The 57,671-nt window shown below is 43.9% G+C and carries 44 protein-coding genes (1 of these 44 running past the window's edge); 21 read left to right on the top strand and 23 right to left on the bottom strand.

Annotation, left to right across the window (positions count from 1 at the left end; all coding sequences use genetic code 11):
• The 8 genes from prpB to R7E42_RS05635 form a co-directional block, all read left to right on the top strand.
• On the top strand, positions 1 to 704 hold the 3' portion of the coding sequence (gene prpB, locus R7E42_RS05670) for a methylisocitrate lyase (protein ID WP_213912374.1). 193 nt of this gene lie to the left of the window's left edge; the window shows 704 of its 897 coding nt (coding positions 194-897); the start codon falls outside the window, past its left edge; its stop codon occupies positions 702 to 704.
• Positions 705 to 835: 131 nt separating this feature from the next.
• Positions 836 to 1,978, top strand: a complete 1,143-nt coding sequence (gene prpC, locus R7E42_RS05665) for a 2-methylcitrate synthase (protein WP_005377283.1) — start codon at positions 836 to 838, stop codon at positions 1,976 to 1,978.
• A gap of 156 nt (positions 1,979 to 2,134) precedes the next feature.
• Positions 2,135 to 4,726 carry a Fe/S-dependent 2-methylisocitrate dehydratase AcnD gene (acnD, locus tag R7E42_RS05660; RefSeq protein ID WP_017633775.1) on the top strand — a complete coding sequence of 864 codons (2,592 nt, stop codon included), beginning with the start codon at positions 2,135 to 2,137 and terminating at the stop codon, positions 4,724 to 4,726.
• Positions 4,727 to 4,735: 9 nt separating this feature from the next.
• A complete protein-coding gene (prpF, locus tag R7E42_RS05655) occupies positions 4,736 to 5,932 on the top strand; it encodes a 2-methylaconitate cis-trans isomerase PrpF (RefSeq protein ID WP_054575019.1) in 1,197 nt (398 codons plus the stop codon).
• Between the two features lie 77 nt (positions 5,933 to 6,009).
• Positions 6,010 to 7,887, top strand: coding sequence for a propionyl-CoA synthetase (locus R7E42_RS05650; RefSeq protein WP_256896151.1), 1,878 nt, complete (start codon positions 6,010 to 6,012; stop codon positions 7,885 to 7,887).
• Positions 7,888 to 8,076: 189 nt separating this feature from the next.
• A complete protein-coding gene (locus tag R7E42_RS05645) occupies positions 8,077 to 8,556 on the top strand; it encodes a GNAT family N-acetyltransferase (RefSeq protein WP_005377290.1) in 480 nt (159 codons plus the stop codon).
• A 191-nt stretch (positions 8,557 to 8,747) separates the two neighbouring features.
• Complete coding sequence (locus R7E42_RS05640) at positions 8,748 to 10,079, top strand: trypsin-like serine protease (protein ID WP_031781180.1); 1,332 nt, start codon at positions 8,748 to 8,750, stop codon at positions 10,077 to 10,079.
• Positions 10,080 to 10,464: 385 nt separating this feature from the next.
• Positions 10,465 to 11,910: a bifunctional NUDIX hydrolase/phosphatase PAP2 family protein gene (locus R7E42_RS05635; protein WP_005388193.1), complete on the top strand. Its 1,446-nt coding sequence runs from the start codon at positions 10,465 to 10,467 to the stop codon at positions 11,908 to 11,910.
• Between the two features lie 160 nt (positions 11,911 to 12,070).
• Here R7E42_RS05635 and R7E42_RS05630 read toward each other — a convergent pair whose 3' ends face one another.
• Entirely contained in the window at positions 12,071 to 12,880 is an 810-nt protein-coding gene (locus tag R7E42_RS05630; protein WP_017821691.1) for a Cof-type HAD-IIB family hydrolase, read from the bottom strand.
• Between the two features lie 216 nt (positions 12,881 to 13,096).
• On the opposite strand from R7E42_RS05630, the gene queE reads away from it, so the two are divergent.
• Positions 13,097 to 13,747, top strand: a complete 651-nt coding sequence (gene queE, locus R7E42_RS05625) for a 7-carboxy-7-deazaguanine synthase QueE (RefSeq protein ID WP_005377296.1) — start codon at positions 13,097 to 13,099, stop codon at positions 13,745 to 13,747.
• 267 nt (positions 13,748 to 14,014) lie between these two features.
• Here queE and queC read toward each other — a convergent pair whose 3' ends face one another.
• The 3 genes from queC to eamB form a co-directional block, all read right to left on the bottom strand.
• Complete coding sequence (queC, locus tag R7E42_RS05620) at positions 14,015 to 14,671, bottom strand: 7-cyano-7-deazaguanine synthase QueC (RefSeq protein ID WP_005377298.1); 657 nt, start codon at positions 14,669 to 14,671, stop codon at positions 14,015 to 14,017.
• Positions 14,672 to 14,738: 67 nt separating this feature from the next.
• On the bottom strand, positions 14,739 to 15,077 hold the full coding sequence (locus tag R7E42_RS05615; protein WP_005388200.1) for a helix-turn-helix domain-containing protein: 339 nt from the start codon (positions 15,075 to 15,077) through the stop codon (positions 14,739 to 14,741).
• A gap of 308 nt (positions 15,078 to 15,385) precedes the next feature.
• Complete coding sequence (eamB, locus tag R7E42_RS05610) at positions 15,386 to 15,970, bottom strand: cysteine/O-acetylserine transporter (protein ID WP_005388201.1); 585 nt, start codon at positions 15,968 to 15,970, stop codon at positions 15,386 to 15,388.
• A gap of 112 nt (positions 15,971 to 16,082) precedes the next feature.
• On the opposite strand from eamB, the gene R7E42_RS05605 reads away from it, so the two are divergent.
• Positions 16,083 to 16,982, top strand: a complete 900-nt coding sequence (locus tag R7E42_RS05605) for a LysR family transcriptional regulator (protein ID WP_005388203.1) — start codon at positions 16,083 to 16,085, stop codon at positions 16,980 to 16,982.
• A gap of 425 nt (positions 16,983 to 17,407) precedes the next feature.
• Here the strand turns inward: R7E42_RS05605 and R7E42_RS05600 are convergent, their stop codons facing one another.
• The 4 genes from R7E42_RS05600 to R7E42_RS05585 all read right to left on the bottom strand — a co-directional run bounded on the left by R7E42_RS05600 (position 17,408) and on the right by R7E42_RS05585 (position 23,611).
• Entirely contained in the window at positions 17,408 to 18,019 is a 612-nt protein-coding gene (locus R7E42_RS05600) for a hypothetical protein (protein ID WP_318072420.1), read from the bottom strand.
• A gap of 194 nt (positions 18,020 to 18,213) precedes the next feature.
• Positions 18,214 to 19,143 (bottom strand): LysR family transcriptional regulator, encoded by a 930-nt coding sequence (locus R7E42_RS05595; protein ID WP_318072419.1) that lies wholly within the window; start codon positions 19,141 to 19,143, stop codon positions 18,214 to 18,216.
• A gap of 145 nt (positions 19,144 to 19,288) precedes the next feature.
• Positions 19,289 to 22,429, bottom strand: coding sequence for an efflux RND transporter permease subunit (locus tag R7E42_RS05590; RefSeq protein ID WP_258659799.1), 3,141 nt, complete (start codon positions 22,427 to 22,429; stop codon positions 19,289 to 19,291).
• A 12-nt stretch (positions 22,430 to 22,441) separates the two neighbouring features.
• On the bottom strand, positions 22,442 to 23,611 hold the full coding sequence (locus R7E42_RS05585) for an efflux RND transporter periplasmic adaptor subunit (protein ID WP_238844314.1): 1,170 nt from the start codon (positions 23,609 to 23,611) through the stop codon (positions 22,442 to 22,444).
• 378 nt (positions 23,612 to 23,989) lie between these two features.
• On the opposite strand from R7E42_RS05585, the gene R7E42_RS05580 reads away from it, so the two are divergent.
• On the top strand, positions 23,990 to 24,913 hold the full coding sequence (locus tag R7E42_RS05580) for a LysR family transcriptional regulator (protein WP_005377321.1): 924 nt from the start codon (positions 23,990 to 23,992) through the stop codon (positions 24,911 to 24,913).
• Positions 24,914 to 25,053: 140 nt separating this feature from the next.
• Positions 25,054 to 26,028, top strand: a complete 975-nt coding sequence (locus R7E42_RS05575) for a porin (RefSeq protein ID WP_005377322.1) — start codon at positions 25,054 to 25,056, stop codon at positions 26,026 to 26,028.
• A 603-nt stretch (positions 26,029 to 26,631) separates the two neighbouring features.
• On the opposite strand, the gene R7E42_RS05570 is transcribed toward R7E42_RS05575, so the two are convergent.
• Positions 26,632 to 26,976 carry a DUF3316 domain-containing protein gene (locus R7E42_RS05570; protein ID WP_005377323.1) on the bottom strand — a complete coding sequence of 115 codons (345 nt, stop codon included), beginning with the start codon at positions 26,974 to 26,976 and terminating at the stop codon, positions 26,632 to 26,634.
• A gap of 461 nt (positions 26,977 to 27,437) precedes the next feature.
• Between R7E42_RS05570 and R7E42_RS05565 the strand changes: the two genes are divergently transcribed.
• The 4 genes from R7E42_RS05565 (at position 27,438) to R7E42_RS05550 (ending at position 31,236) form a co-directional block, all read left to right on the top strand.
• The gene (locus tag R7E42_RS05565; RefSeq protein ID WP_005377324.1) at positions 27,438 to 28,226 is read left to right on the top strand and encodes a transporter substrate-binding domain-containing protein; all 789 of its coding nucleotides are present in this window, start codon (positions 27,438 to 27,440) and stop codon (positions 28,224 to 28,226) included.
• Positions 28,227 to 28,361: 135 nt separating this feature from the next.
• The gene (locus tag R7E42_RS05560) at positions 28,362 to 29,309 is read left to right on the top strand and encodes an amino acid ABC transporter permease (RefSeq protein WP_005377325.1); all 948 of its coding nucleotides are present in this window, start codon (positions 28,362 to 28,364) and stop codon (positions 29,307 to 29,309) included.
• Between the two features lie 14 nt (positions 29,310 to 29,323).
• The gene (locus tag R7E42_RS05555; RefSeq protein ID WP_170893395.1) at positions 29,324 to 30,058 is read left to right on the top strand and encodes an amino acid ABC transporter ATP-binding protein; all 735 of its coding nucleotides are present in this window, start codon (positions 29,324 to 29,326) and stop codon (positions 30,056 to 30,058) included.
• Between the two features lie 275 nt (positions 30,059 to 30,333).
• Entirely contained in the window at positions 30,334 to 31,236 is a 903-nt protein-coding gene (locus R7E42_RS05550) for a homocysteine S-methyltransferase family protein (RefSeq protein ID WP_213901681.1), read from the top strand.
• A gap of 147 nt (positions 31,237 to 31,383) precedes the next feature.
• Here R7E42_RS05550 and R7E42_RS05545 read toward each other — a convergent pair whose 3' ends face one another.
• A complete protein-coding gene (locus tag R7E42_RS05545) occupies positions 31,384 to 32,376 on the bottom strand; it encodes a zinc-binding dehydrogenase (RefSeq protein ID WP_318072418.1) in 993 nt (330 codons plus the stop codon).
• A gap of 346 nt (positions 32,377 to 32,722) precedes the next feature.
• Here R7E42_RS05545 and R7E42_RS05540 point away from each other — a divergent pair, with 346 nt between their 5' ends.
• Positions 32,723 to 33,796: a permease gene (locus tag R7E42_RS05540; RefSeq protein ID WP_411978974.1), complete on the top strand. Its 1,074-nt coding sequence runs from the start codon at positions 32,723 to 32,725 to the stop codon at positions 33,794 to 33,796.
• 97 nt (positions 33,797 to 33,893) lie between these two features.
• On the opposite strand, the gene R7E42_RS05535 is transcribed toward R7E42_RS05540, so the two are convergent.
• Together R7E42_RS05535 and R7E42_RS05530 are read right to left on the bottom strand one after the other, a co-directional pair.
• Positions 33,894 to 34,655, bottom strand: coding sequence for a transporter substrate-binding domain-containing protein (locus R7E42_RS05535; protein ID WP_017635959.1), 762 nt, complete (start codon positions 34,653 to 34,655; stop codon positions 33,894 to 33,896).
• A gap of 120 nt (positions 34,656 to 34,775) precedes the next feature.
• On the bottom strand, positions 34,776 to 35,294 hold the full coding sequence (locus R7E42_RS05530) for a cysteine hydrolase family protein (protein WP_005377333.1): 519 nt from the start codon (positions 35,292 to 35,294) through the stop codon (positions 34,776 to 34,778).
• A 114-nt stretch (positions 35,295 to 35,408) separates the two neighbouring features.
• Here R7E42_RS05530 and R7E42_RS05525 point away from each other — a divergent pair, with 114 nt between their 5' ends.
• Positions 35,409 to 36,320: a GlxA family transcriptional regulator gene (locus R7E42_RS05525; RefSeq protein WP_225455481.1), complete on the top strand. Its 912-nt coding sequence runs from the start codon at positions 35,409 to 35,411 to the stop codon at positions 36,318 to 36,320.
• A 203-nt stretch (positions 36,321 to 36,523) separates the two neighbouring features.
• On the opposite strand, the gene R7E42_RS05520 is transcribed toward R7E42_RS05525, so the two are convergent.
• The 3 genes from R7E42_RS05520 to R7E42_RS05510 all read right to left on the bottom strand — a co-directional run bounded on the left by R7E42_RS05520 (position 36,524) and on the right by R7E42_RS05510 (position 39,415).
• On the bottom strand, positions 36,524 to 37,573 hold the full coding sequence (locus tag R7E42_RS05520; RefSeq protein WP_054575007.1) for an alcohol dehydrogenase family protein: 1,050 nt from the start codon (positions 37,571 to 37,573) through the stop codon (positions 36,524 to 36,526).
• Positions 37,570 to 38,091 carry a TetR/AcrR family transcriptional regulator gene (locus R7E42_RS05515; protein ID WP_031777252.1) on the bottom strand — a complete coding sequence of 174 codons (522 nt, stop codon included), beginning with the start codon at positions 38,089 to 38,091 and terminating at the stop codon, positions 37,570 to 37,572. Before R7E42_RS05515 ends, R7E42_RS05520 begins: the two co-directional genes overlap by 4 nt.
• A 142-nt stretch (positions 38,092 to 38,233) precedes the next feature.
• Positions 38,234 to 39,415 carry an MFS transporter gene (locus tag R7E42_RS05510; protein WP_005377337.1) on the bottom strand — a complete coding sequence of 394 codons (1,182 nt, stop codon included), beginning with the start codon at positions 39,413 to 39,415 and terminating at the stop codon, positions 38,234 to 38,236.
• A gap of 159 nt (positions 39,416 to 39,574) precedes the next feature.
• On the opposite strand from R7E42_RS05510, the gene R7E42_RS05505 reads away from it, so the two are divergent.
• The gene (locus tag R7E42_RS05505) at positions 39,575 to 40,459 is read left to right on the top strand and encodes a LysR family transcriptional regulator (protein WP_033906135.1); all 885 of its coding nucleotides are present in this window, start codon (positions 39,575 to 39,577) and stop codon (positions 40,457 to 40,459) included.
• Positions 40,460 to 40,574: 115 nt separating this feature from the next.
• Here R7E42_RS05505 and R7E42_RS05500 read toward each other — a convergent pair whose 3' ends face one another.
• Both R7E42_RS05500 and R7E42_RS05495 read right to left on the bottom strand, forming a co-directional pair.
• Positions 40,575 to 41,480, bottom strand: coding sequence for a TIGR03571 family LLM class oxidoreductase (locus R7E42_RS05500; RefSeq protein ID WP_064353954.1), 906 nt, complete (start codon positions 41,478 to 41,480; stop codon positions 40,575 to 40,577).
• A gap of 132 nt (positions 41,481 to 41,612) precedes the next feature.
• Positions 41,613 to 42,518 (bottom strand): LysR family transcriptional regulator, encoded by a 906-nt coding sequence (locus R7E42_RS05495; protein ID WP_318072416.1) that lies wholly within the window; start codon positions 42,516 to 42,518, stop codon positions 41,613 to 41,615.
• Positions 42,519 to 42,630: 112 nt separating this feature from the next.
• Here R7E42_RS05495 and dkgB point away from each other — a divergent pair, with 112 nt between their 5' ends.
• Positions 42,631 to 43,431 (top strand): 2,5-didehydrogluconate reductase DkgB, encoded by an 801-nt coding sequence (dkgB, locus tag R7E42_RS05490; RefSeq protein WP_318072415.1) that lies wholly within the window; start codon positions 42,631 to 42,633, stop codon positions 43,429 to 43,431.
• A gap of 198 nt (positions 43,432 to 43,629) precedes the next feature.
• Here dkgB and R7E42_RS05485 read toward each other — a convergent pair whose 3' ends face one another.
• The 6 genes from R7E42_RS05485 to R7E42_RS05460 all read right to left on the bottom strand — a co-directional run bounded on the left by R7E42_RS05485 (position 43,630) and on the right by R7E42_RS05460 (position 49,829).
• Positions 43,630 to 44,322: an SDR family oxidoreductase gene (locus R7E42_RS05485; protein WP_054730597.1), complete on the bottom strand. Its 693-nt coding sequence runs from the start codon at positions 44,320 to 44,322 to the stop codon at positions 43,630 to 43,632.
• 106 nt (positions 44,323 to 44,428) lie between these two features.
• Complete coding sequence (locus R7E42_RS05480; RefSeq protein ID WP_017635969.1) at positions 44,429 to 45,127, bottom strand: IclR family transcriptional regulator; 699 nt, start codon at positions 45,125 to 45,127, stop codon at positions 44,429 to 44,431.
• Positions 45,128 to 45,214: 87 nt separating this feature from the next.
• Complete coding sequence (locus R7E42_RS05475) at positions 45,215 to 47,185, bottom strand: tetratricopeptide repeat-containing diguanylate cyclase (RefSeq protein ID WP_318072414.1); 1,971 nt, start codon at positions 47,183 to 47,185, stop codon at positions 45,215 to 45,217.
• A 187-nt stretch (positions 47,186 to 47,372) separates the two neighbouring features.
• The gene (locus R7E42_RS05470) at positions 47,373 to 47,726 is read right to left on the bottom strand and encodes a DUF2750 domain-containing protein (protein WP_005377352.1); all 354 of its coding nucleotides are present in this window, start codon (positions 47,724 to 47,726) and stop codon (positions 47,373 to 47,375) included.
• Between the two features lie 175 nt (positions 47,727 to 47,901).
• Positions 47,902 to 48,516 carry an OmpA family protein gene (locus R7E42_RS05465; protein WP_318072413.1) on the bottom strand — a complete coding sequence of 205 codons (615 nt, stop codon included), beginning with the start codon at positions 48,514 to 48,516 and terminating at the stop codon, positions 47,902 to 47,904.
• Between the two features lie 2 nt (positions 48,517 to 48,518).
• Positions 48,519 to 49,829 (bottom strand): TolC family outer membrane protein, encoded by a 1,311-nt coding sequence (locus R7E42_RS05460; RefSeq protein WP_017821962.1) that lies wholly within the window; start codon positions 49,827 to 49,829, stop codon positions 48,519 to 48,521.
• A gap of 400 nt (positions 49,830 to 50,229) precedes the next feature.
• Between R7E42_RS05460 and R7E42_RS05455 the strand changes: the two genes are divergently transcribed.
• The coding region (locus R7E42_RS05455) for a tandem-95 repeat protein (protein ID WP_318072412.1) at positions 50,230 to 57,671 on the top strand (7,442 nt) is incomplete at its 3' end.

Here is a 57,671-nt window from a genome sequence, read left to right as displayed (position 1 = left end):
ACGTTTTGGTTGACGTTGACCGCATCACTAACGCATGTGATTTGCCTCTTTTGGTTGATATCGACACGGGTTTTGGCGGTGCATTTAACATTGCTCGCACGATCAAAGCGATGGAAAAAGCAGGCGCGGCAGCGGTGCACATGGAAGACCAAGTTGCACAGAAACGTTGTGGTCATCGTCCGAACAAAGCAATAGTCAGCCAGCAAGAGATGGTTGATCGTGTAAAAGCCGCGGTTGATGCACGCAATGATGAAAGTTTCGTGATTATGGCTCGTACTGATGCGCTAGCTGTTGAAGGCATGGACAGCGCAATCGAGCGTGCGATTGCGTGTGTGGAAGCTGGCGCAGACATGATCTTCCCCGAAGCGATGAACAAGCTGGACCAGTACCTTCAGTTTTCAAATGCGCTTGAGCAAGCGACCGGAAAGCACGTTCCTATTCTGGCGAATATTACAGAGTTTGGCGCGACACCGCTGTATGGCTGCGATGAGCTAGCGAAAGCAAAAGTGGACATGGTGCTTTATCCATTAAGTGCGTTCCGTGCTATGAACAAAGCTGCTGAAACGGTCTACAAACATTTGCTAGAAGTGGGTAATCAGGAAGCACTGGTTGATTCGATGCAAACACGTAAAGAGTTGTATCAGCACCTGAATTACCACGACTACGAAGACAAACTTGACCAGTTATTCTCTGAAGGGAAATAGCGGGGAAAAGCAAAAATAAACGGAAGCCCAAGAAAAAGATAATCGGAATTTATCTCATCTAATAACGTGAAATTCGTTTGGCTAAAAACACCCCAGAGAGGGAAAAGTCAGACAGAAAAGGAGTTCAAACAATGTCTCAAACTGCAGAAAAGAAAGCAGAATTAGGTGGCGCAGGCCTTCGTGGTCAAAGCGCAGGAAGCACAGCTTTATGTACTGTCGGAAAAACGGGAACTGGTTTAACTTATCGTGGATACGATATTACTGATCTTGCGAACAACGCACAGTTTGAAGAAGTGGCTCACCTTCTGTTACGCGGTCACTTGCCAAATCAACAAGAACTTGATGCGTACAAGACACACCTACTCAGCCTTAGAGGTTTGCCAGCCGAGCTAAAACAAGCTTTAGAGTTAATTCCTGCAAGCGCACACCCAATGGACGTAATGCGCACGGGTTGTTCTGTATTGGGTAACCTAGAGCAGGAAATGAGCTTTGAGGAGCAACTGAAAGCAACCGAACGTATGCTAGCCTTGTTCCCTGCCATCATCTGTTACTGGTACCGCTTTAGTCATGATGGAGTGCGTATCAACACCGAGGATCAGACTGAAGATTGCATCGGTGGTTACTTCTTGCGATTACTTACAGACAAAGCGCCATCTGCACTGCACAAACAAGTGATGCATTGCTCGCTCATTCTTTATGCTGAACATGAGTTTAATGCTTCTACATTCGCAGCACGCGTTTGTGCATCAACGTTGTCAGACATCCATTCTTGTATCACGGCAGCAATCGGTACGCTTCGTGGACCACTTCACGGCGGTGCGAACGAAGCGGCGATGGAAATGATTGAAGATTGGCAAACGCCCGACGAGGCGGAAGCGAACATCATGAAAATGCTAGCCAATAAAGACAAGATCATGGGCTTCGGTCATGCGATTTATCGTGAAAGTGACCCTCGCAACGCCTTAATAAAACGATGGTCCAAAGAGCTATCGAAACAAGTTGGTGATACTCATCTATATGCGGTTTCTGAGCGTGTTGAATCAGTGATGAAGCGAGAGAAAGGTCTGTTCTGTAATGCGGACTTCTTCCATGCATCGGCTTACCACTTCATGGACATTCCAACCAAACTATTTACCCCAATCTTTGTGATGAGTCGTTTAACGGGCTGGGCTGCACACGTTTATGAACAGCGTGCCAATAACCGTATTATTCGCCCAAGTGCCGATTATACGGGCCCAGATCACCAAGAATGGGTGCCTATCGAGAATCGCTAGCGCGAAGGTCAACGAGGGCATTATATGCTTTGGTTGACCACCTCCTTCCTTTGTCATTCTCTTTAGCAGAGGAAGGAGAACCTCTCATCACTGTGTTTCTGGAGCAATGGAAAACCTTGATGAAGGCAAGATGTAAAGACTGAATGGAAGCAAACCATGAACACAAATATTAATACCCAATATCGTAAGCCGCTTCCGGGAACTCAACTGGATTATTTTGATGCACGCGAAGCCGTCAATGCCATTTCTCCTGGAGCCTATGAAACACTCCCTTATACCTCTCGCGTGCTAGCTGAGCAACTGGTCCGTCGCTGTGACCCGAACACATTGACAGATAGCCTGAAACAGTTAATAGAACGCAAACGCGATCTTGATTTTCCTTGGTATCCAGCACGCGTTGTTTGTCATGACATTCTTGGTCAGACCGCTCTAGTCGATTTAGCGGGTCTGCGCGATGCCATTTCAGATCAGGGCGGCGATCCTGCAAAAGTGAACCCAGTGGTTGAGACACAATTGATCGTTGACCACTCTTTAGCGGTTGAACATGCGGGCTTTGACCCTGATGCCTTCGACAAAAACCGCGCGATTGAAGAGCGCCGTAATGAAGACCGATTCCACTTTATCGAGTGGTGTAAAACAGCGTTTGAAAACGTCAGCGTGATTCCAGCTGGGAATGGCATCATGCACCAAATCAACTTGGAAAAAATGTCTCCTGTGGTACAAGCAAAGCAGGGCATTGCCTACCCAGACACCTGTGTGGGTACGGACAGTCACACACCTCACGTAGACGCTCTTGGTGTTATTGCGATAGGTGTCGGTGGTCTGGAAGCAGAAACCGTCATGCTTGGCCGACCATCAATGATGCGTCTACCAGATATTGTCGGTGTCAAACTGACGGGTAAACGTCAACCGGGCATTACCGCAACGGATATTGTCCTCGCGATTACTGAGTTTCTGCGTAATGAGCGTGTGGTATCTTCATATCTTGAATTCTTCGGAGAAGGCGCACGTGATCTAACGATCGGAGACCGCGCAACGATTTCAAACATGACACCAGAATACGGCGCAACAGCTGGCATGTTTTATATTGATGAGCAGACCATCAATTACTTGAAACTAACTGGTCGAGATGAAGAACAAGTTGCTCTAGTAGAAAATTACGCAAAACAAACCGGTCTTTGGGCAGACGATCTTGATAGCGCCGTTTACGAGCGCGTACTTGAGTTCGATTTATCATCAGTTAGCCGTAACTTGGCTGGTCCGTCAAACCCTCATCGTCGTTTACCAACTTCTGAGTTGGCACAGCGCGGCATTTCTGGAGCGTGGGAAGAGAAAGAAGGCGAGTTGCCAGATGGTGCAGTGATCATCGCTGCTATTACCTCATGTACGAATACCAGTAACCCAAGAAACGTGGTTGCTGCTGGCCTTGTGGCGAAGAAAGCCAACGAACTTGGTCTTGTACGTAAACCTTGGGTGAAATCGTCTTTTGCTCCGGGTTCTAAAGTTGCACGCTTGTATCTGGAAGAAGCGGGCTTATTACCAGAGCTAGAGAAGCTTGGCTTTGGCATTGTTGGTTATGCATGTACAACTTGTAACGGTATGAGTGGTGCGCTGGATCCAAAAATCCAACAAGAGATCATCGACCGTGATTTATATGCGACAGCGGTGCTTTCTGGTAACCGTAACTTTGATGGTCGAATCCATCCGTACGCCAAACAAGCTTTCTTGGCTTCACCACCATTGGTTGTCGCTTATGCGCTGGCCGGTACCATTCGTTTTGATATCGAGCGCGATGCGCTTGGCACGGACCAAAACGGCAAACCAATTTATCTCAATGATTTGTGGCCAAGCGATGAAGAGATCGATGCAGTTGTCGGTACTCATGTTAAACCTGAGCAGTTTAAGCAAGTTTACATTCAGATGTTTAAGCTGAATGATCAAGAGCAAAATCCCAACCCGCTGTACGACTGGCGTCCGATGAGTACCTATATCCGCCGACCACCGTACTGGGAAGGTGCGCTAGCGGGAGAAAGAACATTGTCTGGCATGCGTCCATTGGCGATTCTGGGCGACAACATCACCACTGATCACTTATCACCATCCAACGCGATTCTCGCAAGCAGCGCAGCAGGTGAATACTTAGCGAAAATGGGTGTGCCAGAAGAGGATTTCAACTCTTACGCGACTCACCGTGGTGACCACTTAACGGCGCAACGCGCGACCTTCGCTAACCCAAAGTTGTTCAATGAAATGGTGAAGGAAAACGGCGAAGTCGTGCAGGGATCTCTGGCGCGTGTAGAGCCAGAAGGGCAGGTGGTTCGTATGTGGGAAGCGATTGAAACCTACATGAATCGTAAACAACCATTGATCGTGGTGGCTGGCGCGGATTACGGTCAGGGGTCATCCCGTGACTGGGCAGCAAAAGGCGTTCGACTGGCAGGCGTAGAAGCCATTGTTGCTGAAGGCTTTGAGCGTATTCACCGTACTAACTTGGTTGGCATGGGCGTACTACCACTGCAATTTAAGTCGGGCGTTAACCGCAATACGCTAGAGCTGGATGGTACGGAACTTTACGACGTGGTTGGAGAAATCAAGCCGGGCGCTGATTTAGCGCTGGTTATCACACGCAGCAACGGCGATAAAGTCGATGTTCCGGTTACTTGTCGCTTAGATACCGCTGACGAAGTTCACGTGTACAACGCGGGCGGTGTTCTGCAGCGTTTCGCGCAAGATTTCTTGGCACAATAAGGAGTGCGTATGTCAAATAATACTCCGAATCAAACAAGCCAAATAAAAGTGCCCGCGACGTACATGCGTGGCGGCACGAGTAAAGGTGTCTTTTTCAACCTAGAGGATTTGCCTCAAGAAGCGCAAGTGGCTGGAGCCGCACGTGACAAACTGTTGTTACGTGTTATTGGCAGCCCTGATCCGTACGCGAAGCAAATTGATGGTATGGGGGGCGCGACGTCAAGCACCAGTAAAACAGTGATTGTTTCGCGCAGCAGCAGAGCCGATCACGATGTTGACTACTTATTTGGCCAAGTGTCGATCGACAAACCATTCGTCGATTGGAGCGGTAACTGCGGCAACTTGTCTGCCGCTGTCGGTCCTTTCGCCATTCATGCTGGTTTGATCCCACAAGACCGCATTCCAGAAAATGGCATTGTGACGGTGCGTGTTTGGCAGGTGAACATCAGCAAAACCATCTTGATTCACGTGCCAATCGTCAATGGTTTCGTCCAAGAAACCGGAGAGTTTGAGCTTGATGGCGTGACGTTTCCAGCCGCTGAGATTCAAGTCGATTTCGTTGACCCTTCTGATGGCGAAGGCAGCATGTTCCCAACAGGCAACTTAGTCGATGATTTAGTGGTGCCGGATGTGGGTACGTTCAACGCGACCTTTATTAACGCGGGCATACCAACCATTTTTATTGATGCTGAATCGATAGGATATCAGGGCACCGAGCTGCAAGACGATGTCAACAACGATGACACAGCATTAGCGATGTTCGAATCCATCCGCGCATATGGCGCGTTAAAAATGGGCCTGATTTCTGATTTAGAAGAAGCTCAAACACGCCAACATACGCCGAAAATAGCGTTTGTTTCTAAACCGAAAAGTTACCTGTCTTCAAGTGGTAAAGCCGTTAATGAGTCGGATATTGATGTGCTCGTTCGCGCGCTGTCGATGGGCAAGCTACATCATGCAATGATGGGAACAGCAGCCGTTGCTATCGCTTCTGCTGCGTGTGTGCCCGGAACGTTAGTGAATTTAGCCGCTGGTGGCGGTGAAAAAGAGTCCGTGACTTTTGGTCACCCGTCAGGAACGTTAAAAGTTGGGGCACAAGCGAAACAAACTGAGCAGGGCTGGGTGGTGCAAAAAGCCATTATGAGCCGAAGTGCGAGAATACTGATGGAGGGATTTGTGCGTGTACCCTTCTATGTCTTCGATTAAAAGAGACGATCTTTGGATTAAAAGAGCGATCTTTGAGTAGAACGAGAGCAATGTCAGGACATACTGGAGGAAGCAATATGTCTTCATACGAAAAAGAATACTTATGGGCGAAGAATGAACCGGAGAGTTTTTGGCGCGCTCAAGCGGAGAATATCGATTGGTTCGAATCTCCTAAAACTATCTTGAAATCTGATGAAAACGGCATAGAGCGTTGGTTTCCAGATGGTGTAATGAATACGTGCTGGTTAGCATTAGATTACCATTGCGAGCAAGGACGCGGTGATAATACTGCACTCATTTATGACTCGCCAGTGACAGGTCGTAAAGCCACGTACACCTATAGCGACCTACGTGACCAAGTAGCAAAAATTGCTGGCATGCTGTCTGCTCAAGGTGTTGAAAAAGGCGACCGAGTCGTTATTTATATGCCGATGATCCCAGAAGCCGCAATGGCGATGCTTGCCTGCGCGCGTTTGGGGGCGATTCATTCCGTAGTATTCGGCGGTTTTGCTCCTAATGAGCTTGCTGTACGAATTGAAGATGCAGAGCCGAAAGTGATCATGACGGCGTCGTGCGGGATTGAGATCAACAAAATCATTCCATACAAACCAATGGTAGACAAAGCCATTATGGACAGCCGTTGGAAGCCTGAGAAAGTGTTTGTTTTCCAACGTCCAGAGTGCGACGCTGAGCTAAACCAAGAAAGAGACTTAGATTGGCAGCGAGAGTACAACCAAGCGCTGCCACATGGTTGTGTTCCGGTGTTAGCAACCGAGCCGCTCTACATACTTTATACATCGGGTACGACAGGTAAGCCGAAAGGCGTTGTGCGTGATAACGGTGGTCATGCTGTCGCGATGAAGTACTCCATGAGCGCAATCTATAACATTCCTCAAGATGGCGTCTTTTGGGCGGCATCTGATGTGGGCTGGGTAGTAGGGCACTCTTACATTGTTTACGCTCCACTGATTCACGGTTGCACTACCATCCTATTCGAAGGCAAGCCTGTTCGAACACCGGATCCTGGCGCATTTTGGCGAGTGTGTGATGAATACAAAGTAGATGCGTTGTTCTCTGCACCAACGGCGTTTCGTGCGATTAAGAAAGAGGACCCGGAAGGCGAGCACTTAAAACAGTACGACTTGTCGAATCTGAAAACCATCTTTATGGCGGGAGAACGCCTTGACCCTCCGACACTGGAGTGGGTTCAGAGCAAAGCGGACAAGCCCGTTATTGACCATTGGTGGCAAACCGAGACGGGCTGGGCCATCGCGGGCAACCCGACAGGTGTCGAAATGATGCCAGTTAAAGCTGGTTCTTCGACGAAGCCCATTCCGGGTTATCAGGTCGAGATTCTGAATGAACTTGGAGAGGCTGTCGAGCCTAACCAACAAGGCTTTGTCGCATTAAAACGTCCGCTACCACCAAGCTGTCTGCCAACGGTTTGGCGTAATCATGACCGTTTTGAAACTGGTTATCTTAGCCAATTCCCAGGCTACTACGTGTCAGGTGATGGTGGCTATCTGGATGAAGACGGTTACCTGTTTATTATGGGACGTATTGATGACGTGATTAATGTCGCGGGACACCGATTGTCGACAGGTGAAATGGAAGAAATAGTAGGAGGCCACCCAGCGATTGCAGAATGTGCGGTGGTTGGTATCCACGATGATCTAAAAGGTCAGCTTCCACTTGGCTTTGTGGTACTAAAAGACGGCGTCAAAGTGGATGAGCTAGACCTTGAAGGTGAGCTTGTGGGCAAAGTGCGTAGTGAGATAGGTGCAGTTGCTTGCTTCAAGCATGCGTTGGTTGTAGACCGTTTACCGAAAACACGTTCAGGTAAAATTTTGCGTCGAACTATACGTCAAATAGCTGATGGTGAAAAATACACCGTTCCGTCAACGATTGATGACCCAAGTAGCTTGAACGAAATTGAGCGAGTGCTACGACGCTGATAAAAACTCAATTCTAACTAACCCCTGATCCTCGAACTCTGTAGGTTGGTTCTGCCTCTGTACGTTTATTAAGTACAGGGGCCTTTTTGTTGTTCAAACAGTACAAACGTATCGTGAAAGCATTTGTGACTTGCCAATACGACGTTTTCCTCACAAACTACAGCCATTCCATTTTTAGTGACCCTTTGTATGACCACGTTTGCGATTAAACCTGCGTGTTTTAGCGACCTAGAGTTGCTCAACGATCTTATGTTCGAGCTTCATGATGAGCATCATCTTCAATCTCCTGAGCTTTTCAAAACGGCAGAGGAGATAGAACAAGAAAAAAGCATTGCTCGATATATTGACGACCCTGAGTGCCTTGTTTACGTAGCAAAACAAGGAGATGAAATTATTGGCTTTATTTCTGGTCACTTCTGTGAACTTATTTCTACCGTCAGCCAGCCAGTTATGATGGGAAGTGTGGATGAGCTCTATGTGCTGCCTGAATATCGAAAACAAGGTACGGCGCAGGCTTTGATTAATAAAATTGAGTCAACGTTCTCTGATTACGGTGCAAAACAGATGTTTGTTGAAGTATGGCATTTTAACCAGGGCGCAATATCTTTGTATGAAAAACAAGGATTTGCACATCATATCCACTATTTAAGAAAACCGCTGAACGAATAATCGTATTTAACTTTAATATTGTGATTTAGGTTCTATCGAATTGAAATCATTCAGTTCGTCAATAGACTTTTCTCTATAAGTTGCTCGCAATGTTAACAAATTGATATGCACCCACATTGGTATCGGCGTTTTTGTCTGCTTGTTTATTAGTAGCACGAGGATCGTGCTTACAAAAACAAGAGGACAATATTTTGAAACTAACAAAATCGTTACTTGCTTTAGCCGTTTTGCCAATGTTCGCAAGTGCTGATGATTTGTCACAGACGCAAAATCATACTATCCAACCCCAGATCGTAGGCGGAGTAACTGCCGACCCACGTGACTGGAAATTCTACACCCAAATTGTTAGTCGTTATGGTAACCGATCATATTGTGGGGCCAGTTATATCGGGAATGGTTACGTCCTGACTGCTGCGCATTGTGTTGAGGGTGATTCTCCGAATCAGATAGCGGTTAAAATCGGTGGCGTTGTTTATAACGGTAGTGACGGTGTTCGTGCAAACGTCAGTGAGATCCATATGCACCCGGCATATCGCCGCGCGACGCTTTCTCATGACCTCGCGGTATTGAAGCTCGACTCTGTGCCTCAAGGTGTTTCTTCAGTTGAGATTGCGAATGGCAGTCTAACGCAATACGCGAGCATCGGAGATTGGCTTAGTGTTGCTGGCTTAGGGCGAACTTCTGAAGGAGGAAGCTCTCCGTCTCGATTGCAAGAGGTTGACGTCCCACTTGTGTCGGATATGACTTGCCGTCAAGCCGGTGGCAACTACACAACGGTTGGAGAAGTGTCATTCTGTGCGGGTATTCCTCAAGGTGGGATAGATTCTTGTCAGGGAGATAGTGGTGGTCCAATCGTCATTAATCGCAGTGGTGTAATTACTCAACTTGGTGTGGTCAGTTGGGGAATAGGTTGTGCTCGTCCTGGTATGTATGGGGTTTATAGCGATATCGCTGCTATGCGCAATTTTGTCGATGGTGTTATCGGAACAGCAACACCACCAAAAGAGAATGTTTCTGTTGGATACACCACCGAACAGACACTGGCATCATTTAATGTTGGGGAGTTACAGCAACATAGCTTTGTTATCCAGAATTCAGGGAGCACCACGTTCACTGTGGAAAATGTTCGCGCGTTTGCTTCGGGTGTTACTGATGCAGCTGTTATTGCCAATGATCAGTGCTCTCAGGCGACGTTAGCAATGAATGCAAGTTGTCGTGTTGATGTTGAATTTGGTGCTACTCAGAGCGGAGAAGCAAGAGTGGCTTTGAACTTCAACGTTGATAAGACCAGCACACAATACCAAGCGTTAGTATCCGCTCAAGCGAAAACGGTGACAACGCCTCCCACAGATAGCTGTACAACTGTATGGCAAGCCAGCTTAGTGTATCTCAAAGGAGATACGGTTACTTGGAATGGTAAAGTTTGGCAAGCGCAGTGGTGGACTCAAGGTGATAATCCAGCAGACTCAGGGCCTTGGGGTGTTTGGCAAAAAGTAGGCGATGCGAATTGCAAGTCTAACTAACGATCGGGCCAGTGAATTTGATTCGTTGACCATGAGATAAGATTCATTCTTGGTTTCAACGATCAGTACATAGTTATTATAACTGGGGTTTATTGTTTGCAAATAATAAGCCCTTTTTTATTGTGTCAACTATGAGAACCCACAAAATGTGTATGACTTTGTCCTGACGTTATCTTTATATAACTGGCAGAATTGCGATCAACATTTTATGTTTTGTCTGATCTTTGTCAGGTTTGCATTAAATTATTCTCCAGTGAGCGTTGAGATCGGGTTTTACGCGATCAACTCAGTTTGGCATAACTCGTTACTTAATTTTTGTCGAAAAAGATAAGATTAACTGCCATGATTCATTGGTTATCATTATGTTTATTTAAGGTCATATTTTGTGTTGAGACAGCTGTTATTACTCATCCTTTGTTTTATTTTGTTACCTGTTTCACCGATCTCTACGGCTAAAGCCACTGCGAGCGAAGTTAAAGGAGCGCTCTGTATTGTTCGCGCTGATGACAAGTTAGTGCTAGTTCATGAAGTATTAACGGATAAGATTTCTCTACCTGGCGGAACCATCATTGATGGTGAGTCTCCACAAGTTGCTGCTCAACGAGAAACGTGGGAAGAAACCGGTATAGTGGTTACGGTTGGAGAGGAGCTTGGCAGAACGGACACTGCGGTTTTTTACGACTGTATATCAGACTCTGACATTATCGCTTTTTCTATGAATAATTCTTTAGGTGGAAATGAACTGCCTATTTGGTTTGCCCCTCATTATGGAGTAGAAGTTGCGTCAGCGATGTTGCTTAGCCCATCTGAATTACCATCATCTTTATATCGTTATCCTGAGCAATGGCCACAAGCCACTCAGTTTTTTGATCAAGCTACCAAGCAATCAGTATCTTATGTGACTCAGTTGATCGAATCCGCGCCTTCATTTCGTCAGGTTGAATTGGCGTGGCTGATAGATTTACAGAGTTGGGTAGGGGCGTTGTCAGAAACGAGTTACGAGGTAGCTAGTCAGATCTCGAAACTCGTTATAGATCTGACAGAACCGACGGTACTACTCTTTCTATTTCCTTTAGCCATGATGCGCTTTGGTAGCCGGTTTGTGTACCGACTCTTTTTCGCAATTAGTGCAACGTCGCTTATGGTGCTTGTCGCTCAACAAGGCTTTTCGCTACCGCGCCCACATGTCTATATACCAATGATGGAGTTAACGCACAGCTTTGGCTTTAGTTTTCCTAGCTTGCCTATCGCTGTGTGGTTTTGTGTGCTGACGTTCTTGTTTCATAGAACCCAGTATTTTGGTTTGAATGGAACAACGGCAGTCTTCGTGTTCATCACTCTTACTGTGGTGTTAGGTAAGTTTTTCCTCGGCAGTGCCTTTATTTTAGATATGTTATTTGGCGCGCTGTTAGGCAGCTTGGTGGCTTGGCATGTTCTTCGACTGGAGACAAATCAAGATGTGAACGTTGATAAAGTTCTAAGCTCAAAAGGCGTCTGGTTCATTATGACTGCGGCAACATCGGTCATCTCTGTCATCTGGCCATTACCTGTGTTTGGTCGCTGGCTAGCAATTTTAATCACTGCATCAGCGTTGGTCATGACATTTAAAGAGTCGAAAGCACATTTAGATACTCGGCAGATGATCTTTGTAACGCTGGCATTGTTGCTTGTTGATCAACTCTATTTGTACTCGGCTAATATCGTATCGTTTAGCGGTTTGTGGTCATTAGTCTTGTCGACGTTACATTATCCATTATTAATGTTGTTATTTATGCTGCTTGCAAGGAAGCTGACTTGTGAAAACCAACCGAGCAAAACGTTGCTAGATTGATGGCTGTATTTGTTATCTATTAGTATTTGAGTAAAAACAAAGCCTTGCATTACAGCAAGGCTTTTACACGTTTAGTCTACGAACAACGCCGCTTGCCTATCTTGGACGGCTAGGGGTGTTAAACGTAAGAAGCTTAACGCAACAGACATGGCGGAAAGGGCTATGCATTGAGCACGAACTTTTCTATAGCTTTAGCGACACCGTGCTCATCATTACTTGCCGTAATGTAGTCAGCGATTTGCTTGGTTTCTTCCATTGCATTTGCCATCGCGATACCAAGGCCAGCGTATTTCAGCATGTGGTGGTCATTTTCTGCGTCACCCATACAGATAACTTCTTCAGGTTTAATTCCCAGATACTCGGCAATTGCGGCAACACCAATACCTTTGTTGCTCGCAGGGTTAAGAAACTCAAGGAAAAACGGAGCGCTTTGAACAACCGTAAACGCTTCGCGCATTTCAGCTGGCAGTGCTGCTATAACTTCTGTTAGTTTGCTTGGCTCTGCAACCATCATAGCTTTGATGATTGGATGATCGTCTTCTAGTGATTCGAAGTTCATCTCGGTGACATTTAAGCCATTTATCTTTGCTTCAATATCGGTGTAAGGGTTGTGTTCGTTGGTGATTAAACCATGAACTTGACTAAAAGCATGGACGTACGCACCTAGCTCTTCGGCTTTTCGCGCCACCAATTTTGCAGCTTTACCATCTATGATTTGCTGGTGGATGATGTCGTTTGTGCCTACGTTCTTGACCATCGAACCGTTGTAGTAAAGAACAAAATCTCGATCGGAATGGATATTCAGTTCGTCGAGCTTGTCTTGCATTCCTTCTAATGGGCGACCAGAAGCGAGAACGACAGTAACGCCTGCTTCTCGAGCTTTTGCGATCGCTTGTTTGTTTTCTTCAGAAATGGCTTTATCACTATTGAGTAGCGTGCCATCCATATCTAGTGCGATCAGTTTATACATCATTTCTTACCTTAAAGTTTTTTGGGAGCTGTCAGTGAATAAGGCTTGGTTTAACGTTAACCAGAAACCTATATTCATTACGCTATGAAACTACAAAATGGTCTATTTTAACAATTAATTTTTGGTTTAAATTGACCTAGACACGCGTGTCCATTATGGTCTTCGCCTCGAAATGTTATGAGTTGAGTGAGTTCTGCGTTGTATAAGCTAAATGAGATGTTTGAAACCATCCAAGGGGAAGGGGTTTTCACTGGAGTCCCTGCTGTTTTTGTTCGGCTTCAAGAGTGTCCGGTTGGTTGCTCATGGTGCGATACCAAACAAACGTGGTATGCAGATGAGAATGATCAACGTCAAATAGGCGATATTCTGGTGAAAACGGAAGACTCTCCGACGTGGTGTGTTGCATCTGCCGAGAACATCGTAGAGCAATATCAACAGCAAGGCTTTAATGCTAAGCATATCGTGATTACTGGTGGAGAGCCTTGTATTTATGATCTGCGCCCTTTAACAAAGGCGTTTGAAGATATGGGGTGCCAATGCCAAATTGAAACCAGTGGCACATCAGAAGTGATTACTTCAGAAAATACGTGGGTGACAGTGTCACCAAAAGTAGCAATGAAAGGTAAATTACCAGTGCTTAATAGCGCGTTAGAGCGGGCAAATGAGATTAAGCATCCAGTCGGTACCCAGAAAGACATCGACCACCTTGATGATCTTTTAGCAAATGCGAACGTAGCGGCTGAGACTATCATTGCACTACAACCAATTAGCCAGAAGCCTCGTGCTACGCAATTGTGTATTGATACGTGCATTGCCCGCAATTGGCGTTTGTCTGTTCAAACTCATAAATATTTGAGTATTGCTTAGACGAGAGACTCGTCATCATTCGAGGTAGCTTTGCTATCGAAACATTGCCGATATATCTAAACAGTTTATAGCGTTGTAAAAGCTAAGAAGTGTTGACTGCTGTGGTGTGGTGCTATCTTTGGTTCGACAATCGTTTCGCATTTAATTGATGCCACCAATCTGGCGGCATCAAAATGAAGCTCTGTTGGCTGGAGTTTCACGCTGAGATAAAGCGTTTAAAAGCTAACGCAAAAGGTTTCATCCCACCGCTATTACCGCTAACAAAGACTATTTGCTCGCTAAGTATTCTTCTAAGCCGCTTTGTCGCAGTAGGCACGCTGGGCATTCACCACAGCCTTTACCAACGATTCCGTTGTAACATGTTAACGTATTGTTTTGGACAAACTCCAACATATTGTGCTTATCAGCTAGAGCCCAAGTCTCTGCTTTAGTAAGCCACATTAAAGGAGTCTTAATATTGAAGGCTTTATCCATACCTAAATTGCAAGAGAGATTTAGAGAGCGAATAAAGTTGTCTCGGCAGTCAGGGTAACCACTAAAGTCTGTTTCGCAAACTCCCGTAATGATGTCTTGAATACCAAGCTGGTAAGCATGGATACATGCGTAAGTAAGAAAGAGGATGTTTCTCCCTGGAACGAATGTATTGGGTACGTTAGCGTCGCTTAAGTCATTAGATACCGGAATGTTGTCTCTTGTCAGCGAGCTTATCGCTAACTCATTAATTGATTTTACATCCAGGACTTTGTGGCTTTTGATGTTAAGTTGCTTACCTAATTCGATAGCGATATCTATTTCATCTGAATGACGCTGGCCATAATCAAACGTTATAGCATGAACCTCATCATATGTATTTAATGCATCGATTAAGCAGGTCGTAGAGTCCTGCCCACCGGAAAAAACCACAAGTGCTTTTGTTGTAGCCATGTTGAACCCTTAGTTATGCTCTTTGATTCTTTGGTATTGATACGTATTCTTAGGCGTTTAATCCCAATTACGTACTCGACTTCGTGGCGATTGCGTCCGCAATCAGCTGGGCTGTGCTCTCAAGCACTCTTTGCTTGTCATCATTTGACAGCTTGTGGAGATTCACAGCAAGTTCAGCGGTGATTTCATCTTCACAAAAAAAATAGTTTAGAGGCACGTTTAGCTCATCTGCGATAAGTTTGAGCGTTTTTACGTCGGGAGTATGGCGCTCCCTTTCGTATTGATTCATCCTTGCACTTGCAGAACTATCATCCATGCCGATACGGATGCCCAGTGCTTTTTGGGACAGATTCGCTTGTTTACGCGCATGCTTAAGGCGGGCTGGGAGTGGGTTATTAAACAACACTTAAAGTTCATACGAAGGACTTGGATGACTAAGATTATCTTAGTTTTTCTGATTTGTGTATACTAAGTAATACTTAGTTATTACCGAGGTCGCCAAGGCCGTGTATGTATAGCTAAACAAGATTTCGTATCTTTAGGTTGATTAAGTGACGTTGAATCTACTTCTTCAAAAACTGCCGTATGAAGGAGTGGGAGGAGCGAGTAAGGGCACGAGAAACCGCAGCGATTTGTAGAGCAGAATTTGCTCTTCACATAAACGTAGTCGTCTAAGTTGAAGAGCAATATTGTTCTTGATGATCAACTATATACTTAAGTAAATAACTGTGTCGCACAATAGATCAGAGCTGCTGCTAAGCTCATATTGATGACTTTGCCATATCTCTGGAATTGCGATTGAAGTAGCTTTCCTGCAACGGCCCAAACTACGTTGCTAAGAAGTGCGATCAAAGCAAGAATGAGGCTAGTCGCTAAGATCCAGTAGATATTCTGAGTGTGGGGCAGTACGAACGTAGAAATAGAGGTAATTCCATAAAGAATGATTTTCACATTAACGAACTGCAAACCGAAACCTGTTAAGAAACTGATACCTTTAGAATTATCCGATGAAGTTTTGATCTCACTCGTAGCAAGCCCCCAAGCCAACCAAACAATATAAGCTGCTCCAATCCATGTTAGCCAAGGTGTAATCACGGGCAAGAGGCTGATCATGTTATACGTGAAAGCGCCACAAAGTAGCATCAAAACAACATAGCCACAAAACATCCCCGAAATCACTTTTGTTGAGCGTTTTAGTCCATATTGCGTCGCGATGCTGAGCGATAAAATGTTGTTTGGCCCTGGTGTAATTGAAGTAATGATTACGTAAGTAAAAAATGCGGTGTAGATGGCGGTCATCTCTATCTCTCCTGTTTTTACTGCACTATACTTCGCTACAATTGATTAAAAAATTGAATAAATTAAAACTTAGACTTTTAATTTATTGAACTGTTGGTTGTGGAGTCTAGTCATGAATCTAAAACGCTTTCTTACTTTTAAAGCTATTGTTGAAGAAGGATCGTTTCTAAAAGCGTCACAGAAGCTTTATTGCACGCAATCAACCGTCACCTTTCAAATCAAGCAGTTGGAACAAGATCTGTCTCTGCAGCTGTTCGAAAAAATAGGGCGTAAGATGGTTTTGACTCAAGCAGGAGAAAAGATACTGCCTTACGTCTATGAACTGGCGCGAGTGATGGAAAATATTGAGGGAACAGCACAGCAAGAAAACTCGGAGCCGACCGGTGAATTGAAAGTGCTGATTGCTGAGACTCAACTTGCTTATAAGATGGCTAATGTTTTAAAAGAGTTCAGGATCAGAGCGCCCAATGTCCGACTCTCTCTGCAATCACAAAATTGCTATCAGATTCGAGATGAGTTGATAGCGGATAAAGCTGATTTAGGTGTGTTTTATCGAGTCGGTAATGACGATACGCTCAAGGTCCACGAGTTTGAGCAGGAGCCACTGGTATTGGTTGCTTCACCGCTTTTAAAAGGGCTAGATTTAAAGAAGAGAGAGCAACATATTGATTTAGGGTTTATAAGCAATGGCCCTAAGTGCCTTTTTCGACAGATGTTTGAGAGCATTATTCAAGAGCGTGATATTAGCATCGACAACATGATCGAACTTAGCAGTATTAATACGATCAAAAATTGCGTTGAGAGTAATATTGGTATCTCTTACTTACCTCGTTTTACGGTTGAAAAAGAGTTGCAAGAGGGCAGTTTACAAGAGCTTGAGTTCACCGAATTTTCACAGATGATCAAGCCACTCTGCGCTTATCATGCTGGGAAGTGTGTGACGCCGGCGATGGAAGTCTTTATTGATTGTATGCGTAACGAGTATGAACGGTTTTCTACTCAGAGTCGGTGATCTTTAATATGTTCTATCTGACATAGTTTCGTTTTTACTCCTTTTTATTTTTTAAGTGACCACTTCTAATTTATTGATTTTTTTGCTTTGTTGTGAATCCGACTGTTGTGGGATGATAAATGGGATCTGATGTGAAGAGCTATTTATTGACGGAAAGAGATAAGATATCAAAACGACGGCGTGTGATAACTAGATTAGATAAGGTTACATAATTAACAGTGTAATAAATGCCATTCTTTATGGATTATTTTCAACGAGACTTAATTGTTACGGTTCGTTATTATTAACTCGTTAACGCATCCATTGCTAGGAAGTTAACTTACGCATATTGTTTTTTTCATCATTTGCAGCAAATATAATTTGCTGCTTTTTTTTAACCAAAAAGTTCAAAGCTTGAACTACAAGCTCTGAACTCTTATTTATACTTAGTGATTTTCTACTTTAATAAGTAAAACACCGTTTAAAAGTATCGCGTAACCTAGTAACTCTAAGCTTTCTTCAACCAAGTTTTTCACATCTCTATTGTATGAGTTCCCCATGAACTCGACCCAAAAATCACCATACCCTCCAAAGCGTGAGAATAAGAAAACAATGAAAAATCCAATTGTTAATGTCGTGAAGCTAGAATGAGAAATGAAAAGTTTTACCTCATTTTTTATGTTAACTATATTATTAAAACAAAAATAACAGACTGAGAATATTATAATCCAAGCAGGATACTTCCATGAACCGTGAGGGAAATACTGCTCTATGTGGTAGTCCATTTCTCTAACGAATATAACCATAAAAAATGAAGACATTATTACTAATATGTGTTTGAGTTCAAGATATTCCTTAGATTTATACAAACACATTAACGATGAAAAAAGCACAAATGCTATTTGAGTCATTTCTATAAGAGAGTTCTCCGATGTGCTTTTGTCCATTTGTACGCTAAAATAAATCGTTGCTAACGTATAAATAACCAAAAAAATAAGATAAGATATTTTATATACTAACAAACTAGTGACCGAGGTGTGTTTTTCTTTAATATACATCGTAACTCGTATAGGTGATGGATTTGTTAGTATTATAAATCAAGAATTTTTTATATTTAGTGAATTAAGCGCCATTTAGAATGGAACTTAATTCACCTAACATTAAACTTCGATGAATATTAAACATTCCTGGTTTAATTTATTGATTTTATTTTATTTTTTATTTTCTGCTAATTTTGGTTAAATAGAATCACCTAGCTTTTATTGAAATGCTTTTCCCATATTGGTGGTATGCCAATTTCTTCTTGAACGATATCAATGAATGCCCTAACCAATGGTGATTGCTGACGGTGTGAGTACATGGCATAAATATCACCAAAATCTTGAGTTTCATATTCTGGTAAAAGTTGAACTAAATTAGAAGACTCTAGGTTGTTAGGGAGCATAAATTGACCTATAAGTGCTGCGCCCAGACCTGACTTTACGCTTTCAATTATTAGCTCAGCTTCATTTACCATGTATGACCCTGATATTGGGTATGTATCTAAACCATCTGAGTTTGCTTTGTCGTAGAATTTAAGCTTATCGACAATAAAATTACCATTTGAATAAATAATAAAAGGTAGCTTAACTAACTCATCAGGCGTTTCTGGGTTACCATGTTTTTCAATTAAATTTCGAGAAGCAATGATTGCAGTCATATTTTTTGCTAATTTTCTTGCTACCATTGATGAATCCCTCATAGGTCCGATTCGAAAAGCAATATCAAAATTACTTCTAATCACGTCTACATGAAGATCATCTAGCATTAGTTCAACACTTGCTTTTGGGTACTTATGTAAAAACTTCTCTATCGAAGGTTGTAGATAGAGTTTTCCAAATAATGTTGAGCTTGAAATTCGTACTTTCCCTGAAGGCTCAGTCTGAAAGTTCTCCGCTATTTGTTGAGTATCATCAAGGAGTTGAGATATTTGGTCTGCTTTTTCAACTATTTGCTTGCCGACTTGTGTTAATGAAAGAGAGCGAGTTGTTCTGTTTAATAGCCTAACGCCTAAGTGCTCTTCTAACTGCTTGATGTGTTTAGATAAAACAGAGCGGTCGATATTCATCCCATCTGCTGCTTTTGCAAAAGATCCAGCTTTAGAGACTTCTAAAAGCAGGTGTAGTTTATTTGCTAAATCCACAATGTTTATCCAGGTTAGATATTAGCGTATTAGTTTCATGTATAACTACTGCTCTGTCTAGAAATTATTAATATACTTAATAACCAAAAGAAAAGGGAGCAATAGCTCCCTTTAGTATGAATATAAATGAGTATTTATATTATGGTTATAGTGTTTGACGTTTTTTGTTTCGACTCACTAACATGTAAAAAACAGGTGTGAGTAGTAATCCAAATACCGTTACGCCTACCATACCCGAGAATACGGCAATACCCATTGCTTGTCGCATTTCCGCTCCGGCCCCTGTACCAATCATTAATGGAATAACACCAGCGGTAAATGCAATTGATGTCATTAGAATCGGTCGAAGACGTAAACGACATGCTTCCAAAATCGCTGATAAGGTATCTTGGCCATTGTCTTTAAGTTCTTTAGCGAACTCCACCATCAAGATGGCATTTTTACACGCTAGAGCCACAAGGACAATCAAAGCAATTTGTGTGAATATATTGTTGTCACCACCAATGAACCAAACACCTGCTAGTGCAGAAAAAATGGTCATAGGAACGATCAAAATGATAGCGAATGGCAGTTTTAAACTCTCGTACTGCGAAGCTAGCACCATGAAAACTAACAAAACAACAAGTGGGAATATATACACCATCGTGTTACCAGCCAAAATCTGCTGGTAGGTTACATCAGTCCATTCATAAACCATTCCCTCTGCTAGGTTTTGATCCAGTACTTCCTCAATAGCCGTTTGGGCTTGGTCAGAACTGTAACCAAAAGCAGGACTGCCGTTTAGTTCTGCACTAGGGTAGCCGTTATAGTGCATCACGCGGTCAGGCCCAATCGTAGGTATGATCTCCAGTACAGCGCCGAGAGGAACCATTTGTCCGGCAGCATTTCTTACTTTGTAGTTAAGTATTTGGTCAGGTTCGAGACGATAGTTCATGTCTGCCTGGGCATTCACTTTGTATGTTCTACCAAACATATTGAAGTCATTGACGTACAACGATCCTAAATAAACTTGAAGCGCATCAAAAACCTGCTCTAGAGGAACACCTTGCAGCATCGCTTGTTCACGATCTATTTGGATGTCCATCTGCGGCACTTGTATACGAAATGTGGAATATAATCCCATCAGCTCGGGTCTTGTTGATGCCTCACTTATTACCAAGTTCAATTGCTTGAAGAGCTCATCAAACCCCTTGTTCGCACGGTCTTCGATTTGAAGCTTAAAGCCGCCAGTAGATCCAAGTCCTTGGATTGGTGGTGGTGGAAAAATCGCAACGAAGGCTTCATCAATAATTGAAAAGCTCTTATTTAAAGATGCAACAATCGCATTTGCGCCGAGAGTTGGATCATTTCGTTTATCGAAGTCCTCAAGCGTAACAAAAACGATGCCACTATTCGGACTGTTAGTAAAACCATTGACCGATAAGCCTGGGAAAGAAATCGTTTGTGCTACGCCAGGTGTTGCCAGCGCGAGGTTTTCCATTTCTTTAATAACGGACTCTGTTCTATCTAAACTTGCTGCATCTGGAAGTTGGGCGATCGCAACTAAATACTGCTTATCTTGTTGAGGAATGAATCCACCAGGAACCGCTTTGAATAGAGAAACCGTTCCCCCGAGTAACGCAATGTATACCACCACAACAACAAGGCTAAAACGAATCAGCTTTTTGACCAGAGCTTGATATTGGTTCGAGCTATACTCAAAAATTCTATTGAATGGCGCAAAAACATACTTACCAAAAACCGCATCCAAGAGTTTGGTTAGCCGATCGGGTTTTGCGTTCTTATCTTGTAATAGCAGTGCTGATAAAGCAGGCGATAACGTCAACGAGTTAATTGCTGAAATAATCGTCGAGATCGTAATTGTTAGTGCGAACTGCTTATAAAACTGACCGGATAACCCTGTAATAAAGGTTGTCGGGATAAACACCGCACATAACACTAATGCAATTGCAATAATTGGCCCGGTAACTTCGGTCATTGCTTGTTTCGTTGCTTCTAGTGGTGCAAGACCATTATGGATGTTCCGTTCCACGTTTTCGACGACGACAATGGCGTCATCGACGACGATGCCTATGGCGAGAACAAGTCCAAACAACGAAAGTGTGTTAATCGATACTCCGAGCATTTGCATTACAGCGAACGTACCGATTAATGAAACAGGCACCGCAATGATAGGGATGATAGACGCGCGCCATGTTTGCAAAAACAGAATAACTACGATAACAACAAGTACAATTGCCTCTAGCAGAGTATGAACCACCGCGTCTATCGAACCACGAACAAAGACGGTCGGGTCGTAGGCTATTTCATATGAAACTCCAGCTGGAAAGGCTGCTTGTAAACGGTCCATGGTTGAGCGAACCTGATTAGATAACTCAATAGCATTAGCACCAGGACGTTGGAATACGGGCATCGCCACCGCTGGTTTACCATTTAACAAGGCGCGCAGTGCATAAGAGTTTTGACCTAGCTCTACGCGTGCAACGTCTTTAAGACGTGTCAAAGCCCCTGTTTCGTCAACTTTTACTACAATGTCGTTGAATTCATCAATATTCTCCAAGCGGCCCTTTACGTTCAACAAAATTTGGAATTGGTTTTCATTAGCGGCTGGTTGCGCACCTAATGAGCCTGCTGCCACCTGTTGGTTTTGAGATCGGACGGCTGAGACAACGTCCATTACGGTTAGATTTCTAGAAGCGAGCTCATCTGGATTTAACCACAAGCGCATTGAGTACTCGTCACCACCGAAAAGGCGCACATCACCAACGCCTCCGAGCCGAGCTATCTCATCTTTCAAGTTTAAATTAGCGTAGTTAGCTAGATAACTGACTTCACGGCTAGAATCTGGAGAATATATATGCACAACCATAGTGAGATCAGGAGAGGCTTTTTCGGCAACAACTCCTAACCGTTGGACGGCTTCTGGTAATCGGGGCAAAGCTGTAGTGACGCGGTTTTGAATTTGAACCTGAGCTTTGTCCAAGTCCGTACCCAAAGCAAAGGTTACGGTCAATGTCATTCTACCGTCACTGGTTGCCTGCGAAAACATATATAACATGTTTTCTGTACCATTAATTTCTTGCTCCAGAGGCGTAGCAACTGTTTCTGCGATTACTTTTGGGTTCGCACCAGGATAGTTTGCTGTAACTACTACTGTAGGAGGGACAACCTCTGGATATTCACTCACAGGCAACTGCAAAAGTGAAATTGCGCCTACTATTAATATCAATAGCGATAACATAGAGGCAAATATGGGTCTTTGAATAAAAAAGTGTGCAAATTTCATTCGGTTGTCTTCTTAGTCTTGAGCTAAACGTTTGTTTGGCAACGATGTTGAGTTTGAAGCCATAATCAATGAAGTATTGCTAATATCTAGCGTGACATTTTTTGGTTTGACTTTGCTATTTGGGCCAACTTTTGCTGGGCCATTTACCGCAATAATTGAGTCGGCGTTCAAGCCATTCTCGATAGCACGAAATGTTCCGTAACGTTCGCCTAAGGTTACGATGCTGTATTGCAACGTATTCTCTTCATTGAGTGTTAATACAAAGCGGTTTTCTAGATCTGTGCCAATAGAACGCTCTGGAACGAGAACTCGTTCAACTGGTTTGGTTGTTGATATCTGAACTCGGCCAAACGATCCCACTTTTAAGTTTGATTTTGTTGCATCGAATACCGCTCGAACCTGCAAAGTACCGGTGTTGTCGTTGATGGAGTTGTCGACAAAGTCAACGCGTCCAAAAAACACCTGCCCATTTTGTCCAGATAGTTCAAGACGAGTAGGTAAGTTAGAGTCGGCATTGATTGTCGAGAAGTAACGGTTCCAAGTTCGCTCATCGACATCAAAGTATGCATATACCTGATCGTTAGAGACAATGTTTGATATAACGCTTTGATTTGCGTTTACATTGTTTCCTTTAGTAATGAATGCTCTTGAAATAGTGCCGCTAATAGGGGCATATATCTTCGTAAACTCAAGATCTAACTTTGCGGATTCTAACTGAGCACGCAAGGCCATTAGTTCTGCAGAGCGTTGCTTTACTGCGGTATCTCGGGCCTCTGCTTGTTCCGCTGAGATGGCTTTTCGCTTAACCAGTTGAGCGGCTCTCTTTTGTTCGTTTGCTGCTTGCTCTAGCGCAGCTCGAGCACTCTTAACTTGCGCTTCAAGTCGTGAGACCTGAGCTTTGAAGGTTCGATCATCAAGAGTGACGAGTAAGTCGCCTTTGTTGACACTCTGTCCGTCTTTGAACTCTACCGTTTCAATAACTCCGGAAACGCGTGGCATTAAAGAAACTTTCTCTGGTGCTTGAAGCCTTGTTGTAAAGGTGAACCACGATTGAACGGGCTCATAGATGACTTTGGAGACGTCTATCGTAGGTAAGGGAGTATTAGGTTGTTTGGTTATCTCTTCGTCTGCACAAGCAGCTAAAACGGATAAAAGGCCAATGCCGAAAACTTTCTTTAACATTTGTCGCGCCCTAAATGATTCTGTTCATACTAAAAGGAACGGCATTGTATTCATTGTACCTATGGGTAAATAGGCCCTCAGCGAACATAGAGTAGTGATAAAAATGCACGATTAAATATTGGTCAAAATGCTCACTTTTTGGTTTGAAAAAGGTCAGTTTAGGGTTTTAAAGACGTGGAGTATTGTTAAATGTAATAAGCCATAATAGATAGGAATAACTAAACAGAAGCTAAAGATAGCGACGAAAATTAAAGCTTTTTTAATTCGTGCATTATTTGCAATTCACTGATGCAATTTGAACCATAAAAAATTGAAATTAATTTTGTAAAATCCATTTCCCATCACATAAAGAATAAAAACTAAATAAGGAATTGTGCAGTGGATCTCGCAAGCCAACTTGAATTACTACTGGATGTCTCTGAATACGGAACTTTTGCTAAGGCTGCTGACAGAAATCATATAGATCGTTCAGCTTTGTCAAAACAGATCAAAAAGCTAGAGGATGAATTGGGCTTACGGCTGTTAAACCGTTCCACGCGTTCGCTATCCCTGACCAATGCTGGTGTTGAGATGGTGGCGCAAGCTAAGAAAGTAAGAGAGGTTCTAACTGAAACTCGTAGTATTGCTGCTACATTTCAGGATGAACCGAAAGGTAATCTGAAAATATCAAGCTCCACTTTCTTTGGCAGAGCATACTTAAATCAGGCAGTTAAAGAGTTTATAAAACAGTACCCAAACATTACTGTAGAGCTGCTGCTCGATGATAATCGAGTCGATGTTATCCACGAAGGTTTTGATGTTGTGTTTCGTATCGGACCAATCCGAGAGTCCAACATGATAGTACGTAAGTTGGCAAGCAATAATATGGCACTGGTTGCATCGAAGAGTTTTATTGACAAGTATGGAACCCCGAGCTCTCCAGAAGAGCTTATAAAAATGCCAGCAGTAATATACTCTAATGCTAACTTTAAGGCGGATAAGCTACGTATAGCGCCAAGCCAGTCATCAAGCGACGTTAGAACGTATAATATCAACGGGCAGTACTTCGTGAATGAAACTGAGTTAATGCTCGATGCCGTAAAATCTGATCTAGGGTATGCTTTAATAGGGCAGTTCTTTCTTCAGGAGAGTTTGAGTAAACAAGATCTTGTCCAGTTGCTTCCTGATTATAATCTTCCCGCAATAGGGGAAATATATGCAATGTATACTCACCGAAATCAACAACCATTAGCCAAACTATTCATTGATACTGTTCAAAAAATAATAGGGACGCCTCCTGTTTGGATGGATTATCTCAACTAATATGAGTACTAGGACATAATGTTTTAGATTGAGGGCTTGTTTATATTTATCCATAGAATATGGTTGAATTTGCACTTTAAAAATAATTGCCACTGTTCATAATTTCACTCGATTCAAACAACACAAGTAGTGGTAATTAAATGAAAATGACAAGAACGTCGATCGCAATCGCAGCACTTTTCTCTGCAAGTGCTGCAAATTCAGCCGTAGTTTATGAAGATCAAGAATCAGTGTTAAATATTCATGGCCGAGCGCAAGGGATGTATTATTTCTCTGATGATAAAAATGCTGACGGAGATAATAGCTACATTCGTGTAGGACTTTCAGGTGAGTCTAAAATAAATGAAGATCTTTATGCCTTCGGCTTATATGAGTTGGAATTTAAGTCTAATCGCAGAGATGCTGATGGGATTGAAGATGATGAATTTGATATCCGAAAAGGCTATGTAGGAGTTGGTGCAGATTACGGAACAGTAAGTTATGGACGTCAATACGGTGCGGTCACTTTAGTATCTGATTACACGGATATTTTCCCGGAGTTTGGTAATGAAGCTGCTGGCGTAAGTGCGGATCTATATGGTACCGGTCGCTCCGATTCAGTATTTAAGCTAACGACAAGCTATGAAGGTTTGAATATTCATGTTAGCTATCAGGCTGAAAACGATGAAGTGTCAACAGATGCAGCCTCTTATGGTGCGGCGGCGGACTACAAGTTGCCATATGGCTTCAAAGTTGCGCTTGGTTACAACGAAGGTGAAGGGCAATCGGGTGCAGAAGATGCAGAGCTGCTAACGGGTGCTATTGCATTTGAATACGACAAGTTTTATGCCTCTGTTTTATACAGTGATGGTGAAAACTGGGCTAAAGATGGTTCTGAAAGTAATATTGATTACACCGGTATTGAAGCAGTTGCCACTTATGAAGTAACAGATAAGCTTTGGGCACTAGTTGGCTATAACAATCTAGAGCGTGATGATGAAGATGTCGTCGATTACTACTCACTAGGTGCAGAGTACGATTTGACTTCTAATTTTAAAGCACTAGCAGAATACAGAATTACAGATGTAGACAATGAAGACGATATTCTTGCAATAGCTGCGAGATATTCATTCTAAAAAATTAATAAATATAAAAAGCCTGAAACTATTTCAGGCTTTTTATTTATCGGTGTAATTTTATAAGTGCTGATTTTCATCCATATATAATGGATTATATTGATCGTTACTTGTTAAAGTGTTTTGGATATAATTGTTTTGTTAGCTAGTCCACTGCTAGTTTTCATTTTCATATTTTTTGAATGATGATTTTTTTCTTTGGCAACAAGAAGTATCTTGTTGCCTTTTTTTTACGTCTTATGGTTAATTAAAACAAAAAGAGTTTTTTTATATATTGCTATAAACGAGAAAAATATAACGAAAATTGTCAATCTTAGGTTGAGTTAATCTTCATAAAAAAGTGAACTCAATTTCAAGGGTCTTTTTCATTTAAGTGATGTGGAATCCATATGGCGAACCAAGTGAATGATAAAGCGCCAAACGACGAAATGTATCTCAATGAAGATTGGAAAAATTATTTTTATGTAAACGATAGAGGTAGGGATTGATACTGTTTATGTAAGGAGAGAGCGATTTATGAAAAGCAGTCGTTTCAATATGATTAGACACCTTTACTTTCTTAAAATAGGAAGGGCTCTAAGAAAGTAAAGGTGCAGATGATTTTTAGTTTTTACCGCCGTCACTTGTTCTGAAGTGATAATCGAAGTTTATGATTGCACGATATTTAACTTCATCACGGTTAAGTGCGTATTCTTCAACTCTCACCTTACTATCATCGATTGCAATATCACGAGGGAAACCGCTTCCAATGATGTTTAGACGATTTCTAAGTTCATGTTTTGATAGCGTTTGGTATTCATCGACAAGATCAAACGCAGAGCTATAAGCGGCATCTTTTGTCGTAAAGTCATTGAGAACAACTTTGTTTGTAGAGTGTTCGACATGAATACCAGCAGTAGCAGATAAACTGAATAATAATAGTGATGAGAGCGTCATTAGTTTTTTCATATAGTCACCTTTTTATTTGTATTACAAAGTCAAGATGTCCAACGAATCCTTGTTAATATCTCTCGACAAAGGTGATAGTGCCACTATAGAAATGTGCTGTACATCACATTTGTGACCATTGACTATGGAAGAATTGTCAACAATAAAACTCAAGCACTTTTGACATTACGGTCAATGTGAAAAAGCGAATATCTGTATGGTTTCGTTAATAATTAAACCACTCTCGGAAACGCTGACTATTCAGTCAAAGCGTATGTTTCTTGTCGTTATAGTGACCTGCCTACAGCTCAATCACTTAATGCATGCAATTCAATTGCAATGCCTTGGTATAGATTTTCATTCAGATCTTCCGTCTTAGTGACGATTCTACAAACTCTAGTGATTAAAAAGTCATTATTTGTGGTTTTTTATTCTATTGTCGTGTATAAAAAAACTTTACAACAAATGATAAAGGAATATCCATGAAAAAGTTATTGTGTTTTGCTGCACTGGGGTTAGCTGTTTCGACGACGGTTAATGCAGACCCAATTTTAGACGACATCAAAAGTACAGGGGAGCTAAAAGTCTGTTTTGATTCTGGGTATATGCCTTTTGAAATGACAGCAAAAAATGGGCAGTACATCGGGTTTGATATCGATTTGGGTAAGCAAATGGCGCGTGCCATGGATGTTAAGTTTGTGCCGGTAAACACTTCATGGGATGGCATTATCCCAACATTGTTGACTGGTAAGTGTCACATGATTATGGGCGGGATGACTATCACACCTATGCGAAATACTCAGGTGAATTTCGCTGATCCCTATGTGGTTATTGGTCAATCCATTCTCGTAGATCTCAAACATGAAGGTAAAGTGTCTAGTTACCGTGATCTCAATAGTCCAGAATATGTTGTTGCAACTAAGCTTGGGACAACGGGTGAGCAAGCGGTAAAACGATACCTTCCGAAAGCTAAGATAAATCTATACGAAACTCAGTCTGAAGCGGTACTTGAGGTTGCCAACGGAAAGGTAGATGCGTTTGTTTATGACTTTCCTTACAACTCTATTTATGTGGCGGAAAACAAAGGGCAGTTAATGCACTTGGCTAAACCGTTTACTTACGAGCCTTTGGGTTGGGCTGTGCCGCAAGGAAATCCAGATACGCTTAACTTCTTAAACAACTATTTACGTCAAATTAAGGGCGATGGAACTTACGATCGCATTTACGATAAGTGGTTTAACGACGATAAATGGTTAAAGCAAGTTAAGTAATCATTTTGTTATTGTAGAGGAGCGGCTAGCTTCTGGCTCGGCTCATCGCCAACCAAACGGTTCGCGCTGTGAAGCTAACGCTTTTCTTTATTCAAATACCCAACCAACTTTAATCAAAGTCATTCTCGGAATCACATGCAAAATAACTTTAAATCCCTATTGTGGAACGCTGTTTTTGTTCTTGTTTTGCTATCAATTTGCGGTCTTGTCTATCTGTCAGGTAAGCGAATCGATTACAGCTGGAATTGGGAGCGTGTCCTTCCTTATATTGCCACTAACGCTGCTTCATCCATTACCGCGCCTGTCGATGGGAACATCATTCTCGACGAGAATAACCAACTGGCTCTGGAGAGTATTCATGGTGATATTGTTCTTGAACTAAGCCAATATAAGTCTGTGGACGTCTATGAAGGTGATCTTATTTTTGAAGGAGATACCTTAGCAACTATAAAAGAGTGGCGCTCTGGCCCAATTTTAGATGGTGTTGTGACGACCATTAAAATCTCACTCTGGTCACTTATCATTGCTCTAGCGTTGGGCTTAGTTGTTGGACTAATGCGCATATCCAGCAATCCGGCATTAAAAAAGCTGGCGCTTGTGTATGTCGAGGTCATTCGTGGAACGCCTCTTTTAGTACAGATTTTTATCGTTTACTTCTTTATTGGTACTGTGCTTGACCTTGAGCGTTTTACTGCGGGAGTGATAGCGCTCTCCGTGTTTACCGCCGCTTACGTCGCAGAAATTGTGCGGTCAGGAATCCAGTCAATCCCAAGAGGACAAATGGAAGCGGCGCGTTCACTAGGAATGAATTATCCCAAAGCGATGATTTATGTCATTTTACCTCAAGCGTTTAAGCAGACATTACCTCCCTTAGCCGGGCAGTTTATCAACCTGATAAAAGATTCCTCACTCGTCTCCGTGATCTCGATTACTGATCTGACAAAAGCGGGCAGGGAAGTCGTAAGTGGTAGTTTTGCCCCATTTGAAGTTTGGTTTACCGTTGCGGCCCTTTATTTGCTTCTAACTAGTACCTTATCTTGGGCAATACAAACGTTAGAAAAGAAATTGGCAGCAAGTGATTAATGGTGGAGTCATTAATGGAATACATTATTTCAGCAAAAACAATTAATAAAATTTACCCTAATGGCTGCCATGCGCTCAAGGACGTATCGGTAAATGTAGAAAAAGGGGAAGTGATTGTCATCGTAGGACCGTCAGGTTCTGGTAAGTCAACATTCTTACGGACGATTAATCAATTAGAGACAATAAATAGTGGGTCTATAATCGTAGATGGTATCGATATGTACCACAAATCTACGGATATCAATAAACTACGCGCTGATGTGGGCATGGTATTTCAAGGCTTCAACCTTTTTCCACATAAAACGGCGATAGAGAATGTCATGTTGGCACCTTTAAAGGTTTCTAAACGTGACCCTGAATCGGTGAAGAAAGAAGCAAAAGATTTGCTTTATAAAGTCGGTCTGTCGGAGAGAATGGATAATTATCCTAATCATTTATCAGGTGGGCAGCAGCAGCGCGTCGCAATCGCTCGTGCGTTAGCAATGAAGCCCAACATTATGTTGTTTGATGAACCCACATCAGCACTAGATCCTGAAATGGTTGGAGAAGTTCTTGATGTGATGAAAGATTTGGCCAAGGACGGAATGACGATGGTCGTGGTTACTCATGAAATGGGTTTCGCAAAAGAGGTCGCTGATAGGGTGTTGTTTATGGAAGATGGTGAGCTTTTGGTTTCTGACTCTCCTGAGCGATTTTTTGATAACCCCACCAACCCTAGATTGCAGAAGTTTTTATCTAAAGTCTTATAATAAAAAGAAAATTTGATTGAGGGCGAGTCCCTCAATCACTTCATGCACTATTGTGGCTCGTAACGCTTGCCTCGCCGAGAGACATAGATAATGGGCTTTTACTCGAAGTTAATGGCGATAACATTAGCTTGGTCCGAATGAAAGGTCTGGTAAATACTAGAGTGTTTAATCAGCCATTAAGTCTTTGTTCACTTTAAACATAACAATTTCATTTTGAATTGATAAAAATTGTGTTTGAATAGAGCTTATGGATGTTTGGCGGTATGGATGTCTAAATGAAGAAAGTAACAATTTTAGATGGTGGCATGGGGCGAGAGTTGAAACGTATTGGCGCCCCTTTTTCTCAGCCGCTTTGGAGTGCACAAGCGCTAATTGAATCACCACAATATGTAAAAATGGCACATGAGAATTTCATAGACGCTGGCGCAGAGATTATCACTGTCAACAGTTATGCATGTGTTCCATTTCACTTAGGCGAGGAACTCTATGCAAAACGGGGGACTGAGTTAGCAAAATCTGCAGCCAAAATTGCCAGAGATGTAGTCACCAGCTCTAACGATAGAGTGCTCGTTGCGGGTTCTCTTCCTCCTGTAATGGGGTCTTACAGGCCTGAATTATTCGAGCCGAAAAGGGCACTGGAAGTGGCTTCTGAGTTATTTGAAGCTCAAGATCAATATGTTGATATTTGGTTAGCTGAGACCGTGTCTAGCCTCGCTGAAGTTGAAGTTCTATCAATAATTTTAGCCAAAACAGATAAGCCCAATTATCTTGCTTTCACCTTAATGGATGAGCCTAACTCTTTGCCTCGCCTTCGCTCAGGGGAATCTCTTAAAGTCGCGGTTAATACGCTGTTGAAAACAAATGTTTCAGGTATCTTTTTCAATTGCTCTATTCCTGAAGTTGTCGAGCAAGCGATCATAGATACACAAGCAGTATTGAGTGAGTCAGGTAGAGAATTGACGATAGGTGTTTTCGCAAATAGCTTTGCTCCGATAAAGCAAGCGCACCAAGCCAACGAGACCATTCAGGAAGTTCGTCATTTCTCTCCGACTGAATATCTTGAGTATGCTAAAAAGTGGCATGTGCAGGGAGCGAGCATTATCGGTGGTTGCTGTGGGATTGAACCACGTCATATTAAATTGCTAGCGACTTGGAGAGACACTCTCGAAAACGCCTAATTTTGGTGAAGTGCAGGGAAGCATGACAAGAGATTTTGTTTTTCATTCATCGTTATAGATAAAATAAAAGTCTTTCGTATCTGGCAAAGTAACAAGATGCTTTAACTTGCTCATTACTTTGCCAGTGTGCCTCGAGATTTTTATTAATTATTTTTGGTTCAGATTAACGACAATCTTTCCAACTGTTCTCTGATTTCGCATGTCCAAGAGTGCGTTACCTACATCCTCTAAGCCGATGATCTTCAGTTTCGGTACTTCCAATTCTCCATTTTCTAATAGCTCAGACACTTCCTTTCCGGCATTAACGATACTTGCAAACCCTCTCTCGCCAAAGACATGACCAGAGCCCAAACTTATTTGGTGGAAGCCCAAGCCTTTTAAGAAGGCATCTGGATATTGAGAAGGGTCGACAGTCTTGACGAGCTCCACCATTTCTCCCTCAAAGGTTAACACCGAGGCTGCAATTCGGTCGTTATCACCGCCTACACAATCGAGTGCAACCTCAACGCCATGATTTCCGGTAATGTCCATTACTCGTTGAAATACATCTTCATGATGATAATCAATCGTATGGGTTGCTCCTAACGAGGACAAATATGCGTGATTAGCTTCTGAACTAGTAGCAATGATCTGTTCAACACCAAATGTCTTTGCTAACTGAATAGCAAAGCTTCCAACGCCGCCAGCACCTCCGGCGATAAAAATGCTGCTTCGATTTGAAATATCGAGCTTGTCTACCAAAGCGCGATATGCGGTCCAGGCTGCGCAAGGTGTAGATGCTGCTACTTCAACCGGAACCTGAGGGTGCTTTATAAGCGTTCTTGAATCATGGATAGCAAATTCAGCGAATCCTCCGTGATGGCGTCTCATGTTTCCGTGATACAACACTTTATCGCCAACCTTCCAATCAACGACCGCATCGCCTACAGAGACTATTTCTCCTGATACGTCTAACCCGCCAACAAAATTGTTATCCATGTTAGTGACCATGTCTGACCAATAATGAATTTTTGCATCGACAGGATTCAAACCAACAGCGTTAACTTTAACCAATACATCAAATTGGGTTTCTAGTTTTGGTGTAGGTAATTCGGATAAAGAGAAAGTATCGTTATCTCGTTGGTAAGTTATCGCTCTCATAGGTTTTCCTTATTATTAAGAATGGTCGAAAGTCATACTAACTCAGAGGGTGCTGCTGCAATAATTATGGTTTTTTCTTATTTTGATAATTTTAGGTTATGTTTGATAAAAAGGATTCGAGATGCTCTGAAATTATCATAGACAACCAGTCTGCATAGCTAACGACATGTAACTTTATGATAAGTAATGACTAGTTTTATTATTCCATTTTTATGGAAATATTCTGTTGATTTTTTGTTTTGTGATTCTATACTTCCAGAAGTATCGAAATAAAGGCTTATCTATCAGGTAAGCTTGTTAGCGAAAAATGACGAGGAGAGTAAATGTGAATACAGAAATTATAACTATGGCTAAAGAAGCGCTGGATATGTTTGCGTTTCTAGCAACCGAACTTATCATCTTATTTCTGGCAATTAGCTACATTGTCGGTGTGTTGCAAGATTTTCTAACGCCAGAAAAAATTCAATCTATTCTCAGCTCGAAAAAGGGTAAAGGTTACTTCATTGCTGCGTTGCTAGGTTCGATTACGCCTTTCTGTTCGTGTTCGACCATTCCTTTCTTAAAAGGCTTGTTGCGTGCAAGAGCTGGTTTTGGACCTATGATGGTGTTCCTATTTGCAAGCCCGTTGCTTAACCCAGTGATTATTGGTTTGTTTGTGGTGACTTTTGGTTGGAAAGTTGCGGTATTTTACTTTGCTATCGCGATGTCAGTATCAGTGGTAGCAGGCTATGTACTTGAAAAACTAGGGTTTGAACGTTACGTCAAACCAGAAGCATATCAAGCGGTAGGTTCTTCTTCGTGCGGTACTTCTTGTGGCGATTCAAGCAAGAAAAAAGAAGAAGCGAGACCAGCATCAAGCTGTGATACCAGCGCCTGCAATGAACCTACGCCAGTTGCGGCGAAAACATCTTGTTGTGGTGATGCACCAAAACCTGAACCTAAAGTGGAAGTGTCTTGCTGTTCATCTGGCGGTAGTGCAACAGCGACAGTCGTGGAAGAGAAAGAGCCTAGCCGCTGGGTACGTATTTGGCAATCAACTTGGAAAGACTTTAAGCAAGTGTTCCCTTATCTCATGATGGGCATTGCGATTGGTTCATTTATCTATGGCTTCATCCCGACGGAGTTCATTGTGGAGTTCGCTGGTGAAGCGAAGTGGTACGCGATTCCGGTCGCAGCAATCATTGGTATTCCATTGTACATCCGTGCAGAGGCGGTCATTCCACTTAGCGCGGCACTAGTACAAAAAGGTATGGCTCTTGGATCTGTTATGGCGCTTATTATTGGTAGTGCTGGCGCAAGTCTTACAGAAGTGATTTTGTTGAAATCAATTTTTAAGAACCAAATGATCGCTGCCTTCCTAATCGTTATCTTAACGATGGCCATGGGAGCGGGTTACTTATATACCTGGGCTTTTCTATAAAAATAACCCTCGGGCGACTGCTCGAGGGCTCTGTTTTTGTCGCCATATAGGGAAAGGGAAGTTTCCTATACCGCGCAGGCTATAAAAAATAGCGAGGTTACTCGTAAATACTATAGGAGAAATATTTGCTGGCGATGGTTTTATGCTTACCGCTCTGGATCAATTTTTGTATTCCGCTATCGAGTAATGCTTTTAATTCTTTGTCTTGTTTTCTCACTGCTACGCCAATGCCACGGCCGAACCACTTTTCCTCTGTAAACGCTGGTCCAGTAAAGTGATAGCCTTCACCTTGTGCAGTTTCAAGAAAACCAGCACTTAAACCGATTGAGCCGCCAAATACAGCATCTAACCGTCCATTGAGTAGATCGGTAAATGCCTCATCGAACGTACCATAACGACGAATATCAATATCTGGATACAAGGCAGAAAGGTACTTATCACCAATTGTGGCTCTTTGAACTCCAATAGATAAACGATTTAGGCTGCCGTCCTCCATGTTGATTTCTCTATCATTTTTCATTACAAAACGAGTCGGTACTTTTGCATAAGGGACGGTGAAATCGACTTTCTTTTCTCGTTCTTCTGTGATTGTCATTGCAGCAATAATCGCATCGTTCTTGCGACTAAGAAGAGAAGGGATGATGCCATCCCAATCCATTTTTGAGATAACGCACTTTACTTCTAACTCTTTGCATAACGCGTTAGCGAGGTCGACTTCAAACCCTTCTAGCTTTCCCTCTTTTGTCGTCCAGCTAAATGGAGGGTAAGCCCCTTCAACAGTGAAGCGAATTTGTTTCCACTCTTTCGCATGGCTGAAAACTGAAAATAAGCTAATAAACAATACGACTATCCATTTCATAAACGTTTCCTTGTAACTGTTTGGAAACCAATGTTTAACACAAAGTAAGTAAATATCAATGAAAGTGCATATATGTGTGACTTTTCGCCCGCATTGTGTGAGCGAAAGGTTTTACGTGTATTACAGCTTATCTTCAATAGTTACGAGGGGAACTCTCGTTGAGACAGCGTGAAGTGCAATGTTGTGAATCATTTCATCGACCGTGGTACAGCTATCCATTAAGATCGAAACATCATACTTGTCCGCAGATTTTGAGATAGCAGTATGTGTCACGCAGTTTTGTGTCATCATTCCGCATACAAGTAACTCCGTTACATTTTTGCTTGCCAATACTTCTTCTAAACGTGTTCCTTCAAAGCTATCTGCGAAGTGCTTTACCACGATTTCGGAATTCGGCGCTAAAGCAAGAACTTCTGGGTGAATATTGGCACCGTCGCTGCCTTCATTGAAGAATGGGGCAATACCCATGGCAGGGTCGGCAATATGCTGAATATGAATCACAGGAATGTTTTGCTCATTGGCTTTAGTTATTGCTCTCTTAACATTGTCTAAAGTCGATTCTGTATTCCATAAAGGAAACTTTCCTTCTGGGAAATAGTCGTTTTGCAAATCAATTACAAGTAGGGCTTTTTGAGTCATTTTCTTTTCCTTTTATTGAGGATCATTACGGTACGAATAATATAAAGACTTTTAGCTACCTTCTTTAGAGTCTAAAATGACACAAAAGAGTCAAAAAGCGACACTTGAAGATAAATGAAAATAGCACTCGTTAATTACCCAGATAGCTCGCAAGCCTCCGTATATGGTTTAAGCGAACTCTTCGAGATGGCAAACCGTGCGGCGGCTAAATTGGGCGTTGATGTACACTTTGAAGTAGAGATATTGGATCACTGGTCAAACACGCACTTCGATGTGAAAACAGCGGTAATGATTCCGCCTAGCGGCACTGGTCAATATTACTTAGAACCAGAGCCAGAGCTACTCGACTGGTTAAAAGTCCAATATAGTAAAGGTGCGATTTTAGCCTCCGCCTGCGCTGGTACTTTTATTCTTGCTCAAACCCAGTTGTTGACCAATAAGTCTTGTACGACACACTGGGGCTTGGCTCCTTCATTAGCGAGTCAGTTTCCCGATATCCACGTAAGACAAGAAGCCATCCTTATTAACGAAGGAACGATCATTACGGCTGGGGGTATGATGTCATGGGTGGATTTAGGTTTGGAGTTGGTTTCCTTATTTGCGTCACCGGCAGTAATGCGCCTGTTAGGAAAAATGTTGGTTATTGATACTGGTCCGAGAGAGCAACGCTTTTATCAACAGTTTACTCCAAACTTCCAACATGGTGATGAGGTAATTGTTCAAATACAGCACTATATAAACGATCATTATCAAGGAAAACTGAGCAATAAAGAGCTTGCAGAGTTGAGTTGTTTAACAGAAAGGACATTGCAGCGACGCTTTAAAAAGGCGACAGGTTTCAATGTTAACCAATACATACAAAGCTTAAGAGTACAAAAAGCTTGTGATTTACTTGAGTCGACAACCCTAACATTTGACGCAATATCATTTAGAGTGGGTTACCAAGATGTGAGCGCGTTCAGGAAAATATTTAATAGGATCGTAGGTTTAACACCGAAGTCGTTCAGATCTCGGTTCTGTTCATGAACGCCAGAAGTAAGATAATGTTGGTATTAAACATTTATAACTCAGAAGCAAACACACATATTTTTACAAGCTGGCTTAGCGTGATGAAAAGGGATAACAAGCTAAGCCAACCGTAGCGTTCTCCTAATTACTGAACATTTTGTAGAGCGCTTAAAGTATTCTAAAATTACAACGACTTATATAGGCCGCTGTTAATCGAAAAGCTATGTGATTTCCAAAACCAGTTTCCCAGTATGTTGTTTGCGTGAAAATACTTCTTGCGCTTGACCTATCTGGTTTAAGGGAAATGACTCCGCGACTAAGGGACGAATTGCGTTCTGTTCGATATAGCGAACCAAGTTACCGAATACTTCTGGTGCCAAAACGGTACAGCCAAATAACGCTAGGTCTTTAAGGTAAAGAGTTCTTACATCCAGCTCGACAATTGGGCCGCCTATGGCGCCGGAAACAGCGTATCTTGATCCTGGCTTTAGTACCTGAAGAAATTGTGGCCACTGCTCTCCTGCGACCAAATCAATCACTACGTCAACGCTGTTTTCTCCGAGAGTCGCCGTTAAATTTGCATCGCGAGGGATAACTTGGTTTGCTCCTAATGCCGTGATCTGTTCTTTCTTTTCTGGGCTGGCGATAGCAATGACGTATGCTCCACGCGCCTTCGCCAGTTGGATTGCGGCAGAGCCAACACCACCGGATGCCCCTGAAATCAGTACGGTATCGCTCGCTGTGACATTAGAGCGGACAAGCATGTTCTCGGCAGTTGAATAAGAACAAGGGAAGGAGGCCAAATCGATATCCGATAAACTACTATTCACAGCAAATGCATGTTTACTGTCAACAACAGTGAACTGAGCAAAGCCACCATCACATTCTGAACCGAAGTACCAAGGCGAGCTAAGTGCTTGACTGTTGAAGCGCGTAATACATGGTTCGATGAGCACACGCTGACCGATTCGTGATGGGCAGATATTCTCACCAACAGCGACGATGGTACCGCATACATCGGCACCTTGGATTCGAGGGAGAGATAGCGCGTCTCCTGACCAACTTGCATCCATGCTATTGGCGTCGTTTTTAGAATACCATGCTGTTCGGGTATTGATGTCGGTGTTATTGACTCCGGCGGCGGCAACTTGGATCAATACATCATCAGGCGAGGGGACTGGCACAGGTATATCATCGCGGTAACGAAGCATATCTGGCCCACCATGACCGATAAGTTGGACGCCTTTCATGACTTTCGGGATTGTGGTCATTGATTGTTCTCCTTCATTAGTTCTAGCAGAGTGTGTTCAGCGGATGCAAAGGCAGCGTGACCGAGAACCGGCCATGCGTTGGATAGACCTTCATGTAACAAGAAGAGTGTGGTTGCGAGGTCTTCTCGCTGACTTAGTTGGACCATAAGCTGACGAACCGCCAATTTGTGTTGTTTTACTGCTTGATTAATAGATAGATTTTCTGGATAGGCTGCTAATGCATTGATGGACATGCAGCCATTCGGTGCAAACTCCTTCATCCAATCCTCGAGGCGAGTGAATAGGTGTAATACAGCCGGTGTTCCATTGGCAGGGGCGTCTTCGAGCAAAAAACTCAAATACCTTTGATGGCGATGCTCGAGAGCTGCAACAATCATCGCTTCCTTGGAGGGGTAGTATTTGTACAGGGTTCTCAGGCTGACTTCGCAGGCGTTTTTGAGTTGGGGTACGCTAGGCTCGGCGAAGCCATACTGACTGAATGCTTTTTCTAGGCTTGCTGCGATTTTTTCTTTCACTATTTGATACACCAGGTAGAACGTTTGTTTTACCTAAGGGTAGAATAAACTTTCTACCTCAGTCAATGGTGTATTTAAACTCTGTATGAAAGCCCGACGTAATGCCGGGCTAATTTAAGTGATTTTTATAGATTCGGAACGTGAATCAGTGTGCCGTTGCGTGCTGCTCTCCACGCTTGTCTAGCATTCCGCTGAAACGGGTTAGTAGTAGAGCACCTAATACTACGATCGCGCCAATCCAAGGTGTGTGCATCAGCCCAGCATTGGCCACGATAAGGCCACCGCCCCAAGAACCCAGTGCAATACCTACGTTAAATGCAGCAATGTTGAGACCAGAAGCGACGTCGACTGCATCAGGTGAATATTTCTCTGCTAGTTTGACAACATAAACTTGAAGTCCTGGAACGTTACCAAAGGCAAAGGCACCCCAGACAAGAATGGTCACTACTGCAGAAGTTGGATTAAATGCTGTGACACTAAACACGAGCAATACCACAATTAGGCCCGAGAAAATCGCTGTCAGAGCTTTGATTGGCCCCATAGAGTCGGCCATCTTTCCGCCCCAGATGTTGCCGAATGCGACTGATACACCATAAACCAACATAATTAGGCTGATAGCGCTAGAGCCAAACCCCGAAACTTCTTCCAAAATAGGAGCCAAGTAAGTGAAGGCTGTGAACGTACCACCGTAACCGAGTGCGGTGATTGCGTACACCAAAAGTAGACGAGGTTGAGTTAAGACTTTTACTTGCGATGACAGCTTGGTTGCTGGTGGTTGTTTCAGATTACTCGGCACTAGCAGAGCGCTTCCTATCAGTGCGATGATTCCAAGGATCGCGACGATTAGGAAGGTTGCCTGCCAACCAAATGTCTGGCCAATCCAGGTGCCAAGTGGCACGCCCGTCACTAGAGCTACGGTGAGACCGGTAAACATAATAGCAATTGCGCTAGCGGCTTTTTCTTTTGACACTAGGCCAGTGGCGATAGTCGAGCCGATCGAAAAGAACACACCGTGTGCAAGCCCGGTCAGTATCCTTGCTGTAACTAGTGTGTTGTATCCAGGTGCTTGCCAGGCTAACAGATTGCCAAGAACAAACAGTGCCATAACAGAAAGCAGAACGTACTTTCTTTTCCAGTTACCAGTCAGCGCTGTTAAAACGGGAGCACCAACCGCGACACCAAGTGCGTACAGGCTAACTAAAAGACCCGCTGAAGGTAATGATACGTTGAGGTCGGAGGCCATAGTCGGTATCAGACCGACAATTACAAACTCCGTGGTTCCAATAGCAAAGGCGCTCAGCGTCAATGCAAGTAAAGCTAAAGGCATAACAACTCTCTCTTATAATCATTGAATATGAATGGATAAACGAATAGCCCGTCTCCATGTCGTGTATTATTAAAGAGTTATTCGTTGCGAAAAATGGTGTTTATTACAAAATACTTTTGTTATAAGTGAAGGAAATGCGCAGTTAGGAAAGGGGATGAAATGTTAACCCGATCAGATGAATTAGAGATTCTTATGGCAGTTGTGGATAGTGGTGGATTTTCTTCCGCTGCTGATGCACTAGGTATTCAAGTCGCTAGGGTATCTCGTGCGGTTAGTAAAGTTGAATCACAGTTGGGGGTAACCTTGCTGAATCGCACGACACGCAGAGTGGAAGTTACTGAGGAAGGGCATCAGTTTGTTGAAGCGGTTCGCTTAGGTTTACTACAAATACAGCAAGCTGAAGAAGAGATCATCACACGAGGTGAATTACCCAAGGGGCGCTTAAGAGTTGATGCCGCTAGCCCATTTGTTTTACATCAACTCGTGCCGTTAATTCAGCCATTTAAAGAGGCTTATCCTGATATTCAACTCGATCTTACCTCTAATGAGGGTTTTGTGGATCTATTGGAAAAAAGAACCGATGTGGCGATACGTATTGGACGATTATCGGATTCAACACTGCATGCTAAACCTTTAGGAACAAGCCCACTATTTATCGTTGCCACGCCTGGTTATTTATCTAAACGAGGTTTCCCTGAAGCGGTGAGCGATTTGCGCAGTCATAACTTGATCGGTTTTTCTGGCGCTAAAGTGTTAAATCAGTGGCCATTACGAGGGTTTGAGATGATCGAGCCTGATACCCTATCCAGCAGTGGTGAAACGGTTAGACAGTTAGTGCTGGCAGGGAACGGCATTGCATGTTTATCTGGCTTTATGGTGAAAGATGATCTTGATTCTGGACGGTTAGTGGCATTGTTTGAATCGGAAAAAATCACAAATACTGGACGAGAACAGGTCAATGCTGTCTTCTACAAATCTTCTTCAGTCTCTAAACGTATTTCCGCGTTCATCGACTTTATTCAACCAAGACTTACTTTAAAATAACTCTATTATTGTTGTTTTAACAAAAGAGTTTTGTCGTTATTGCAGTTTTTGTTTTTCCAAGTGCCAAGCCTAGCGTGCCACCCCTTAGTAAGGTGGCACATATTTTTATTTGATCTTAGTTAAAGCGTGGCAACACGTACTGAGCGATCTGTTCCATTGATTTCTCAATTGGTTGGCTATTACGACGGAAATGCAACCCGATGTGATTGACTCCTGCTTCTTGCATTTTTTCTAGCTCATCGCTCAAGCCATTGACTCCGGCCCGGATACCAAAATGATGCCGAACGACTGGTGCATTTGGGTTATCGACTAAATCAAGATGAATAAAGCTGGCGTAGGGTTTGTTTCCCGCTACGGAGCGCCAAAGTGCAACGCGGTGTTCATGATCATCAGGTGTGCCTGGGTAGGCGAGCCAGCCGTCTAGGTTTTCTCCTATCCATTGTGGACTTTGCTGCGCTAACCCTGCGACATAGATAGGAATATCAGCAAACTCGGGTAATAACTGTAGATCGTTACCCAGCTTATCATTTTGCGTATCTTTCAAAATCTCTACACTTTCTCGAAAAGCTGAGCCACGGCTGTCAAAGTTGGCGTTAAAAACGGGATATTCACTAGGACGGTCTCCACTAGCCACACCGAGTATCAGGCGGTCACCACTTAACTCGTTGATGGTCGCAGCGGCTTTTTTCACTAGCCAAGGTTGTCTTAACGGTAATACTATCGCTGCTGTCCCTAGTAGAATGTTGTCGGTGCACGCAGAGAGATAGCCAAGATAACTGAACGGTTCATAAATTTGTGCCGCGTCTCCAAAGTTAGGGTCGTACAACGGGACATCTCTCACCCACGCTACGTTAAAGCCTAACTTATCGGCTAACATAATACGCTGTTTATGTGCACTCATGTCTGGTACGCCGAACGGTTTTCGTTGGAGCAGCCGTTTTTTCTGGCCTTCTTGGGTCCAGTCATTATCTAGGGGGAGCTCAACACCGATGGTGAATCTGTTACTTAAATCTTTATGCATTATGAAGCCTGACTATTACTTTGAGTACTAGGAGGCAAGGTGCCTCCCTGATATTCAGGACACTATGAGATTTTTGTTGTGAGAAAAAGCGGCTAAAAGACAAAAGTGTTTTGCCACAAACAGCGGTGGTCTTTAAAGGAACTGGTGGTTCTCTACCTTGATTTCTTGCTTGATGAAGTCAATAAAAGAGCTGATCCGGCGTGAGGTACTGGCATTTTTGTAATACACCGCATTAACTGGCTGTTCGACATTATGCGTGTGTTCACTAAGTACGCCCACTAAGCGACCAGCTTGTCGGTCAGAGTAGGTCATAAAGTCAGACAGGCAAGCTATCCCCGCACCATGTAAGGCTAAACATCTTAGCGTCTCGCCATTATCAGATCTTAGGCTACTCATAATACGCAGAAGTTTGTTCTTATCATCCATGATCGGCCATTCCTTAAGATACTCCGGCTTGTTGAATCCAAGTAGCTTATGATTGAGTAACTGATCTATTGAGGTTGGAGTACCATGTTGTCTTAAATACTCTGGACTCGCGACGATTCGAATCCGACTTTTACCAAGAAATATCGCGCGCATGGTTGAGTTTTGTAGCTCACCGATACGAAAAGCAATATCGGTTTTTGTTCCCAAAAGGCTAATATTTTCCTCATTGGAATTGAGATCGATTTCGACTTCTGGATACAAGCTCTGATATTTAGCAATGTGCGGCGTTAGTACGTGCAGTAAGAAGGGGGTAGCTGCGTTTATTCGTAGGAGGCCAGAAGGCTTATATTTCTGGCTTTTCAGTTGTGCTTCGGCATTCTCTACTGCTTCTACAATATGTCTGACTTTATCGAGGTATATCGTTCCTTCATTAGTAACATCTAACTTACGGGTTGTGCGATTTAACAAGGTCGTTTCGAGTTTGGCTTCTAGCCGAGATACCGATCGACTCACCGCCGAGACGGTCATCGATAACAGTTCAGCCGCAGAGCTGATTGAACCCGTATCGACCACGGCCATAAAGGTGCGCATTTCATCTAGAGTAGCTTTCATTGTTGAATATATTTCAAATTAGATTTGAGTATTGTTAACTTTACGGAAAGTTTCTTGCGGCGTAAAGTTTTGCTTTGAATCAACTATAAAATCGATAATTCAGGAGATTTAGATGAAAGTACCATCATTTGGCGTCGGCACGTTTCGTTTAGAGGGTGAAGTAGTTAAGGATTCAGTCCGTAATGCGTTAGAAGTGGGTTACCGCGTAATTGATACTGCACAGATTTACGGTAATGAGGCAGAAATCGGTGAAGTATTTACACAGTCCGGTATTGCACGTGATGAGCTATTCATTACGACCAAGATCTGGGTTGATAACATGAACACGGAACAACTCATTCCAAGTCTAAAAGAGAGCTTAGAAAAGCTAAATACAGATTATGTGGATTTGACCTTGATCCACTGGCCTGGCAATAACAATAACTTGAACGAATACATGGCTTCATTACTTGAAGCTAAATCGCAAGGGTTAACCCGTAATATTGGCGTATCCAACTTTAATATTGACTTGTTGCAACAAGCGATAGAAGTGGTCGGTAAAGAGAATATTGTTACTAACCAAATCGAGCTTAGCCCTTATTTGCAAAATCGTAAGTTGGTCAGCTTCATGCAGGAAAACGATATTCAGGTAACGTCTTACATGACCTTGGCATATGGGAAAGTACTTGGGGACCCAACTATTGCAGGTATTGCTGAGGACTATCAGGCCACGCCCGCTCAAGTCGCGCTTGCTTGGGCTTTGTCAAAAGGTTACGCGGTGATCCCGTCTTCAACTAAACGAGAGAATTTGGCAAGTAACCTGAAAGCACTTGAACTTAATCTGAGTGAAGAGGCGATTGCAAAGATAGATGCGTTGGAAAGAAATGGCCGCGAAGTAAACCCTGAAGGGCTAGCGCCTGAATGGGATGATTGAGTGAGTTTCACAGGAAATCATTGCCTAAATGACGCCTCTGCAATCGCTGACTTCCTCAGCGTTTGACAGTAGTACAACACCATAGACGATAAGGGCTCGCTTGTCTGACGATAGTGCGAGCTTTTATCTTTTTGGCCTATTAGTTTACTGTATTCTCCCGGCCCTCAATTTGGCCGGGAGACGTCATTTAGAGATCAATTACCATTCGATTGTAGAGCCATCAAATACGCGGAAGCTTCCGGATTGCTCAAGTGTTAGCTGTTCTGCGACCGAAACAATGCCTGCAACACTTTCCTCGGCAGAAAAGGTTGCGTCCTCACCGCCCATATCGGTTTTTACCCAGCCGGGATGAACTGCGACAGTTTTTACTCCTCGCGATTCGAGATTGCGTGCTGCTGATACTAGAACCTGATTAAGCGCTGCTTTAGATGCTCGATAACTGTACATGTTACCTGAACTGTTATCGCTTAAACTCGCAACTCGGGTTGAGATTCCCACGATGGTTTTGTGCTGACTTTTCGCAACGTTGTCTTGTAGGGCTTGAATTAGCAGGGCAGGTGCGACGGTATTTATGTTTAGTACTTCTAGCCATTTTTTCTGGGTCATTTCGCCAAGCTTTGCACACTCTTCGCCTAATACACCTGCATTAAGAATTAAATGATCGAGCGGACGATCCGCTAATTGAGTGGCTAACTGATCGATATCTTGTTGGTTAGTGACGTCTAGAGCCATCAGTTGAAGTTGATTAGATTGGGTTACTAGTTCATTGAGCTGCTTAGCATTTTCTGGTGAACGACAAGTTGCGATAACTTGCCAACCTTTTCCAAGGTAGTGGCGGACAAATTGCAAGCCTAAGCCACGGTTAGCGCCAGTGATTAATACAGTAGACATCGCTTCTCCTACGTTGTTGAGTTGAACAACGACTATATTAGAGGCGACGTATAAGCATGTAATCAAAACAGTACAAAAATGGCCTAAGATTCGACATTGTCAAACCTTAAAGTTTGAGAAAGATGCTGGCAAAGTGTTTTAGCCTAGTGACCGTCAGTTCGGAGGCAGCACCGCTGACACCTGCAACAGCAACGACCTTACCATCCAAATAAAGGGGGATCGCTAAGCAATTGAGGTTTGGCTCTGCCTCTTCTAAATCGAGTGCGTAACCTGATAATACAACCTGATTAAGTTCAGTTTCTAACGTGGGGGATATTTGGCTTTCAAGGCGCAATGTTCGGCGAAGCTCATCATCAAAACTAAGAAAAACCTTGCCGATCGCAGATGTTGTGAGTCCTTCTCGTTTCCCTCTCGGGCTACGGATAGTAAGAGGGTTATCCTGCTCTATAGCATCGATATACAAGTACTCTTTAGCGCCACTTTGTACAGCGAGGTAAGCAGTGTTGTTAGTCATTTGGGCCATTTTTTTCAGCAATGGAACAAAATGTTGTCGGATAGCTTCGTTTTTTTGTTCAATCGGCTTAGACAGTTCATAGCATCTAAACCCTAGGCTGTAGCTATGGTTGTGTTTGGATACATATCCAAGAGAGTGTAGAGTCGCAAGTAACCCGTGAACAGTCGTCTTATTTAACTGGATCGCATTACTGATCGTCTGTAATGATAGGGGAGACTCACTCATCGAGAGCAACTCGAGGATTAGAAAACCTCGCTCTAGAGACTGAATGTTTTTTCTTGCCTTGGGCACAAAGACTCCTTGATGATGGTGTTGCATCTGAATGGCTTACTGATGCTTCGACCTATAACAAACCACTACGCTGGTGGTTTGGTTTTATTAGAGAATATACTCAGCACTTAAACTGATCGGCTCGTTGTATGCATCCACAAGGGAGTTTTTTCCTTGCTTCTTAGCATTGTATAACGCTTGGTCTAATATCGAATAGAGCTCATCAAAGTTGGTGAGTGGCATTGAGGTTGATAGATAGGCCAGACTCGCAGATATATTCAATTGATGGTTATTAAGCGAATGTACACTCTTTTCTGAAATTGTTTTATGCAGACTTTGTATTCTAAAGGGAACGTCAATCTCATCGACGTTTTTCAATAGCAAGATAAACTCTTCTCCACCTAAACGACCCAAGTACTCTCCCTTATTAAGTTTAGCTTTAAGCGCTTTGCATACCTGTTGTAGTACTAAGTCGCCAGTCGGATGACCATACTGATCATTAATCGCCTTAAAGTCATCTAGATCGATTAATGCTAGAACGTAGCGGAAGTCTCCTTCCGCTTTGGAGGTTTGGCTTTTAATCGTCTCTATAATTGCCGCTCTGTTTAATGCACACGTTAAGCTGTCTATTTTGGCTTTTAAGCGTGTTTGTCGCTGAACCATCAATGCCAGAGCGAGGAGAATCAATAAACAGAAAACAACAAAATTATAAGTGCGTTGTTGGTCTGTGAGTTTTTCAAACTGGTACTGACTTAGAAGAGTTTCGTTGTTCAACTGCGCGACTTGTAGATCATATTCATACTCTTTTTTAGTGAGATCTAGTGCCTCTAACGCCTTGATATTACTCGCGTCTCGGTTCGTTAGTTCAATCGTCGAGTAGGCCTCGTGATGCTCCAGTGCCTTTTTGTAATCATTTTGAGCTTGGTATGCTTTTGAGAGGAGTAATTGGGCTTGCGCTTGCAATAAGGGCCTAGCGTTTTTTACCGCTAATCTTAACGCAATTGTACCGTGTTCAATCGATTTTTCGGGTGTATGGTTCTTTAAATATGCCAATCCAGCAGCCAAATGACCCTCTGTTTCAAGGTGCGTATTCTCATATGTTTGGGCAATGTTTAATGCTCTTCCAATGTAATCTACCGCGGTATCCAATTGCCCAGAATCGGCCAAAGCAGCAGATAACCCTAAATAGGTCAACCCTTGCCCGTATGGATAATGAAGTTGTTCGAGAATCGTTAATGCATTTTTGTAGTGGCTGATGGACTTATCGAGTTCTTTGGATTTTCTGTACATCGCTCCTAGACTATGTTCGACTTGCGCAACTTCAAGAGGTGTCCCTTCATCTTGGCGAACCAGTAAGGCTTGAATGAGATATTGCTCTGATTGTTCAAATTGCCCCAGCTCTGCAAGTAAATTGCCGACGTCATTGTAAATCCCTGAAGGATCGCTTTGCGTCGACATGTTGGCCATCAACTGTCGATACAAACTTAAGGCTTTTTCATAGTCACCGCGGTAATTGTAGTTATTTGCTACCACGCGCAAAGCAAGATCAACAGGGAAGTTTTCTTGATGCTTATGATTTAAGTGGCTCTCTAAGGATGAGCAATAAAAGTTTGCTTTGTGATAACGACCTTGTTGATTCAGCGTATAACAAAGTTGATAGTTCATCAGAGCCTTGCCTTCGGAATCGGATTTTTTCTTCATTGTCTGTCGCAAAGAAGAAAAGCTATCTACTGAGGCCTCGTAACTACCATGCTTACGTTCCTTTAAGGCAAGAATATATTCTGATTCTAATTGAGAAAAACGGTTGTCTAAGACTTGACTGCTGCCGTAGTAAGGCTGATTTATGTTTGACATATATTCATAAATCAATCCACTTACGTAGAGCTTTTCGCTGTCCGATTTCGCTGTATGGTAGCGATCTTGAAGCATGCTCAATGCCGACTCAGGGTTGCTTCGTAGTGTGGTTTGGTAGACAGAGTGCCACTGTGTGATATTTTGGTTTGGTTCAATATCTTGAGTGTCGCTTGCATATACTGGAGTGAACAAAAGTGACGCAAGCAAGGGATAGAGCACGCGCATGTTTAAACGAGCCTTTAATTTAAGGTGCCTTTAAAGTTGAGTTATCATAGCGCTTTTAACGCATCAGCGTTGTGATTAAGTTGGGTGTACTAAGAAAAAGAGTAGTAAAACTATGCACTTGGTCGAGATATTGAAAGAAGAGGCATAAAAAAGAAAGACCTCAACATAAAGTTGAGGTCAGAAATCTTTAATCAATGTAAAGCTTTGCTAGATCTTGAGGCTCCATTTCTTTGCCTTCTAACTGATCGTTCCAGTTAGTTCCAACAAGAACACCATCTTCAGCAAGAGTCAAAAGCCAATCTTCAACAAAGATATCTAATGGGATTTCTAGTACAGTAAAATCTGCCCATTCTTCAACATTATGTGCTTCTGCATCTTCTTTAGAAGACCAGAAAGGCATGACTTCGCTGTTTTCGAATTCAGTTGAATCGCAAGATAGCCAACCTTCTTCATTGCGTAAACCCCAAACCAATTGGTTTTCTTTCGTTTCTGCAACAAAAAGGTCAAGGTTCGCTTGGATATCTGATGTAAGTTTGCTCATTTCAAAACTCTCGTTGTTATGACGTGGCTAGAGTAACACTAAAGTGCCGATTCCTAAAGCATAATACGGTTGTCGAAATGAGTAAAAATAAAGGAGCCGAAGCTCCTTTTCTGAGGTTAAGTATTCACTCGTTTTTGTTTGCTTTGTGCTTGCAGAGCAAACAAAAACAGGTACTTTACCTTTCTGGAAGAGTTGTGAATATTGTCCACTCTCTTTTTATCTCGCCTTTGTAACCAACGACTGATGCGGTTACTCGACGATTTAAAGCATGGCTGACTTCATCGGTCCCTTGCTGTGCTAAGTGAGTGTCACCAAAACCAACAATGCGGACTCTACTCGGTTCGATGTCGTAGCTTAGTAGGGCTTCACGGACATTGCGTGCTCGTCTTTCAGAAAGATCTTGGTTATGCTTTGAACCACCAACGTTACTAGCATAGCCGTGCAGCTCTATCGAAGTAGTAGGGTACTCTTTTAAAAAGTCGGAAAGCTCTCGGACTTGTCTTCTGAAGACTGGATTGATCTCATCAGAGTCGTTAGCAAAAAGTATCCGCACTTGCATGTTATCTGATGCTTTAATGTATTCTCCACAACCGTCGTTGTCGACCTCTGAGCCTTCAGGTGTACCTGGGCACATATCTCGAGCATTGATGACACCATCGTTATCGTCATCTTGCAAATCTGCTATTTGTTCTGCATTTGGTACAGGACGATACTCATATTCGTCTTCAGCAACAACGTGTTGAGTGATGGCGAGCATACCCAATGCAAATAGAATCTTCACTGGTTTCATGATCAGTACTCCACCTTTTCATTCCATTCTGTAGGTACATCGACACGCAAGGCATTTAACAATTGGCCAGTCGCGTTCATAACGCGGTACTTGGCGTACTGCTCTGAGTATCGAGCATCCAAGTAGTTCTTTCTCGCTTCGAAAAGTTCGTTTTCAGTATTTAACAAGTCCAGCAGAGTGCGTTTTCCAATGCGATACTGCTTTTCGTAGGCGATGACAGTTTCAGAGGCTGAATCTACGTGATCCGCTAGGAACTCTTTTTGTTGAAGTGTTAAATCTAACGCACTCCAAGATAGACGAAGACCTTCTTCGACTTGGCGGTATGCACGTTCTCTTAAGTCTTTTGCTTTATTTAGTTGGTAGGCAAAACTTTCAGCGTTGGCTACGTCACTACCACCGTTAAAGAGGTTGTAACGCATGCGCAACATCGCTGTTGTCTCTTCGCTGCTTCCTTCAATACCGCTTGCATCATCACGCCATGTTTGAGCCGCTTCTACCGATATCGTTGGATAGTAAGCTCCCTTAGATTGCTTGTATTGGAACTTTGCAGAGTCCACATCAGCTACCGAGATTTTGATTACTGGGTGTGACTCGAATGCCAAGTCAATCGCTTCATCGATGGTGTAGGGAATAAAGTTTTGGTCCGCTCTTGGGAAAATCAATCCTTGTGGTGACTGTCCGACAAGGCGTGTAAAGGTGGTGTGGCTGTCATATAAGTTGTTCTGAGCTGCCACCAAGTTACCGTGAGCCTTTGCTAAACGAGCCTCTACCTGGGTTAGGTCTGCTGTAGAACCGATACCTGAGTTAACTCGCTTTTTAATGTCTTCATAGATCTTCTTATGCACTTTCAAGTTATTCTCGGAAAGTGTAAGAATTTCATAAGCTTTTACTGAGTCTAAATAAACTTTCGCGACCTCTAGAGCGGTGTCTTGGGCATCAGCTAGAAGTTGATAACGGACCGATTCAGCATCAGCTGCTGTTCGATCCATATCATTAAGTGTCGCTGAGCCATCCCATATTAGCTGGGTTAGTGTCACGGTGGCTTCTTTTCTTGTCAGGTCGGTTGAATCTCGCCCTGACTCTGCGGGTTTGATTCCTTCGTAACCGATACCGGCATCTAAGTCTACGGATGGGAGGTAAGCACCACCAGATGCTTCATTCACATACTGCTTGCTAACGAATTCATTGAACGCACTTTTGATGTCAGGATTGGTTTTTAATGTGTTTTCAACCGCTTGCTCTAGCGTTTGCCCAAACGCATGACTAGCGGTGAACATACCAATACAAAAGGCGTTGGCACGAGTCCACTTCACTGTGATTCTCCTAGATAATGGTAAAAATTCTCGAGGTGATAGGGCTTATAAGTGGAATACTTATAAGGGCGTCAATAATTTAGCGCACAATAACATTAATATGCGATGAAGTAACCTGTTGATTCGCTGTTCATTTGTTTCAATTTTGATAAATCAACCTACTAAATCTGCCTAAAACTTGAATTAAGATCTCAAATTAAAGATAGAGGTAATGGCTAGAAACGAGTGTCCAGATTTTAATAAAATAAAACACTTATGCATCTGGATTCTTATTGATGTATGACACATAATTACTTTATTGAGCATCAAATTGCTGTTATTGCACTATATATTCGGGCAATATATAGCAAATTAGTATTGTTAGTCAAAAACTTGACAGTTATTTAGGGTTAAGGTTTATATGGATCGTACAGCATTAGTGCCACTCGGTAATCAAGTCGTCGTAATAGGTTTGGATGGGCAGCTGAGAGTCCTTGCAGAAGGACAGCAGCCTCTACCAGGTGAAGTGATAGTGGCAATGACAGATGCTGCGCCTCAAGACCTGAAAATTCAGCTTGCTCAAGAGCAAGGTTTAAAAGATATTTCAGACGATGTAGCACAGATTATTAGTGCTATTGAGCAAGGTCAAGACCCTTCTGCTATTGATGAAGAACTCGCACCTGCAGCGGGTGAAAATAGTGGCTCCAGTTTGCAAAATAGTGCCACGATTGTACGAGATGGTACTGAAGTGCTAGCCTCAACAAACTTTGAAACTATTGGCCTAGAATCCCTCGGCTTATCTGAAACACAAGCGTTGACCTTAAATGACTTCTTCACAACAGGTATCGAGACAAGTGGGGATGGCTCAAGTAAGCCACTTACTAATTCTCCAGTGACATTAAGCGCTGTTGAGGAAGATAGCGATCCAATCACGATAACTACTGAAGAATTACTATCTAATGTCAATATTGATGATGCCGATACTCTTGTCATTACAAACGTCACTATTGAGAGTGGGAATGGCACCTTAATTGATAACAGCGATGGATCTTGGACTTACATTCCAGAGGCTGATGATGACACTGAAGTGTCATTCTCCTATGACATTATTGATAACGATGGCGGTGTTATTAATGGCACTGCTAACTTAGATATTACGCCTGTTAATGACGCGCCAATAGCAACTAATGATGCGATTCAAACTGACGAGGATTCCCAGGTTGTAATTGATGTGCTCGCTAACGACAGTGATATTGAAGGTGATGATTTAATCATTACCTCTGCTTCTGTACCAGAAGAGCAAGGTATCGTTGAGATTATCGATGGTAAGCTTGTTTTCACTCCGGCCGAAAATTTCAACGGTAATGCAACGATTAGCTACACCATCACAGATGGTGAGTTAGAGGATGAAGCTCAAGTTTCGGTAACAGTAAACTCAGTTAACGATGCGCCTATTGCCTCTAATGATACAACAATTACAGAGGAAGATAGTTCAGTAACGGTTGATGTCCTGCCAAACGACACCGACATTGATGGCGATACGCTGTCTATCCAATCGGCTTCCGTACCTGAAACACAAGGTACAGTTGAGATCGTTGATGGAAAACTGGTCTTCACACCGGCTGAGAACTTCCATGGTGACGCTGAAATCACTTACACCGTGACCGATGGTGCACTGACTGACCAAGCGACGGTCAACGTCACCGTGAATGCGGTGAACGACACGCCTGTGGTTGAAAGCAACATTGCAGACCAAACCTTGGCGGAAGACTTTACGCCATACACCATCGATCTGAATACCGCTTTCAGCGACGTGGATAACGTTGATGGTGAGTTAACGTTTAGCGTCTCTGGCAACAGCAACGTGTTGGTTTCGATTGAAAATGGCATCGCGACCATTAGCCCAACGGCAGACTGGAACGGCTCAGAAGCGTTGACCTTTACGGCTACCGACCCAAGCGGTGAAAGCGTTAGCCAAACGGTGAACTTTACGGTTGCGCCAGTGGCGGACATCGTGGCAGACAAAGCGACGGTCGTGGAAGACACGCCAACCATCATCAAGGTCTTAGGTAACGACACGTTCGAAGGCGACGACAAAGTGGTGTCGCTGGATACCAACAACGGTCCAGCCAACGGCACGGTCTCGGTCAACCTGGACGGCAGCGTCACTTACACGCCAAACGACAACTACCACGGGGCAGACAGCTTCACCTACATCGTCACCTCCGGTGGGGTATCAGAATCCACCACGGTGAACGTCGATGTCACACCAGTGAACGATGCGCCAGTGGCAAACGATGACACGGCCACAACACAAGAAGATACCGCTGTCACGATTGATGTCCTACCAAACGACACCGATATTGATGGTGATACGCTGTCTATCCAATCAGCGTCCGTACCTGAAACACAAGGTACAGTCGAAATTATTGACGGCAAATTGGTGTTCACACCGGCTGAGAACTTCCATGGTGATGCTGAAATCACTTACACCGTTACCGATGGTTCACTGACTGACCAAGCGACGGTTAACGTCACCGTGAATGCGGTGAACGACACACCTGTGGTTGAGAGCAACATTGTAGACCAAACCTTGGCAGAAGACTTTACGCCATACAGCATCGATCTGAATACCGCTTTCAGCGATGTGGATAACGTGGATGGCGAGCTGAGCTTCAGCGTTTCTGGTAATAGCAACATTCAAGTGGCGATCGTCAATGGCATTGCTACGTTCACTCCAACCGCGGACTGGAACGGCTCAGAAGCATTGACCTTTACGGCTACCGATCCAAGCGGCGAGAGCGTTAGCCAAACGGTGAACTTCACGGTAGCGCCTGTGGCGGACATCGTGGCAGACAACGCGACGGTTGTGGAAGATACGCCAACCATCATCAAGGTCTTAGGTAACGACACGTTCGAAGGCGACGACAAAGTGGTGTCGCTGGATACCAATAACGGTCCAGCGAACGGCACGGTCTCGGTCAACCCGGATGGCAGCGTGACCTACACGCCGAATGACAACTACCACGGTACAGACAGCTTCACCTACATCGTCACCTCCGGTGGGGTATCGGAGTCCACCACGGTGAACGTCGATGTCACGCCAGTCAATGACGCGCCAGTGGCGACCAATGACAATGCCGTTACTGACGAAGACACGCCAGTGACGATTGATGTCCTGCCAAACGATACTGACATCGATGGTGATACGTTAAGCATTGATTCGGCGTCTGTGCCGAGTGAGCAAGGGACAGTTGAGATCGTTGATGGCAAACTGGTCTTCACACCGGCCGAGAACTTCCATGGTGACGCTGAAATTACTTACACCGTCACCGATGGTGCACTGACTGACCAAGCGACGGTTAACGTCACTGTGAATGCGGTAAACGACGCGCCTGTGGTTGAAAGCAACATTGCAGACCAAACCTTGGCGGAAGATTTTACGCCATACAGCATCGATCTAAATACCGCTTTCAGCGATGTAGATAACGTCGATGGCGATCTGACCTTCAGCGTCTCTGGCAACAGCAACATTCAAGTGGCGATCGTCAATGGCATTGCTACGTTCACTCCAACGGCAGACTGGAACGGCTCAGAAGCGTTGACGTTTACGGCCACCGATCCAAGCGGTGAAAGCGTCAGCCAAACGGTGAACTTCACAGTGGCGCCTGTGGCGGACATCGTGGCAGATAAAGCGACGGTTGTGGAAGACACGCCGACCATCATTAAGGTTTTAGGTAACGACACGTTTGAAGGCGACGATAAAGTGGTGTCGCTGGATAGCAATAACGGTCCAGCGAACGGCACGGTCTCGGTCAACCCGGATGGCAGCGTGACCTACACGCCGAATGACAACTACCACGGTACAGACAGCTTCACCTACATCGTCACCTCCGGTGGGGTATCGGAGTCCACCACGGTGAACGTCGATGTCACACCAGTGAACGATGCGCCAGTGGCAAACGATGACGCGGCAACAACACAAGAAGATACCGCTGTCACGATTGATGTCCTACCAAACGATACTGACATCGATGGCGATACGCTGTCTATCCAATCAGCGTCTGTACCTGAAGCACAAGGTAAGGTTGAAATTGTTGGCGGCAAGTTGGTGTTCACACCGGCTGAGAACTTCAATGGCGATGCTGAAATCACTTACACCGTCACCGATGGTTCGCTGACTGACCAAGCCACGGTCAACGTCACCGTGAATGCGGTGAACGACACGCCTGTGGTTGAGAGCAACATTGCAGACCAAACCTTGGCGGAAGATTTCACGCCATACAGCATCGATCTAAATACCGCTTTCAGCGATGTGGATAATGTTGATGGCGAGCTGAGCTTCAGCGTTTCTGGTAATAGCAACATTCAAGTGGCGATCGTCAATGGCATTGCTACGTTCACTCCAACCGCGGACTGGAACGGCTCAGAAGCATTGACCTTTACGGCCACCGATCCAAGCGGTGAAAGCGTCAGCCAAACGGTGAACTTCACAGTAGCGCCTGTAGCGGACATCGTGGCAGACAACGCGACGGTTGTGGAAGACACGCCGACCATCATTAACGTCCTAGGTAACGACACGTTTGAAGGCGACGACAAAGTGGTGTCGATCGATACCAATAACGGTCCAGCTAACGGCACGGTCTCAGTCAACCCGGACGGCAGCGTCACTTACACGCCAAACGACAACTTCCACGGCACAGACAGCTTCACCTACATCGTTACGTCCGGTGGGGTATCAGAGTCCACCACGGTGAACGTCGATGTGACGCCAGTGAACGATGCGCCAGTGGCAAACGATGATACCGCTGTTACTGACGAAGATACACCAGTGACGATTGATGTTCTGCCAAACGATACTGACATCGATGGTGATACATTACGTATTGACTCGGCGTCTGTGCCGAGTGACCAAGGTTCTGTCGAAATTATTGATGGCAAACTGGTGTTCACACCGGCCGAGAACTTCCATGGTGATGCCGAAATCTCTTACACCGTGACCGATGGTTCGCTGACCGACCAAGCGACGGTCAACGTCACCGTGAATGCCGTAAACGACACGCCTGTGGTTGAAAGCAACCTCGCAGACCAAACCTTGGCGGAAGACTTTACGCCATACAGCATCGATCTAAATACCGCTTTCAGCGATGTGGATAATGTTGATGGCGAGCTGAGCTTCAGCGTTTCTGGTAATAGCAACATTCAAGTGGCAATCGTCAATGGTATTGCTACGTTCACTCCAACCGCAGACTGGAACGGCTCAGAAAACCTAACGTTTACGGCTACCGATCCAAGCGGAGAAAGCGTTAGCCAAACGGTGAACTTCACAGTTGCGCCTGTGGCAGATATTGAATCTGACCGCGCGACGGTTGTGGAAGACACGCCAACCATCATTAAGGTCTTAGGTAACGATACGTTCGAAGGCGACGACAAAGTGGTGTCGCTGGATACCAATAACGGACCAGCTAACGGTACGGTCTCGGTCAACCCGGATGGCAGCGTAACCTACACGCCAAACGACAACTATCACGGAACAGACAGCTTCACCTACATCGTCACCTCAGGTGGGGTATCAGAGTCCACCACGGTGAACGTCGATGTGACGCCAGTGAACGATGCGCCAGTGGCAAAAGATGACGCGGCAACAACACAAGAAGATACCGCTGTCACGATTGATGTCCTACCAAACGATACTGACATCGATGGCGATACGCTGTCTATCCAATCAGCGTCTGTACCTGAAGCACAAGGTAAGGTTGAAATTGTTGGCGGCAAGTTGGTGTTCACACCAGCTGAGAACTTCCATGGTGACGCCCAAATCACTTACACCGTTAGCGATGGTTCGCTGACCGACCAAGCGACGGTCAATGTCACCGTAAATGCCGTAAACGACACGCCTGTGGTTGAAAGCAGCATTGCAGACCAAACCTTGGCAGAAGACTTTACGCCATACAGCATCGATCTGAATACCGCTTTCAGCGATGTGGATAATGTTGATGGTGAGTTAACGTTTAGCGTCTCTGGTAATAGCAACATTCAAGTGGCGATCGTCAACGGTATTGCTACGTTCACTCCAACCGCTGACTGGAACGGCTCAGAAATCCTAACCTTTACGGCGACCGATCCAAGCGGCGAAAGCGTTAGCCAAACGGTGAACTTTACGGTAGCGCCAGTGGCGGACATCGTGGCAGACAACGCGACGGTTGTGGAAGACACGCCGACCATCATTAAGGTCTTAGGTAACGACACGTTCGAAGGTGACGATAAAGTGGTGTCGCTCGATACCAACAACGGTCCAGCTAACGGTACGGTCTCGGTCAACCCGGACGGCAGCGTGACTTACACGCCGAACGACAACTACCACGGTACAGACAGCTTCACGTACATCGTTACCTCCGGTGGGGTATCGGAATTCACCACGGTGAACGTCGATGTGACGCCAGTCAACGACGCGCCAGTGGCAAAAGATGATACAGCTGTTACTGACGAAGACACGCCAGTGACAATTGATGTCCTGCCAAACGACACCGATATTGATGGCGATACGCTGTCTATCCAATCGGCGTCTGTACCTGAAGCACAAGGCACAGTTGAGATTGTTGATGGCAAACTGGTGTTCACACCAGCTGAGAACTTCCATGGTGACGCTGAAATCACTTACACCATCACCGATGGTGCACTGACTGACCAAGCGACGGTCAACGTCACCGTGAATGCGGTGAACGACACGCCTGTGGTTGAAAGCAACATTGCAGACCAAACCTTGGCGGAAGACTTTACGTCATACACCATCGATCTGAATACGGCCTTCAGTGATGTGGATAACGCCGATGGCGATCTGACCTTCAGCGTCTCTGGTAACAGCAACATTCAAGTGGCGATCGTCAACGGTATTGCTACGTTCACTCCAACCGCAGACTGGAACGGCTCAGAAGCGTTAACCTTTACGGCCACCGATCCAAGCGGCGAGAGCGTCAGCCAAACGGTGAACTTCATAGTATCGCCAGTGGCGGACATCGTGGCAGACAACGCGACGGTTGTGGAAGACACACCAACCATCATCAAGGTTTTAGGTAACGACACGTTCGAAGGCGACGATAAAGTGGTGTCGCTGGATAGCAATAACGGTCCAGCCAACGGTACGGTCTCGGTCAACCCGGATGGCAGCGTCACTTACACGCCAAACGACAACTACCACGGTACAGACAGCTTTACCTACATCGTTACGTCCGGTGGGGTATCGGAGTCCACCACGGTGAACGTCGATGTCACACCAGTGAATGATGCGCCAGTGGCAAACGATGACGCGGCAACAACACAAGAAGATACCGCTGTTACGATTGATGTCTTGCCAAACGATACTGACATCGATGGTGATACGTTAAGCATTGATTCGGCATCTGTGCCGAGTGACCAAGGGACAGTCGAGATTGTTGACGGCAAACTGGTGTTCACACCGGCCGAGAACTTCCATGGTGACGCCCAAATCACTTACACCGTTAGCGATGGTTCACTGACTGACCAAGCGACGGTCAACGTCACCGTGAATGCGGTGAACGACACGCCTGTGGTTGAAAGCAACATTGCAGACCAAACCTTGGCGGAAGACTTTACGCCATACAGCATCGATCTAAATACTGCGTTCAGCGACGTGGATAACGTGGATGGCGAGCTGAGCTTCAGCGTTTCTGGTAATAGCAACATTCAAGTGGCGATCGTCAATGGCATTGCTACGTTCACTCCAACCGCGGACTGGAACGGCTCAGAAGCATTGACCTTTACGGCTACCGATCCAAGCGGCGAGAGCGTTAGCCAAACGGTGAACTTCACGGTAGCGCCTGTGGCGGACATCGTGGCAGACAA

Origin of the sequence: Vibrio sp. Vb1337, assembly GCF_033338715.1 — a bacterium.
Lineage (GTDB): Bacteria > Pseudomonadota > Gammaproteobacteria > Enterobacterales > Vibrionaceae > Vibrio > Vibrio alginolyticus.
This window is presented reverse-complemented; position numbering and strand designations above follow the sequence as displayed.

Coding starts and splice junctions, on each gene's coding strand:
- R7E42_RS05510 (WP_005377337.1), bottom strand. CDS start 39,415: ATGCCTTTAGCTTTACTTGCATTGACGCTGAGCGCCTTTGCTATTGGA.
- R7E42_RS05600 (WP_318072420.1), bottom strand. CDS start 18,019: ATGTATATTAAAGAAAAACACACCTCGGTCACTAGTTTGTTAGTATAT.
- R7E42_RS05535 (WP_017635959.1), bottom strand. CDS start 34,655: ATGAAATGGATAGTCGTATTGTTTATTAGCTTATTTTCAGTTTTCAGC.
- R7E42_RS05585 (WP_238844314.1), bottom strand. CDS start 23,611: ATGTTAAAGAAAGTTTTCGGCATTGGCCTTTTATCCGTTTTAGCTGCT.
- R7E42_RS05575 (WP_005377322.1), top strand. CDS start 25,054: ATGAAAATGACAAGAACGTCGATCGCAATCGCAGCACTTTTCTCTGCA.
- R7E42_RS05465 (WP_318072413.1), bottom strand. CDS start 48,516: ATGAAACCAGTGAAGATTCTATTTGCATTGGGTATGCTCGCCATCACT.
- R7E42_RS05545 (WP_318072418.1), bottom strand. CDS start 32,376: ATGAGAGCGATAACTTACCAACGAGATAACGATACTTTCTCTTTATCC.
- R7E42_RS05505 (WP_033906135.1), top strand. CDS start 39,575: ATGTTAACCCGATCAGATGAATTAGAGATTCTTATGGCAGTTGTGGAT.
- queC (WP_005377298.1), bottom strand. CDS start 14,671: ATGGCTACAACAAAAGCACTTGTGGTTTTTTCCGGTGGGCAGGACTCT.
- R7E42_RS05540 (WP_411978974.1), top strand. CDS start 32,723: ATGGCTAAAGAAGCGCTGGATATGTTTGCGTTTCTAGCAACCGAACTT.
- R7E42_RS05475 (WP_318072414.1), bottom strand. CDS start 47,185: ATGCGCGTGCTCTATCCCTTGCTTGCGTCACTTTTGTTCACTCCAGTA.
- R7E42_RS05630 (WP_017821691.1), bottom strand. CDS start 12,880: ATGTATAAACTGATCGCACTAGATATGGATGGCACGCTACTCAATAGT.
- prpF (WP_054575019.1), top strand. CDS start 4,736: ATGTCAAATAATACTCCGAATCAAACAAGCCAAATAAAAGTGCCCGCG.
- R7E42_RS05495 (WP_318072416.1), bottom strand. CDS start 42,518: ATGAAAGCTACTCTAGATGAAATGCGCACCTTTATGGCCGTGGTCGAT.
- R7E42_RS05555 (WP_170893395.1), top strand. CDS start 29,324: ATGGAATACATTATTTCAGCAAAAACAATTAATAAAATTTACCCTAAT.
- R7E42_RS05470 (WP_005377352.1), bottom strand. CDS start 47,726: ATGAGCAAACTTACATCAGATATCCAAGCGAACCTTGACCTTTTTGTT.
- R7E42_RS05525 (WP_225455481.1), top strand. CDS start 35,409: ATGAAAATAGCACTCGTTAATTACCCAGATAGCTCGCAAGCCTCCGTA.
- R7E42_RS05520 (WP_054575007.1), bottom strand. CDS start 37,573: ATGACCACAATCCCGAAAGTCATGAAAGGCGTCCAACTTATCGGTCAT.
- R7E42_RS05485 (WP_054730597.1), bottom strand. CDS start 44,322: ATGTCTACTGTATTAATCACTGGCGCTAACCGTGGCTTAGGCTTGCAA.
- R7E42_RS05590 (WP_258659799.1), bottom strand. CDS start 22,429: ATGAAATTTGCACACTTTTTTATTCAAAGACCCATATTTGCCTCTATG.
- R7E42_RS05605 (WP_005388203.1), top strand. CDS start 16,083: ATGAATCTAAAACGCTTTCTTACTTTTAAAGCTATTGTTGAAGAAGGA.
- R7E42_RS05530 (WP_005377333.1), bottom strand. CDS start 35,294: ATGACTCAAAAAGCCCTACTTGTAATTGATTTGCAAAACGACTATTTC.
- prpC (WP_005377283.1), top strand. CDS start 836: ATGTCTCAAACTGCAGAAAAGAAAGCAGAATTAGGTGGCGCAGGCCTT.
- eamB (WP_005388201.1), bottom strand. CDS start 15,970: ATGACCGCCATCTACACCGCATTTTTTACTTACGTAATCATTACTTCA.
- acnD (WP_017633775.1), top strand. CDS start 2,135: ATGAACACAAATATTAATACCCAATATCGTAAGCCGCTTCCGGGAACT.
- dkgB (WP_318072415.1), top strand. CDS start 42,631: ATGAAAGTACCATCATTTGGCGTCGGCACGTTTCGTTTAGAGGGTGAA.
- queE (WP_005377296.1), top strand. CDS start 13,097: ATGTTTGAAACCATCCAAGGGGAAGGGGTTTTCACTGGAGTCCCTGCT.
- R7E42_RS05560 (WP_005377325.1), top strand. CDS start 28,362: ATGCAAAATAACTTTAAATCCCTATTGTGGAACGCTGTTTTTGTTCTT.
- R7E42_RS05500 (WP_064353954.1), bottom strand. CDS start 41,480: ATGCATAAAGATTTAAGTAACAGATTCACCATCGGTGTTGAGCTCCCC.
- R7E42_RS05550 (WP_213901681.1), top strand. CDS start 30,334: ATGAAGAAAGTAACAATTTTAGATGGTGGCATGGGGCGAGAGTTGAAA.
- R7E42_RS05650 (WP_256896151.1), top strand. CDS start 6,010: ATGTCTTCATACGAAAAAGAATACTTATGGGCGAAGAATGAACCGGAG.
- R7E42_RS05645 (WP_005377290.1), top strand. CDS start 8,077: ATGACCACGTTTGCGATTAAACCTGCGTGTTTTAGCGACCTAGAGTTG.
- R7E42_RS05570 (WP_005377323.1), bottom strand. CDS start 26,976: ATGAAAAAACTAATGACGCTCTCATCACTATTATTATTCAGTTTATCT.
- R7E42_RS05565 (WP_005377324.1), top strand. CDS start 27,438: ATGAAAAAGTTATTGTGTTTTGCTGCACTGGGGTTAGCTGTTTCGACG.